55 protein-coding genes (2 of these 55 cut by a window edge) are annotated in these 55,730 nt (G+C 70.4%); 20 read left to right on the plus strand and 35 right to left on the minus strand.

The window, feature by feature from the left end; all coding sequences use genetic code 11:
* Together AB0C26_RS37130 and AB0C26_RS37135 are read right to left on the minus strand one after the other, a co-directional pair.
* On the minus strand, window positions 1–953 hold the 5' portion of the coding sequence (locus tag AB0C26_RS37130) for a hypothetical protein (protein WP_360257378.1). It extends 319 nt beyond the left edge of the window; 953 of the gene's 1,272 nt are visible here — the first part of the coding sequence; it begins with the start codon at window positions 951–953; its stop codon lies beyond the left edge, outside the window.
* Between the two features lie 96 nt (window positions 954–1,049).
* Window positions 1,050–1,868, minus strand: a complete 819-nt coding sequence (locus tag AB0C26_RS37135) for an SDR family NAD(P)-dependent oxidoreductase (RefSeq protein WP_360257380.1) — start codon at window positions 1,866–1,868, stop codon at window positions 1,050–1,052.
* 102 nt (window positions 1,869–1,970) lie between these two features.
* On the opposite strand from AB0C26_RS37135, the gene AB0C26_RS37140 reads away from it, so the two are divergent.
* Together AB0C26_RS37140 and AB0C26_RS37145 are read left to right on the plus strand one after the other, a co-directional pair.
* Window positions 1,971–2,576: a TetR/AcrR family transcriptional regulator gene (locus AB0C26_RS37140; RefSeq protein ID WP_360257383.1), complete on the plus strand. Its 606-nt coding sequence runs from the start codon at window positions 1,971–1,973 to the stop codon at window positions 2,574–2,576.
* 52 nt (window positions 2,577–2,628) lie between these two features.
* Window positions 2,629–2,970 (plus strand): ankyrin repeat domain-containing protein, encoded by a 342-nt coding sequence (locus AB0C26_RS37145; RefSeq protein WP_360257659.1) that lies wholly within the window; start codon window positions 2,629–2,631, stop codon window positions 2,968–2,970.
* A 3-nt stretch (window positions 2,971–2,973) separates the two neighbouring features.
* On the opposite strand, the gene AB0C26_RS37150 is transcribed toward AB0C26_RS37145, so the two are convergent.
* The 6 genes from AB0C26_RS37150 to AB0C26_RS37175 are packed head-to-tail and all read right to left on the minus strand — an operon-like array spanning window position 2,974 to window position 10,056.
* Complete coding sequence (locus AB0C26_RS37150; RefSeq protein ID WP_360257385.1) at window positions 2,974–4,092, minus strand: LLM class flavin-dependent oxidoreductase; 1,119 nt, start codon at window positions 4,090–4,092, stop codon at window positions 2,974–2,976.
* The gene (locus tag AB0C26_RS37155) at window positions 4,089–5,126 is read right to left on the minus strand and encodes an LLM class flavin-dependent oxidoreductase (RefSeq protein WP_360257388.1); all 1,038 of its coding nucleotides are present in this window, start codon (window positions 5,124–5,126) and stop codon (window positions 4,089–4,091) included. The genes AB0C26_RS37150 and AB0C26_RS37155 overlap by 4 nt, the downstream gene beginning before the upstream one ends.
* Window positions 5,123–6,691 (minus strand): ABC transporter ATP-binding protein, encoded by a 1,569-nt coding sequence (locus AB0C26_RS37160; RefSeq protein WP_360257390.1) that lies wholly within the window; start codon window positions 6,689–6,691, stop codon window positions 5,123–5,125. Before AB0C26_RS37160 ends, AB0C26_RS37155 begins: the two co-directional genes overlap by 4 nt.
* Entirely contained in the window at window positions 6,688–7,533 is an 846-nt protein-coding gene (locus AB0C26_RS37165; protein WP_360257392.1) for an ABC transporter permease, read from the minus strand. Before AB0C26_RS37165 ends, AB0C26_RS37160 begins: the two co-directional genes overlap by 4 nt.
* A gap of 1 nt (window position 7,534) precedes the next feature.
* Complete coding sequence (locus AB0C26_RS37170; protein WP_360257395.1) at window positions 7,535–8,443, minus strand: ABC transporter permease; 909 nt, start codon at window positions 8,441–8,443, stop codon at window positions 7,535–7,537.
* Complete coding sequence (locus AB0C26_RS37175) at window positions 8,440–10,056, minus strand: ABC transporter substrate-binding protein (RefSeq protein WP_360257398.1); 1,617 nt, start codon at window positions 10,054–10,056, stop codon at window positions 8,440–8,442. Before AB0C26_RS37175 ends, AB0C26_RS37170 begins: the two co-directional genes overlap by 4 nt.
* 61 nt (window positions 10,057–10,117) lie before the next feature.
* On the opposite strand from AB0C26_RS37175, the gene AB0C26_RS37180 reads away from it, so the two are divergent.
* The 7 genes from AB0C26_RS37180 (at window position 10,118) to AB0C26_RS37210 (ending at window position 17,234) form a co-directional block, all read left to right on the plus strand.
* On the plus strand, window positions 10,118–11,458 hold the full coding sequence (locus AB0C26_RS37180) for an MFS transporter (RefSeq protein WP_360257401.1): 1,341 nt from the start codon (window positions 10,118–10,120) through the stop codon (window positions 11,456–11,458).
* A gap of 84 nt (window positions 11,459–11,542) precedes the next feature.
* Window positions 11,543–12,415 carry an amino acid ABC transporter permease gene (locus AB0C26_RS37185; RefSeq protein ID WP_360257403.1) on the plus strand — a complete coding sequence of 291 codons (873 nt, stop codon included), beginning with the start codon at window positions 11,543–11,545 and terminating at the stop codon, window positions 12,413–12,415.
* Window positions 12,412–13,137, plus strand: coding sequence for an amino acid ABC transporter ATP-binding protein (locus AB0C26_RS37190; protein ID WP_360257405.1), 726 nt, complete (start codon window positions 12,412–12,414; stop codon window positions 13,135–13,137). Before AB0C26_RS37185 ends, AB0C26_RS37190 begins: the two co-directional genes overlap by 4 nt.
* Before the next feature lie 9 nt (window positions 13,138–13,146).
* The gene (locus AB0C26_RS37195) at window positions 13,147–14,121 is read left to right on the plus strand and encodes an ABC transporter substrate-binding protein (RefSeq protein WP_360257407.1); all 975 of its coding nucleotides are present in this window, start codon (window positions 13,147–13,149) and stop codon (window positions 14,119–14,121) included.
* Window positions 14,122–14,123: 2 nt separating this feature from the next.
* Complete coding sequence (locus AB0C26_RS37200) at window positions 14,124–15,230, plus strand: LLM class flavin-dependent oxidoreductase (RefSeq protein ID WP_360257409.1); 1,107 nt, start codon at window positions 14,124–14,126, stop codon at window positions 15,228–15,230.
* Window positions 15,223–16,536: an NtaA/DmoA family FMN-dependent monooxygenase gene (locus tag AB0C26_RS37205; RefSeq protein WP_360257411.1), complete on the plus strand. Its 1,314-nt coding sequence runs from the start codon at window positions 15,223–15,225 to the stop codon at window positions 16,534–16,536. Before AB0C26_RS37200 ends, AB0C26_RS37205 begins: the two co-directional genes overlap by 8 nt.
* Window positions 16,533–17,234 (plus strand): GNAT family N-acetyltransferase, encoded by a 702-nt coding sequence (locus AB0C26_RS37210; RefSeq protein ID WP_360257414.1) that lies wholly within the window; start codon window positions 16,533–16,535, stop codon window positions 17,232–17,234. The genes AB0C26_RS37205 and AB0C26_RS37210 overlap by 4 nt, the downstream gene beginning before the upstream one ends.
* On the opposite strand, the gene AB0C26_RS37215 is transcribed toward AB0C26_RS37210, so the two are convergent.
* On the minus strand, window positions 17,208–17,975 hold the full coding sequence (locus AB0C26_RS37215) for a DnaJ C-terminal domain-containing protein (RefSeq protein ID WP_360257416.1): 768 nt from the start codon (window positions 17,973–17,975) through the stop codon (window positions 17,208–17,210). The two genes, AB0C26_RS37210 and AB0C26_RS37215, sit on opposite strands and share 27 nt — an antisense overlap.
* A gap of 154 nt (window positions 17,976–18,129) precedes the next feature.
* On the opposite strand from AB0C26_RS37215, the gene AB0C26_RS37220 reads away from it, so the two are divergent.
* Window positions 18,130–19,152 (plus strand): LacI family DNA-binding transcriptional regulator, encoded by a 1,023-nt coding sequence (locus AB0C26_RS37220; RefSeq protein WP_360257418.1) that lies wholly within the window; start codon window positions 18,130–18,132, stop codon window positions 19,150–19,152.
* Here AB0C26_RS37220 and AB0C26_RS37225 read toward each other — a convergent pair.
* From AB0C26_RS37225 to AB0C26_RS37255, 7 genes are all read right to left on the minus strand, one after another.
* Window positions 19,090–19,692 (minus strand): DUF1062 domain-containing protein, encoded by a 603-nt coding sequence (locus AB0C26_RS37225; RefSeq protein ID WP_360257420.1) that lies wholly within the window; start codon window positions 19,690–19,692, stop codon window positions 19,090–19,092. The genes AB0C26_RS37220 and AB0C26_RS37225 overlap by 63 nt on opposite strands.
* Before the next feature lie 238 nt (window positions 19,693–19,930).
* Window positions 19,931–21,154, minus strand: coding sequence for an MFS transporter (locus AB0C26_RS37230; RefSeq protein WP_360257423.1), 1,224 nt, complete (start codon window positions 21,152–21,154; stop codon window positions 19,931–19,933).
* Complete coding sequence (locus AB0C26_RS37235; protein WP_360257426.1) at window positions 21,151–21,696, minus strand: helix-turn-helix domain-containing protein; 546 nt, start codon at window positions 21,694–21,696, stop codon at window positions 21,151–21,153. The genes AB0C26_RS37230 and AB0C26_RS37235 overlap by 4 nt, the downstream gene beginning before the upstream one ends.
* A 517-nt stretch (window positions 21,697–22,213) precedes the next feature.
* Window positions 22,214–22,981, minus strand: coding sequence for a hypothetical protein (locus tag AB0C26_RS37240; protein ID WP_360257428.1), 768 nt, complete (start codon window positions 22,979–22,981; stop codon window positions 22,214–22,216).
* Window positions 22,982–23,007: 26 nt separating this feature from the next.
* On the minus strand, window positions 23,008–24,852 hold the full coding sequence (locus AB0C26_RS37245; protein ID WP_360257430.1) for a long-chain fatty acid--CoA ligase: 1,845 nt from the start codon (window positions 24,850–24,852) through the stop codon (window positions 23,008–23,010).
* A 68-nt stretch (window positions 24,853–24,920) separates the two neighbouring features.
* Window positions 24,921–25,358, minus strand: a complete 438-nt coding sequence (locus AB0C26_RS37250; protein ID WP_360257432.1) for a hypothetical protein — start codon at window positions 25,356–25,358, stop codon at window positions 24,921–24,923.
* Window positions 25,359–25,733: 375 nt separating this feature from the next.
* On the minus strand, window positions 25,734–26,810 hold the full coding sequence (locus tag AB0C26_RS37255) for an FAD-dependent monooxygenase (protein WP_360257434.1): 1,077 nt from the start codon (window positions 26,808–26,810) through the stop codon (window positions 25,734–25,736).
* A 75-nt stretch (window positions 26,811–26,885) separates the two neighbouring features.
* Between AB0C26_RS37255 and AB0C26_RS37260 the strand changes: the two genes are divergently transcribed.
* Both AB0C26_RS37260 and AB0C26_RS37265 read left to right on the plus strand, forming a co-directional pair.
* Complete coding sequence (locus AB0C26_RS37260) at window positions 26,886–27,488, plus strand: TetR family transcriptional regulator (protein ID WP_360257436.1); 603 nt, start codon at window positions 26,886–26,888, stop codon at window positions 27,486–27,488.
* A complete protein-coding gene (locus AB0C26_RS37265; RefSeq protein WP_360257439.1) occupies window positions 27,485–28,168 on the plus strand; it encodes a hypothetical protein in 684 nt (227 codons plus the stop codon). The genes AB0C26_RS37260 and AB0C26_RS37265 overlap by 4 nt, the downstream gene beginning before the upstream one ends.
* On the opposite strand, the gene AB0C26_RS37270 is transcribed toward AB0C26_RS37265, so the two are convergent.
* Window positions 28,149–28,844, minus strand: coding sequence for a TetR/AcrR family transcriptional regulator (locus AB0C26_RS37270; RefSeq protein ID WP_360257441.1), 696 nt, complete (start codon window positions 28,842–28,844; stop codon window positions 28,149–28,151). The genes AB0C26_RS37265 and AB0C26_RS37270 overlap by 20 nt on opposite strands.
* Before the next feature lie 42 nt (window positions 28,845–28,886).
* Here AB0C26_RS37270 and AB0C26_RS37275 point away from each other — a divergent pair, with 42 nt between their 5' ends.
* Entirely contained in the window at window positions 28,887–30,671 is a 1,785-nt protein-coding gene (locus tag AB0C26_RS37275; RefSeq protein WP_360257443.1) for a TIM barrel protein, read from the plus strand.
* Here AB0C26_RS37275 and AB0C26_RS37280 read toward each other — a convergent pair.
* The 3 genes from AB0C26_RS37280 to AB0C26_RS37290 all read right to left on the minus strand — a co-directional run bounded on the left by AB0C26_RS37280 (window position 30,661) and on the right by AB0C26_RS37290 (window position 32,172).
* Entirely contained in the window at window positions 30,661–31,491 is an 831-nt protein-coding gene (locus AB0C26_RS37280) for a serine/threonine-protein kinase (protein WP_360257445.1), read from the minus strand. The genes AB0C26_RS37275 and AB0C26_RS37280 overlap by 11 nt on opposite strands.
* A 79-nt stretch (window positions 31,492–31,570) precedes the next feature.
* The gene (locus tag AB0C26_RS37285; protein WP_360257447.1) at window positions 31,571–31,870 is read right to left on the minus strand and encodes a hypothetical protein; all 300 of its coding nucleotides are present in this window, start codon (window positions 31,868–31,870) and stop codon (window positions 31,571–31,573) included.
* 20 nt (window positions 31,871–31,890) lie between these two features.
* Window positions 31,891–32,172 (minus strand): hypothetical protein, encoded by a 282-nt coding sequence (locus tag AB0C26_RS37290; RefSeq protein ID WP_360257449.1) that lies wholly within the window; start codon window positions 32,170–32,172, stop codon window positions 31,891–31,893.
* 281 nt (window positions 32,173–32,453) lie between these two features.
* On the opposite strand from AB0C26_RS37290, the gene AB0C26_RS37295 reads away from it, so the two are divergent.
* Complete coding sequence (locus AB0C26_RS37295; protein ID WP_360257451.1) at window positions 32,454–32,771, plus strand: hypothetical protein; 318 nt, start codon at window positions 32,454–32,456, stop codon at window positions 32,769–32,771.
* An 82-nt stretch (window positions 32,772–32,853) separates the two neighbouring features.
* Here the strand turns inward: AB0C26_RS37295 and AB0C26_RS37300 are convergent, their stop codons facing one another.
* On the minus strand, window positions 32,854–33,270 hold the full coding sequence (locus AB0C26_RS37300; RefSeq protein ID WP_360257453.1) for a pyridoxamine 5'-phosphate oxidase family protein: 417 nt from the start codon (window positions 33,268–33,270) through the stop codon (window positions 32,854–32,856).
* Window positions 33,271–33,403: 133 nt separating this feature from the next.
* Here AB0C26_RS37300 and AB0C26_RS37305 point away from each other — a divergent pair, with 133 nt between their 5' ends.
* Together AB0C26_RS37305 and AB0C26_RS37310 are read left to right on the plus strand one after the other, a co-directional pair.
* Window positions 33,404–33,748: a CU044_2847 family protein gene (locus AB0C26_RS37305; RefSeq protein WP_360257455.1), complete on the plus strand. Its 345-nt coding sequence runs from the start codon at window positions 33,404–33,406 to the stop codon at window positions 33,746–33,748.
* Window positions 33,735–34,769 carry a serine protease gene (locus AB0C26_RS37310; protein WP_360257457.1) on the plus strand — a complete coding sequence of 345 codons (1,035 nt, stop codon included), beginning with the start codon at window positions 33,735–33,737 and terminating at the stop codon, window positions 34,767–34,769. The genes AB0C26_RS37305 and AB0C26_RS37310 overlap by 14 nt, the downstream gene beginning before the upstream one ends.
* A 155-nt stretch (window positions 34,770–34,924) precedes the next feature.
* Here the strand turns inward: AB0C26_RS37310 and AB0C26_RS37315 are convergent, their stop codons facing one another.
* The 6 genes from AB0C26_RS37315 to AB0C26_RS37340 are packed head-to-tail and all read right to left on the minus strand — an operon-like array spanning window position 34,925 to window position 42,637.
* Entirely contained in the window at window positions 34,925–35,644 is a 720-nt protein-coding gene (locus AB0C26_RS37315; RefSeq protein ID WP_360257459.1) for an ABC transporter ATP-binding protein, read from the minus strand.
* Window positions 35,641–37,446 carry a branched-chain amino acid ABC transporter ATP-binding protein/permease gene (locus AB0C26_RS37320; protein ID WP_360257462.1) on the minus strand — a complete coding sequence of 602 codons (1,806 nt, stop codon included), beginning with the start codon at window positions 37,444–37,446 and terminating at the stop codon, window positions 35,641–35,643. The genes AB0C26_RS37315 and AB0C26_RS37320 overlap by 4 nt, the downstream gene beginning before the upstream one ends.
* Complete coding sequence (locus tag AB0C26_RS37325) at window positions 37,443–38,312, minus strand: branched-chain amino acid ABC transporter permease (RefSeq protein ID WP_360257464.1); 870 nt, start codon at window positions 38,310–38,312, stop codon at window positions 37,443–37,445. The genes AB0C26_RS37320 and AB0C26_RS37325 overlap by 4 nt, the downstream gene beginning before the upstream one ends.
* A gap of 6 nt (window positions 38,313–38,318) precedes the next feature.
* Window positions 38,319–39,467, minus strand: a complete 1,149-nt coding sequence (locus AB0C26_RS37330) for an ABC transporter substrate-binding protein (protein WP_360257466.1) — start codon at window positions 39,465–39,467, stop codon at window positions 38,319–38,321.
* A 12-nt stretch (window positions 39,468–39,479) separates the two neighbouring features.
* Entirely contained in the window at window positions 39,480–41,204 is a 1,725-nt protein-coding gene (locus AB0C26_RS37335; protein WP_360257469.1) for a thiamine pyrophosphate-binding protein, read from the minus strand.
* On the minus strand, window positions 41,204–42,637 hold the full coding sequence (locus tag AB0C26_RS37340) for an aldehyde dehydrogenase family protein (protein ID WP_360257471.1): 1,434 nt from the start codon (window positions 42,635–42,637) through the stop codon (window positions 41,204–41,206). The genes AB0C26_RS37335 and AB0C26_RS37340 overlap by 1 nt, the downstream gene beginning before the upstream one ends.
* 158 nt (window positions 42,638–42,795) lie before the next feature.
* Between AB0C26_RS37340 and AB0C26_RS37345 the strand changes: the two genes are divergently transcribed.
* A complete protein-coding gene (locus AB0C26_RS37345) occupies window positions 42,796–43,563 on the plus strand; it encodes an IclR family transcriptional regulator (protein ID WP_360257473.1) in 768 nt (255 codons plus the stop codon).
* Window positions 43,564–43,596: 33 nt separating this feature from the next.
* Entirely contained in the window at window positions 43,597–44,784 is a 1,188-nt protein-coding gene (locus AB0C26_RS37350; protein WP_360257475.1) for a CoA transferase, read from the plus strand.
* Between the two features lie 421 nt (window positions 44,785–45,205).
* Here AB0C26_RS37350 and AB0C26_RS37355 read toward each other — a convergent pair whose 3' ends face one another.
* From AB0C26_RS37355 to AB0C26_RS37375, 5 genes are all read right to left on the minus strand, one after another.
* Window positions 45,206–46,060 carry a shikimate dehydrogenase gene (locus AB0C26_RS37355; protein WP_360257477.1) on the minus strand — a complete coding sequence of 285 codons (855 nt, stop codon included), beginning with the start codon at window positions 46,058–46,060 and terminating at the stop codon, window positions 45,206–45,208.
* An 80-nt stretch (window positions 46,061–46,140) separates the two neighbouring features.
* Entirely contained in the window at window positions 46,141–47,181 is a 1,041-nt protein-coding gene (locus AB0C26_RS37360; RefSeq protein ID WP_360257479.1) for an MBL fold metallo-hydrolase, read from the minus strand.
* A gap of 145 nt (window positions 47,182–47,326) precedes the next feature.
* The gene (gene pqqE / locus AB0C26_RS37365; RefSeq protein ID WP_360257481.1) at window positions 47,327–48,643 is read right to left on the minus strand and encodes a pyrroloquinoline quinone biosynthesis protein PqqE; all 1,317 of its coding nucleotides are present in this window, start codon (window positions 48,641–48,643) and stop codon (window positions 47,327–47,329) included.
* Complete coding sequence (locus AB0C26_RS37370) at window positions 48,591–49,289, minus strand: pyrroloquinoline quinone biosynthesis protein C (RefSeq protein ID WP_360257483.1); 699 nt, start codon at window positions 49,287–49,289, stop codon at window positions 48,591–48,593. The genes pqqE and AB0C26_RS37370 overlap by 53 nt, the downstream gene beginning before the upstream one ends.
* Window positions 49,290–49,389: 100 nt before the next feature.
* Window positions 49,390–50,427 carry a ThuA domain-containing protein gene (locus AB0C26_RS37375; RefSeq protein WP_360257485.1) on the minus strand — a complete coding sequence of 346 codons (1,038 nt, stop codon included), beginning with the start codon at window positions 50,425–50,427 and terminating at the stop codon, window positions 49,390–49,392.
* 179 nt (window positions 50,428–50,606) lie between these two features.
* Between AB0C26_RS37375 and AB0C26_RS37380 the strand changes: the two genes are divergently transcribed.
* Both AB0C26_RS37380 and AB0C26_RS37385 read left to right on the plus strand, forming a co-directional pair.
* Entirely contained in the window at window positions 50,607–52,697 is a 2,091-nt protein-coding gene (locus tag AB0C26_RS37380; RefSeq protein ID WP_360257488.1) for a PQQ-binding-like beta-propeller repeat protein, read from the plus strand.
* A gap of 2 nt (window positions 52,698–52,699) precedes the next feature.
* Window positions 52,700–53,452 (plus strand): citryl-CoA lyase, encoded by a 753-nt coding sequence (locus AB0C26_RS37385; RefSeq protein ID WP_360257491.1) that lies wholly within the window; start codon window positions 52,700–52,702, stop codon window positions 53,450–53,452.
* 7 nt (window positions 53,453–53,459) lie between these two features.
* Here AB0C26_RS37385 and AB0C26_RS37390 read toward each other — a convergent pair whose 3' ends face one another.
* The 3 genes in view from AB0C26_RS37390 to modA are tightly spaced (at most 2 nt apart) and all read right to left on the minus strand, a layout consistent with a single transcriptional unit that may run on beyond the window.
* Window positions 53,460–54,497, minus strand: coding sequence for an ABC transporter ATP-binding protein (locus AB0C26_RS37390; RefSeq protein WP_360257494.1), 1,038 nt, complete (start codon window positions 54,495–54,497; stop codon window positions 53,460–53,462).
* Window positions 54,494–55,291, minus strand: a complete 798-nt coding sequence (locus tag AB0C26_RS37395) for an ABC transporter permease (RefSeq protein ID WP_360257496.1) — start codon at window positions 55,289–55,291, stop codon at window positions 54,494–54,496. The genes AB0C26_RS37390 and AB0C26_RS37395 overlap by 4 nt, the downstream gene beginning before the upstream one ends.
* A 2-nt stretch (window positions 55,292–55,293) precedes the next feature.
* Window positions 55,294–55,730, minus strand: partial view of a molybdate ABC transporter substrate-binding protein gene (gene modA, locus AB0C26_RS37400; RefSeq protein ID WP_360257499.1) — the 3' portion only. 352 nt of this gene lie beyond the right edge of the window; only the last 437 of its 789 coding nucleotides appear in the window; its start codon lies beyond the right edge, outside the window; the stop codon is at window positions 55,294–55,296.

A 55,730-nucleotide genomic window follows, 5' to 3' on the forward strand; every position in this document is an offset into this window, starting at 1 on the left:
CCGCCCAGGTTCGACGACACCGCGGCGACCCGGGTGAGCGTCACGCCCGCCCGCGACATGATGGACCGTCCCGGCGAGACGGTCAGCCGGGGCTCGGAGATCCCGAAGTACTCGGCCGACAGGTGCACCATCGCCCGCGCCCGGGACGCGAACGCGCCGACCGCGAAGCCGTCGTCGCCGCAGCGGTAGCTGGCGGCGTGCCCACCGCCGAGGTTCACCGCCGGCACGGTGACGCCGTAGCGGGACCGCACGACGGTGGCAAAGCCGAGCACCTCGCGCACCGACGACTCGAACGGCTGGAACCGGCTGAGCTGATGCCCGCAGTCGCAGTCCAGCCCGGCCAGGTCCAGATTGCCCGGCGACCGGATCGCCGCGACGGCGGCCAGCGCCGGCCCGGTGCCGCACTTGAGCCCGTACCTGATCCGCCGGCGGCCCATCCGGGCCGGCACGATGCGCAGCCACACCCGCTGCGGCAGCTCGGCCCGGGAGGCGATCAGCGCGACCTCGGCCACGGAACCGGCCACCACGGCGGCGCCGCACGCGTTGGCCGCGTCGAGGTCGGCCAGCGACTTCCCGGCCCCGCCGAGCACGATCTCGGACGCCGGGACGCCCGCGGTCAGCGCGATCCGCACCTCGGCGGCCGACGAGACCCGGCACCCGAGGCCCGAGGAGGCCACCCACTTCGCGGTTTCCAGGGTCAGACCCGCCCTCGCGCTGTACGAGACCGCGCGCTTCCCGAAGGCACGCAGATATTCGGCGCTCCTCTCGCGTACGTCCCGCTCGTCCAGAATGTGCAGCGGCGTGCCGTAGGAACCGGCCAGCTTTCCCGCCCGCACCCCGCCGATCTGAAGGTCACCGTGGCCCACCCACCGGGCGGAGACCGGCCAGACGGAGGGATCGAGCGGCGGGCGGAGCGCGATGCGCAGTGACGGAAGAATGTCGGCGAGCGTCATGTCCCGACCTTGCTCCCGGCATCGCCGGAAAGTCGCGGCCGGATATTCACCGTTGACGCCGGGCGCCCGTTTGTTGACGCCGTGGATACACCGCTCTCAGCCGGGCGCCTGACGGCTGAGGCCCTCCCACCTCCGGTACTCCTCGGCCCGGGCCTCGTCCATCTGCCGGACCACGTCGTACGAGGCGGAGCCGACGATCAGGCGCAGCGGCGGCCGCTCCAGGTCGGCGAGCTTCATGACCACCGGCGCCGCCGTGCTCGGCTCGGGGCCGGCCTCGTCGCCCCACATCTCGGCCAGGCGTGCCCGCAACGATTCGTACTCGGGCCGGGCCTCGGTCGTCGTGGTGCCGCGTGTGAACAGCTCGGTGCCGTACCCGCCCGGCTGCACGATCGTCACCTTGACACCGAAGGGCGCCACCTCCATGGCCAGCGCCTGGCTCAGCGCGTCGAGCGCCGACTTGGCGGCCGCGTAGAACCCGGTCGACGCGAACCCGCCGCCGGTGCCCATCGTGGTGACCTGGAGCAGGTGCCCCGACCCTTGGGCCCGCAGATGCGGCACCACAGCCTGGGCCACCCAGACGGCACCGAAGAAGTTCACGTCGAACTGGGCCCGGATCTGCTCCTCGGTGGCCTCCTCGACCATGCCGAGCAGCATCACGCCGGCGTTGTTGACCACCACGTCGAGCCGGCCGAAGGCGGACACCGCGTCGTCCGCCACGGCCCGTACCGCCGCCCGGTCCGACACGTCCAGCGTCAACCGCACCAGCCTCTCCGCATGCTCCGCGGCCAGGTCGTCGAGCGGCCCGACGTCACGGGCCGCCGCCACCACGCGTTCCCCCGCCGCGAGTGCCGCCTCGGCGTACGCCCGCCCGAGACCTCTCGACGCCCCGGTGATGAACCACACTCGCGCGGTCACGCGTCCTCCTCATGGTGAGACGAGACGGTCCGTCTCGCAAACCGAGCATGGCACAGCTGTCAAGACGGACCGTCTCGTCTCGCTCGTGTTACGCTCCCGGCCGTGACCGGCCCCCGGAAGCCCAACCCCGCCCTGCGCAGCGAACGGTCGCGGCAAGCCATCCTCGGCGCCGCCCGCGACCTGGTCTCCGAGCTCGGCTACGCCAAGGTCTCCGTCGAGGCCATCGCCGCCCGGGCCGGCGTCGGCAAGCAGACCATCTACCGCTGGTGGCCGTCGAAGGGCGCCGTCATCTTCGACGCGTTCCTGGCCCTGAGCGAACAGGGCGAGGTCATCGCCCTGCCCGACACCGGCGATCTCGAGGCCGACCTCAGGACGGTCATGCGCGCCACCGTGGCCGAGTTCGCCGACCCGGCGTTCGCGGCGCCCATCCGGGCCTTCAACCTCGAGATCATCGCCGACCCGGCGCTGACCGCCCAGTACCGCGAGAGGCTGGCGGCACCGGTCGACGAGGCCAAGAAGGAGCGTCTGCGCAGCGCCCAGCGGGCCGGCCAGCTCGCCGCGGACGCCGACCTCGATCTGGTCCTGGAAGTCCTGTACGCCCCGCTCTACCAGCGCTGGCTGCTCGGCACCGGCCCGCTCACCCCGGAATACGCCGACGCGCTGGTGGAGATCACCCTGCGGGCGTTTCCCGGCGGCCGGACGGGGTAGTGCAGGCGCCGTGGCTGAGCTGGACGAAGAGACGATCGCGTACGCCCATCGCATGTTCGACCTGGCCCGCTCCGGGCAGACCGAGGAGCTGGCCGCGAACGTGGCGGCCGGGCTGCCGGCCAACCTGACCAACGGCAAGGGCGACACCCTGCTGATCCTGGCCGCGTACCACAACCACCCGGCGACGGTGCGCGCCCTGCTCGAGCACGGCGCCGACCCCGACCGGGTGAACGATCGGGGTCAGACCGCGCTGGCCGCCGCGGTGTTCCGGCAGAACGCCGAGACGGTGAGCATCCTGCTCGCCGCCGGGGCCGACCCGGAAAGCGGATCGCCCTCGGCGACGGCGACGGCGGACTTCTTCAAGCTGCCCGAGATGGCCGCGTTGCTGCGCTGAGCGTCAGGCCGGCCAGTGCTTGGACAGCAACTCGTACGACCGCACCCGGTCGCGATGGTCGTGGGCCATGGTGGTGATCAGCAGCTCGTCGGCGCCGGTGACCCGGCGCAGCGTCTCCAGTTTCGCCACGACGGTCTCGGGTGAGCCGACGAACTGGGTGTCGACGCGATCCTTGACCAGCTGACGGTCCTGTTCGGTCCACTGGTGGGCGCGCGCCTGCTCGAGCGTCGGCCACGGGATGGCGCCGCCCCGGCGGACACTGCGGACCCAGAGGGCGTACGGCAGGGCCAGCTCGGCCGCGGTGCCGTCGTCGTCGGCCACGAGGACGTCGGCCGAGACCATCACGTGCGGGGCGGACAGGGTCTTCGAGGGCTTGAAGGCGGCCCGGTACGCCGCGACGGCCTCCAGGACCTTGGCCGGCGCGACGTGGTAGTTCGCCGCGAACGGCAGACCGCGGGCGCCGGCGACCCGGGCGCTCTCCCCGCCGCTGCTGCCCAGGATCCAGAGCTGAAGGTCGGCGCCCTCGCCGGGCACCGCCCGCGCCGAGTTCCCCTCGCCGTCGGTGTACGGGCCGGCCCGCAGGGTTTCGATGTCCTCGACCACGGCGTCCAGGTCGAGCGGTTCCGCGCCGGGCTGCTTGAGCAGCTTGAACCACAGCTGCGCCCGGCCCGACTTGAGCAGCACCTGGTGGTCGTAGTGCTTCGGTATGAGCAGGCCGTCGACGATCGTCTCCTCGTCGGCCGGCGGCGGGACCGACGACGTACTGGAGAGATCTGATTTGCGACGTTGGGCCGACCGGCCCAGGCCGAGGTCGAAGCGCCCCGGATGGAGCGCGTCCAGCAGCCCGAACTGCTCCAGCGCGGCGAGCGGCGTCAGGAAGCCGGTCTGCAACGCGCCCGAGCCGAGCCGGATGTGGCCGGTCACCGACGCGATGGCGCCGAGCAGCACGGCCGGCTGGGAGCTGGCCACGCCGGGCGTCAGGTGGTGCTCGGCCACCCAGAAGCGGTGATATCCGAACTCCTCGGCCGAGCGGGCCAGGTCGAGAGTGCGCCGCAGCGCGTCGCGGGCGTCACCGCCGTCGACGAGCGGTGCGAGATCCAGGATGGACAGTGGGACGGTCATGTGTGGCTCCCCGCGAACGGACGGCTGGGAATTTCCTTGCGCAGCACCGGCGCGACCTCCGACTGGAAGAGCTCCAGCGTCGCCCGGTGCTGTTTGCCGGTGAGGCCGTCACCGTCGGCGTGCAGGTGCATGACCTCGTGGCCGAACTCGGCGTGGTACCGCGACACCTTGTCGATGATCTGCTGCGGGCTGCCGACCAGGATCGAGCTGCGCTCGATCGCGTCCTCCAGCGTCGGGAAGACCGGCTCGACGCCGACCTTGCGGAACAGGGCGATCCGGGCGTCGTAGATCGGCCGGTACGTCTCCACGGCCTCCTGCGACGTACGGGCGACGTAGAAGCCGGCCGAGCCGGCACCCACCAGCGCGTCCGCCGGGTCGTGCCCGTAGTGCGCCCACCGCTCCCGGTAGTAGCGGATCAGTTCCGCGTACGGCTCGATCGGGTTGGTGACGTTGGCCGAGAACAGCGGGTCGCCGTACCGCGCGGCCAGGTCGACGCTCTCCCTGCTGGTGGCGCTGCCGTGCCAGACCCGGATCGGCTTCTGCAGCGGGCGCGGCCAGGTCTCGGCCTCGGTCAGCGACGGGCGGAAGCGGCCCTCCCAGGTCACCTTCGGCTCCCGCCAGAGGCGGCGGAACAGCTCGTACGACTCGCGGTTGCGGTCCCACTGGTCCTCGGTGGTGACGTGGAACAGCTTGGCCTGCGCGGCCCCGTTGCCCTTGCCGATGATCAGCTCGATCCGGCCGTCGGAGAGGTTGTCCAGGGTGGCGTAGTCCTCGTAGGCCCGGACCGGGTCGAGCAGGCTGAGCGTGGTGACCGCCGTGAACAGCCGGATCGTGGACGTCCTGGCCGCGATGTGGCTGAGCACGACCGGCGGCGACGAGGAGATGAACGGGCGCTCGTGGCGCTCGCCCACCCCGTAACCGTCGAAACCGAGTTCCTCGGCCAGTACGGCGTTGTCGACCACCTCGCGCAGCCGGGCGTGATCCGAGACCGACGGGTCGGGTTTGGCGATCAGTGTGATGAGAAGGAACTTCATGACGGCGACACCTCCAGGTTCGGCACCGCGTCGAGCAGCGCACGGGTGTACTCGTGCCGCGGGTGGTGGAAAACGTCGCCGATCGGCCCTGATTCGACGACGGCGCCGTCGCGCATGACCAGCACGCGATCGGCCAGGTGGTGCACGACGCCGAGGTCGTGCGAGATGAACAGCAGGGCGGTGCCGTCGGTGGCCCGGATGTCGGCCAGCAGGTCGAGCACCTGCGCCTGCACCGACACGTCGAGCGCGGACACCGGCTCGTCGCAGATGATCAGGCTCGGCCGGGGCGCCAGCGCGCGGGCGATGGCCACCCGTTGCCGCTGCCCGCCGGACAGCTGCCGCGGATAGCGGTCGAGCACGTCGGCGGAGAGCCCGACCCGTTCGAGAAGGGGCGTGGCCGTCTCTCCGGCCGGGAGCGCCTCACCGACGATGCGGCGCACGGTCCAGCGCGGGTCGAAGGCGGAGAGCGGATCCTGCGCGATGAATTGGAGGCGGCGGCGCCGCGAACGACGCCGCCGCTCCTTCACCCCGGTCCATGGCGCGCCCTCGAACGCCACGGTCCCGGACGTGGGTGCCACCAGCCCGAACACAAGCTGAGCGACAGTGGTCTTCCCCGATCCGGACTCCCCCACCAGCCCGACGATCTCCCCCCGCCCGACAGTCAGATCGACCCCATCGACAACCGTGTGCTTCCCGTACGTCTTCTTCAGCCCTTCAGCGCGGATGACGACGCTGTCGGCGGAGACTGGTTCGGGCGAGGAAAGCGTGGGAAGGGCCGGGGCGGCTGAGGACAGGCGGCGACCTCGGGAGGCGGCCGATGGGACGGCCTGGACCAATTGACGGGTGTACGGGTGGGACGGGGCGGCCAGGAGCGCGGACGTCGGGCCCGATTCGACGACTCGGCCGTCCTTCATCACGAGGACGCGGTCGGCCAGGCGGGAGACGACCGCCAGGTCGTGGCTGATCAGCAGCAGGGTCTCGCCGGTGGCCTTGCGTTCGGCCAGCAGGTCGAGGATCTGGGCCTGCACCGTCACGTCGAGGGCGGTCGTCGGCTCGTCGGCGATCAGCAGCGGCGGGCCGGCGGCGATGGCCGAGGCGATCAGGGCGCGCTGGCGCAGGCCGCCCGAGAGCTGGTGCGGATACTGTTCGGCCCGCCGCGCCGGCTCCGGCACGTGAACGGAGGACAGCAGCTCGACCGGGTCGCCCTTGGCCCGGTGGACGCGCAGGGCCTCGCCGATCTCGGCGCCGACCGTGCGCAGCGGGTCCAGTGAGACCAGCGCGTCCTGCAACACCAGGCCGGCGAAGCTGCCCCGGAGCCGCTTCCAGTCGCGCTCCTGGTAACCCCGTACGTCCTGGCCGTTGATGTCGAAGTGGGAGGTGGAGACCGTGGCCCGGGGGCCGGTGAGCCCGACCAGGGTCCGGGCCGTCACCGACTTGCCCGAGCCCGACTCCCCGACCAGCGCCACGCACTCGCCGGCCGTGATGTCGAGGTCGACCCCGCGGACCGCCTCGACCACGGTGCGCCCGAGGGGGAACGTAACGCGCAGATCCCGTACGGAAATCATGCCGTCCTCCCCTCGAACCGGCGCTGAAGGCGCCGGCCCACGACGGTCAGCGAGATGACCAGCAGGGTGACCACCACCCCGGGCAGGATGGAGGTCCACCAGGCGATGCTCAGGTAGCCGCGGCCTTCGGAGAGCATCGCGCCCCACTCGGGTGAGGGCGGTTGCGGTCCCATGCCGAGGAAGCTGAGGCCGGCCGCGGCCAGGATGGCCTCGCCGAGCCCGATCACGGCGAGCACCGGGATCGGGCCGATCACGTTGGGCAGCACGTGCCGCAGCACCAGGCGCAAGCGGGAGTCGCCGAACGCCACCGCCTGTGTGACGTATCCGGCCTGGCGGACCACGAAGGTCTGCGACCGCACCACCCGGGCGTAGTGCGGCAGGGTGGCGATGCCGATGGCGACGATCAGGCCGGCCGTTCCCGGGCCGGCGACCGCGACGAACAGCAGCGCGAGCAGCAGCAGCGGGAACGCCGCGAGGGCGTCGAAGCCGCGGCTGAGCGCCTCGTCGGCGTACTTGTGGGAGAGCCCGGCCAGCAGGCCGAGCAGGACGCCGAGGCCGGCGGCGACCAGGGTGGCCGCGAGGCCGATGGTCAGCGAGTGCCGGGCGCCGTGCACGACCCGGCCGAAGACGTCACGTCCTAATTGGTCGGTGCCGAACCAGTGGGCGGCGCTCGGCGCCTCGAGCACGTGCATCGGGTCGGCGGCCAGCGGATCCCCCGCGAACAGGGACGGGACGAGCGCCGCCAGCAGGGCCAGAAGCAGGAATCCGGAAGCGGCCGCCACACCGAGGCCGCGCGGGCGGCGAAAACGTAGAGACACGGGCCGGTCGAGGGCGATGGTCATGTCAGCTCCTCCGCAGCCGAGGGTCGATGATCAGGTACGCGAGGTCGGCCAGGGTGTTGAGCAGCACGTAGACGAAGGCCGAGAAGACCACCACGGCCAGCACGACCGGCATGTCCTCGCTGGTGACCGCGTTCAGCGTCACCTGGCCCAGCCCGGGCCGGCCGAAGACGGTCTCGATGATCACGGCGCCGCCGAGCAGGATGCCGAACAGCCAGCCGATCAGCGTCACGGTCGGCAGCAGCGCGTGCCGCAGGGCGTGCCGGACGAGCACGGCCCGCTCGGACAGCCCGCGGGCCCGGGCGGTGACCACGAACGGCTCCTCCAGGGCCCGGTCGATGCCGTCGCGCAGCACCTGGGTGAGCACCCCGGCCACCGGCAGGGCCAGCGTGATCGCCGGCAGCACCAGGGCCGCCACGCCCTGGTCGCCGGAGACCGGGAACAGGCCCAGCCGGAACGAGAAGACGCTCAGCAGCACGATCCCGATCAGGAAGGGCGGGGTCGAGACCAGGACCAGCTCGAGGGTGGAGCTGGCCCGGCGGGCCCAGGGCCGGCGGGTGGTGACCGCCAGCACCAGGGCCAGGACGATGCCGAGCAGGCCGGCGCTGAAGGCCAGCGTCAGGGTCGGGGCCAGCTGGCCCCCGATGACCTCCGCGACCGGCCGCTGCAGCAGATAGGAGCGGCCCAGGTCGCCGTGCAGCGCTCGCCAGAGGAAGTCGAGGTACTGCACGACGGCCGGGCGGTCGAGGTGCCACTCCTGGATGATCTGCGACCGGATCAGGGGTGTGTCGGCGCCGTCGCCGATGATGGCGTCGACCGTGTCCCCGGGCGCGGCCAGCAGGGCCAGGTAGGCCGCCGTGGCGGCGGCCCACAGGACCACGAGGCCGGTGCCGACGCGGCGGAGCACCATCATTTGCTCAGCCAGACGTTGTACGCGTTGCCCGGCACCCCGGCGGTCGGCTCGAAGCCGAGGCCGCCGACGTTCTTGGCCGAGGCGATCTGGTCGGCCGGCGCGTAGAGCGGCTGGATCAGCGCGTCCTCGGCGACGACCTTCCGCTGGATTTCCCCGTACGTCTGGGCGCGATCCCCGCCGGCCTCGCCCGCCGCCAGCAGCGAGTCGAGCCGGGGGTCCTTGACGCCGGTGCGGTTGATGGCGCCGTCGGAGCGCAGCAGCAGGTTGAGCGCGGCCCCGGCGTCGGTGTCGGCCCGGGAGTTGTCGAAGACCTCGTACTCGTTGTCCTCGATCGCCTTGGTGGCGGTGCCCTGGTCGACCACCGACACCTTCAGGTCGATGCCGGCGCTCTGCTTGACCGCGGCCTGCACGGCCTGGGCCAGGATGTCGCGGCGGTCGCGGACGAACGGCGCCGACTGCACGAGCCGGGCGGTCAGCCGCTTGCCGTCCTTGGTGCGATATCCGTCGGCGTCCCGCGTGGCCCACCCAGCCGCGTCGAGCTCGGAGTTCGCCTTCGCCGCGTTGTTGCCATAGGAACCCTCGAGCTCGGCCGAGTAGAGCGGGCTGGTCGGCGAGATGACGCTCCAGGCGCGGGTGGCCGTGCCCCGGTAGACGCCCTGCAGGACGGTGCCGACGTCGAGCGCGTCACGGAACGCCCGCCGGACCCGGACGTCGTCGAACGGCGCGTGCGAGGTGTTGAAGTAGTACGAGTAGGCCGAGCCCGAGTTGAGTCCCTTGCTCAGGGTCAGCTGCGGGTTGGCGGTGATCTGCGCCTGGTCGGTCGCGGGCACGCCCTCGATCACCTGAACCTGGCCCGAGGTCAGCGCGCCCACCCGCACCGACGACTCCTTGAGGAAGCGGTAGGTCACTTCGTCGAGGTACGCCGGGCCGGTGTGGCCCGCGTTGGCCGGCGCCCAGTTGTAGTCGGGGTTCTTGACGTAGTGCAGCTCCTGGCCGGGCGTGTACTTGTCGAGAATGAACGGCCCGGTGCCCGCCAGCTCCGGGCCGCCCGCCTTGAGGTTCTTGGCCTCCTTGAGCGACTTGGGCGAGACGATCGCGCCCTGCGGCGAGGAGAGGAAGTCCAGGATCAGCACGTCCGGCTGCTTGAGGTTGTACTTGATGGTGGCCGGGTCGACGACCTCGACGCTCTTGAGGTTCTTGAGCTGTACGGCGGCGACGGCCGGCGCGTAGCCGTCGGCCAGCAGCTGGTCCACGTTGGCCTTGACCGCGGCCGCGTCGAACTTGGTGCCGTCGCTGAAGGTGACGCCGGTGCGTAGCTTGACGGTGTAGGTCTTGCCGTCGGGCGAGGCCTCGTACCCGGTGGCGAGCCAGGGCACGTATCCACCCTTGTCGTCGTGGGTGAGCAGGGCCTCGAAGTTGTTCCAGACGAGCAGGCGCGCCTTGGCCTGCGCGTACTGATGCGGGTTCAGGGTGATCGGCTCGGTCTCCACGGCCCAGTTCAGGGAGCCGCCGGAGACCGGAGCACCGGCGTCGGTGGCGGTGCCGCCGCTGGAGGAGCAGCCCGCCAGCAGCGCGAGAGACGCAGCCGCGGCGAGCCAGGAACGGTGACGCATCGATACCTCCATCGGAACGGACTCTCTTTTTCCTATAGGCTCTATGGGATATAAGCAAGGGGTGACAGCCCTTTCTCACAAAGTCGCCCCCGCTCCGGCGATGGCCCTCTGCCTCGCCGCGGCGTTCACCACGCTGCTCGATCAGTCCAGCCTCAACACCGCCGTGCCCGCCCTGCGCGACTCCCTCGACGCCGGATCGGGCTCGGTGCAATGGATCATCGCGGGCTACTCGCTCACCTTCGGCCTGGCTCTCGTGCCGGCCGGCCGGATCGGCGACGCGCACGGCCGCAAGTGGCTGTTCGTCGGCGGGATCACGCTGTTCTGCCTGGCCGCGATCGTCGCCGGCACCGCACAGGAGGCGTGGGTGGTCGCGGTCGCGCGGCTGCTGCAGGGCGTCGGCGCCGGCACGGTCAACCCGCAGGTCCTCGGCATCTTCCAGGAGATGTTCACCGGCCGCGAGCGGACTCGGGCGCTCGGCGCGTACGCCCTGGTCGGCGGCATCGCCGGGGTGATCGGCCCACTGGTCGGCGGCGTACTGATCGACACCGTCGGCTGGCGTTACGTCCTGCTCCTGAACGTGCCGTTCGGCTTGATCACCATCCCGTTGGCCATCCGCTACTTTCCGCGGACCGCCGGATCGCATCGGACAAGCCTGGATCCGATGGGGCTCGCGCTGCTCGGGGCGGCAACGCTGAGCGTGCTGCTGCCCTTCACCGTTCCCGGCACCGGCTGGCTGCTGGCGACGACGCCCGCCCTCATCGCCCTCCTGATCATCTGGGAGCGGCGCTACCGTGGCACCCCGATCCTGCTGCCCGCGCTGATCCGCGAGCGCGGCTTCCGCAACGGCACGCTGATCGCGATGTTCCAGTTCGGCTCGTCGCTCGCGGCCTCGCTGGCCATCACGCTCTACCTGCAGGAGGGCCTGGGCTGGTCGCCGCTGCACGCGGCGCTGACCGTACTGCCGAGCGCCCTGGGCTTCGCGGCGTTCTCGGCCGTCGGCTGGCGGATCCTGGGCCGCTACGGCCGGCGCAGTGTCCAATGGGCACTGGTCGTCGCACTTGTCACAGTCGTCGCCACCGCGCTCATAGTGCAGTTCACCCCGGAGACCCACCTCGGGCTCGCGCTCGCGGCCACCCAACTCGTCAACGGCGCCGCCGGCGGCGTGATCATCTCCCCTAACCAGGCCCTGACGCTCGCCTACGCACCGATCGGCGCGGCCGGGCTGGCGGCCGCGTTGTTGCAGCAAGCCCAGCGTGTCGCGGCCACCATCGGGACGGCCGCGGTGACCGGCGTGGTGCTCGCGTCGCTCGGCCGCGACTCCCTCACGTACGGCCTGGCGATCTGCGCCGGAATGCTGGCCGCTGCCGTCCTTGTGACGTCCCGGCCGTTGACGACTTCGTAAAACATATAGAGCCGATAGGACTTGAAGGCAATGCCGATTCACACCTAGCGTTCTGTGGCAACAGCCCGACTCGGAGGGACGCCCGTGAGTCTCCTGTCCTCGGCTCGCGCGCCGGTGCAGTCACCGCGAAGCGACGAGCTCACCATCGTTCCCGCCCGCCATCCGTGGCGCTGGGTCGCCGCGGCCGCCGTGCTCGTGCTGGTCGCCCAGTTCGTGCACGGCCTGGCCACCAACCCCGGCTGGGACTGGAGCACCTTCGCCGGCTACTTCTTCGAAGAGTCGGTGATGCGGGCGCTGCTGATCACCCTGGAGCTCACCCTCGCCGGTGCGGTCCTCGGCTTCGCCGGCGGCATCCTGCTCGCCCCGATGCGGCTGTCGAAGAACCCGGTGCTCACGTCGGTCAGCTGGACCTTCATCTGGGTCTTCCGCTCGGTGCCGCTGATCGTGCAGCTGCTGTTCTGGGCCAACCTCGGCTACCTGTACGACAAGCTGCAGCTCGGCATCCCGTTCGGGCCCGGCTTCGTGCAGTTCGAGACCTCCAGCCTGGTCAGCGCGTTCGGTGCGGCCCTGCTCGGCCTGGCTCTGCACGAGGCCGCGTACGCCGCCGAGATCGTCCGGGCCGGCATCCTCTCGGTCGACCAGCGCCAGATGGAGGCGGCCGCCGCCCTCGGCATCCCGCGGCTGCGGCAGTTCCGCCGGATCGTGCTGCCGCAGGCCATGCGGGCGATCCTGCCGAACGCCGCCAACGAGCTGGTCAACCTGCTCAAGAGCACGTCGGTGGTCTACGTGCTGGCCATCGGCGAGCTGTTCTACCAGGTGCAGGTCATCTACGGCCGCAACGGGCGGGTCGTGCCGCTGCTGCTGGTCGCGACCGTCTGGTACGTGATCCTCACCGCGGTCCTGTCGATCCTTCAGCACTACACCGAGCGGCACTTCGGCAAGGGGTACCGGCGATGATCGAGATTCGGGGCGTCCACAAGTCCTTCGGGTCGCTGGAAGTGTTGCGCGACATCAGCCTCAGCCTTCCGGCCGGCAGCGTCACGGTGATTCTCGGCCCCTCCGGCTCCGGCAAGTCCACCCTGCTGCGCTGCGTCAATCACCTCGAAAAAGTCAACCGGGGCACGGTACGGGTCGACGGTGAGCTCATCGGCTATCGCCAGGACGGCGACAAGCTGCACGAGCTGCCGGAACGGCTCGTCCTCAAGCAGCGGGCCAACATCGGCTTCGTCTTCCAGACGTTCAACCTGTTCCCGCACATGACGGCCCGGCAGAACGTCGACGAGGCCCGCGGCCCCCGGGATTCCCGGGAACTGCTCGAGCGTGTCGGCCTCGCCGACAAGGCGGACTCCTATCCCCGGCAGTTGTCCGGCGGACAGCAGCAGCGGGTCGCGATCGCGCGTGCCCTCGCGCTCGACCCGAAGCTGGTGCTCTTCGACGAGCCGACGTCGGCGCTCGACCCCGAGCTGGTCGGCGAGGTGCTCGACGTCATGCGGGACCTGGCCGAGGCCGGAACAACGATGGTCGTGGTGACCCACGAGATCGGCTTCGCCCGCGAGGTCGCCGACACCGTCGTCTTCCTGGACGGCGGCCGGATCGTCGAGCAGGGGCCGCCGACCGAGGTTCTGGACAACCCCCGGCACGAACGTACCCGCGCCTTCCTTTCCAAAGTTCTCGTTTAGGAGCACCCCATGCGCCGCAGAACCCTGTTCGCCACCGTCGCGCTCGTCGCCGGGCTCGCCGGTTGCTCGGCCCCGGACGAGGCCCCCACGGCCGCCGCCCGGGTCGAAGGGGCCGCCACGACCACCAAGCTCAACCTCACGCCCGACCAGCAGCGGATCATCCCGGCCAAGGTCGACGCGGCCGCCGCGCTGGTGCCCGAGAAGATCCGGGCGAACGGCAAGCTGGTCATCGGCGTCGGCGCGGCCGGCTCCGGCTTCCCGCCGCTGGCCTTCACCGCCGACGACAACAAGACGCTGATCGGCAGCGAGCCGGACGTCGCGGTGGCCATCGCCGGCGTCCTCGGCCTCGAGCCCGACCTGCGGAACACGTCGTGGGAGAACCTGTTCATCGGTTTGGACAGCGGCAAGTTCGACCTCGGCGCCTCCAACATCACGGTCACCGAGGAGCGCAAGCAGAAGTACGACTTCGTCACCTACCGCAAGGACGAGCTGGCCTTCGAGGCGAAGAAGGGCTCCGGCCTGAAGGTTGCCGGCCCGGCCGACGTGGCCGGCAAGAAGGTGGCGGTCGGCTCCGGCACGAACCAAGAGAAGATTTTGGTCGAGTGGAGCGAGGAGAACGTCAAGGCCGGCCGGCCCAAGGTCGACATCAAGTACTACCAGACCAACCAGGCGACCTACCTGGCCCTCGGCTCGGGCGCGATCGACCTGTACCTCGGGCCGAACCCGACCTCGGCCTACCACGTGTCGACGGCGGGTGAGACCGAGATCGCCGGTACGTACTCGGGCGCCGGCGCGTCGCTGCAGGGCCTGATCGCGCTGACCACCAAGAAGGACAACGGCCTGGTCAAGGCGTACCAGGCCGCTCTCGACGAACTGATCAGGTCGGGTGACTACAAGAAGATCCTCGACCGCTGGAACCTGGCCGACGAGGCCGTGGACGCCGGCGAGATCAACCCGCCCGGCCTCCCGATCGAAGGTAAGTGATCATGACACAACCCCTGCATCTGGCCGTCGCGCTCGACGGCGCCGGCTGGCACCCCGCCGCCTGGCGCTCCACCGGCGCGCAGCCCGGACACCTCTTCACAGCGCCCTACTGGACCGAACTCGTCCTCGAGGCCCAGCGCGGCACGCTCGACTTCGTGACCATCGAGGACTCCCTCGGCATCGCCGACAACGGTGTCGGCGCCCGCCTCGACGCCGTGCTGATCGCGGCCCGGGTCGCCCCGGTGACCTCGCACATCGGGCTGGTGCCGACCGCGACCGTCACGCACACCGAGCCGTTCCACGTCTCCAAGGCTCTCGCCACCCTCGACTACGTGAGCCACGGCCGCGCCGGATGGCGCGTCCAACTCTCCGCCCGCCCCGCCGAGGCCGCGCATTTCGGGCGGCGGACGGTCCCCGAGATCCGGGAACACTTCGCCGAGGCGGCCGACTTCGTCGAGGTGGTACGCCGGCTCTGGGACAGCTGGGAGGACGACGCGGAGATCCGCGACGCCGCCACCGGCCGGTTCATCGACCGGGAGAAGCTGCACTACATCGACTTCGACGGCAAGTACTTCAGCGTGAAGGGCCCGTCCATCACGCCCCGGCCGCCGCAGGGCCAGCCGCTGGTCACGGCCCTGGCCCACGCCGACATCCCGTACGCCTTCGCGACCGGCTCGGCCGATCTGGTGTACGTGACGCCGGCCGACGTGGACGACGCCCGGCAGATCGTGGCCCAGGTGTCCTCCCTCCCGCACGTCTTCGGTGATCTCGTCGTCTTCCTGGAGGACAGCGAGCAGGCCGCCCGCGACGCCAAGGCCCGGCTGGACGAGCTCGCCGGAACCCCGTACACCTCGGACGCCTCGATCTTCACCGGCACCCCGGCCCAGCTGGCCGACCTGCTGCTGAGCTGGCAGGCGGCGGGCCTGACCGGCTTCCGGCTGCGGCCGGGCCGGCTGCCGGCCGACCTGGAGGCCATCACCCGCGCCCTGGTGCCCGAGCTCCGGCTGCGCGGCGCCTTCCGCAAGGAGTACGAGTCGGCGACCCTGCGCGGCCTGCTCGGCCTCGGCCGGCCCGCGAACCGCTACCGTCAGGAGGCACCCGTTGCCTAAGCAGATCCACCTCGCCGCGCACTTCCCGGGCGTCAACAACACCACCGTGTGGAGCGACCCCGAGGCCGGCAGCCACATCGAATTCGAATCCTTCGTCAAGCTGGCGCGGACGGCCGAGCGGGCCAAGTTCGACTTCTTCTTCCTCGCCGAGGGCCTGCGGCTCCGCGAGCAGGGCGGCCAGATCTACGACCTGGACGTGGTCGGCCGCCCCGACACCTTCACCGTCCTGGCCGCCCTGGCCGCGGTCACCACCCACCTCGGGCTGGCCGGCACGATCAACTCCACGTTCAACGAGCCGTACGAGGTGGCCCGGCAGTTCGCCAGCCTCGACCACCTCTCCGACGGCCGGGCCGCGTGGAACGTGGTGACCTCGTGGGACGCCTTCACCGGGGAGAACTTCCGCCGCGGCGGCTTCCTGGCCGAGCCGGACCGGTACAGCCGGGCCACGCGGTTCCTCGAGACGGCCAAGGAGCTGTTCGCCTCGGTGCCGGCTCCCGAGGGCTTCCTTCGTGACCCGTCGGCCGGCACGTTCGCACACCAGGACGACCACTTCGACATCGCCGGCCGGTTCAACGTGCCGCGCAGCCCGCAGGGCCGCCCGGTGATCCTGCAGGCCGGCGACTCGGACGCGGGACGGGAGTTCGCGGCGGCCACCGCCGACGCGATCTTCAGCCGGCACGGCACGCTCGCCGAGGGCCAGGCGTTCTACGCCGACGTCAAGGGCCGCCTGCCCAAGTACGGGCGCGAGCGCGACGAGCTGCTGGTTCTGCCGGCCGCCACGTTCGTGCTCGGCGACACCGAGACCGAGGCGCAGGAGAAGGCCCGGATCGTCCGCCGCGAGCAGGTCAGCGGGGCGACCGCGATCAAGTTCCTGGAGCAGCTGTGGAACCGGGACCTGAGCTCGTACGACCCGGACGGCCCCCTGCCCACGGTCGACCCCGACGTGTCGGACAACCACATCGCGCGGGGCCGGGCCAGCGTACGGATGCACCGCGACCCGATCGCGGTGGCCGGCGAATGGCGCGCCAAGGCCGAGGCCGAGAAGCTCTCCATCCGGGAGCTGATCATCGAGGTGACCGGGCGGCAGAACTTCATCGGCACGCCCGCGTCGGTGGCCTCGTCGATCAACGAGCTGGTTCAGGCCGACGCCAGCGACGGCTTCATCCTGGTGCCGCACGTGACGCCCGGCGGCCTGGACGAGTTCGCCGACAAGGTGGTCCCGCTGCTTCAGGAACAGGGCGTCTTCCGGACGGACTATTCGGGTCCCACCCTGCGCGACCACCTCGGTCTGCGGGCGCCGCGATGACCACCGTCTCGCCGGGCACCTCGGTCCTGGACAACGCGGCCTGGGAGTCGCTGACCGGCCCGCACGCCCGGTTCGCCGAGCGGTACGGGCAAGCGGCGCGCTATCAGCCCGACGTGGCCCCGTTCCACGCCCTCGACGACCCGAACGACCCGGCCGCCTGGAAGGACCTGCTCGAACTGACCGGGCCCGGCGCCGAGGTGGCGGTGGCCGGCCCGGTACCCGCCGCCCACCCCGAATGGCGGCTCGTCGACGAGGTGGCCGGCGTGCAGTTCGTCGACGACACCCTCGCGGACGCGCCGGCGCCGGAAGCGGTCCGGCTCACCGCGGCCGACGTGCCCGAAGTGCTCGACCTGATCGAGCGCACGCGCCCGGGACCGTTCCGGACGCGCACCATCGAACTGGGCGGCTACCTCGGCCTCCGGGACGGCGGCAAGCTGGTCGCCATGGCCGGCGAACGGCTGCACCCGCCGGGCTGGACCGAGATCAGCGCGGTCTGCACGGACGCCGCCCACCGCGGGCGGGGCCTCGCCACCCGGCTCGTTCGGGCGGTCGCCCACGGCATCCGGGAGCGGGGCGAGACGCCGTTCCTGCACACGTCGGCCGCGAACGCGACGGCGATCCGCCTGTACGAGTCGATCGGGTTCCGGCTGCGCCGGCGGACCACGTTCGGCCTATACGCCGCGCGGATCGAAGTCTGAGCTGCTGGCGAGTTTCTGCCAGCGGCGGCGCTCGCTCGCGCTGAGCTTGGGCGGCATCACGATCCTGATCTCGGCGTAGAGGTCACCGGCGACACCGTCCGGGTTGGGCAGGCCCCGGCCCCGCAGGCGCGCCCGGCGGCCCGAGGACAACCCCGCCGGCACCTGCACCTGCGCGGGGCCGGACGGGGTGTCCACGGGCACTGTCGCGCCCAGGGCGGCCTCCCACGGCGCCAGCGGCAGGTCGACGTAGACGTCGCGGCCCTGCAGGCGGTAGCGCGGATGGGGGACGATCCGGACGGTCACCGAGATGTCCATGCCGGGCAGCGGGATGCGCCGCCCGTCGACGACGCCCGGCGGCAGGTCGACCTCGACCACCCGAACGGCGGTGCCGAACTCCAGCGTCAGGTTGCGGCGGCCACCGGCGTACGCCTCCTCGATCGAGATCTCGAGGACCTCGACGCCGGCGTCGAAGCGCGGCATGCGCGCGCCCCACCCGAACTGCGCCGACCCGGATGACACCCCGAGACCGCGGTCCAGGTCGTACATCGCCCGTTTCCGCTCGTCGGACAGGATGTTGTACGCCTCGGTGATCTGCTTGAACCGGGTCTCGGCGCCCGTCTCCCGGTTGAGGTCGGGATGGAACCGCCGGGCGAGGGCCCGGTAAGCGCGCTGGATCTCGGCCGGGGTGGCCGACTTGGCCACGCCGAGAACTTCGTAATAATCGCGCGTCTTCGTAGGCACGGGCCCTCCCCTTGCGCTCGCGTCCATAGAGGTTTATGGCTTGAGCGCCCTCATGTCAACTCTGTGTCCCCAGGGAGTCACGTTCCGGTCCCGCGAACGCCCCGGGCGCTCGTTGGGCATGATGGACTGGCTCACGAGAGGAGGCCCGGCGTTGATGACATCGAATGGCTCGGCCCGTCCGGTCACGCTGCGCGACGTGGCGCGCCTGGCCGGTGTGTCGGTGGCGACGGCCTCCAAGGCCCTCAACGGCCAGCCGCAGGTGAAAGCGGAGACCCGCAGCCGCGTCCTGGAGGCGGCGAGCCAGCTCTCGTTCTCGCCCAACACGCTGGCCCAGGCCCTGATCGGCGGCCGCACCGGCACCGTCGGCCTGCTCACCTCCGACCTCGAGGGCCGCTTCTCCATCCCGATCCTGATGGGCGCCGAGGACGCGTTCGGCTCCGACCAGGTGTCGGTCTTCCTCTGCGACGCCCGCGGGGACGCCATCCGCGAGAAACACCACCTGCGCGCCCTGCTCTCCCGGCGGGTGGACGGCCTCATAGTCGTGGGAGCCCGCCCCGACAGCCGGCCGTCGCTGGGCCGGGACCTTCCCGTGCCGGTCGTCTACGCGTACTCACCAAGCGATGATCCTGAAGACCTGTCCCTGGTCACCGACAACGAGGCGGCCGGCCGTCTGGCGGTCGACCACCTCATCGCGTGCGGGCGCACCCGGATCGCCCACATCACCGGCGACCCCTCCTACGGCGCCGCCCAGGACCGGGCCCGCGGCGCCCAGTCCCGCCTGGCCGAGGCGGGACTGGGCCTGGCCGGTGACCAGGTCTGGTTCGGCATGTGGTCCGAGGCGTGGGGCCGCGGCGCCACCCGCATGCTGCTTCAGAAGGACCCGACGGTCGACGCCGTCTTCGCCGGCTCCGACGAGATCGCCCGCGGTGTCCTCGACGTGCTCCACCAGGAAAACCTGGACGTGCCGGGGCGTGTGGCCGTCATCGGCTTCGACAACTGGGAGGTGCTGGCGGCCAACGCCCGCCCGCCCCTGTCGACCATCGACATGCGGTTGGAGGAACTGGGCCGCCGCGCGGCCCAGCGCCTCTTCGCCGCCATCGACGGCAACCCCACGTCAGGAACCGAGACCCTCCCCTGCCGCCTGATCACCCGCGAGTCGACGGCTCCCCTGGGCTGACCGGCGGAGCGTGAAGCTGAAGTCGCCGGCCGATTTCCCGGTCAGCCGGTGGGCCGAGGTGAGCAAGCCCTCGGCGATGAGCCGGCGCACCTCGCGACCCGGCACCTCCAGACCGGCCGACAGCAGCCGCGTCCGGCGGACCGGAATCCGCCGGACGAAGCGGATGGAGGTGTCGACGGCCCGGGCATCGGTCCTTTCCCGGCGGAGCGTCCACGCGCCGTCCCAGTCCAGGGAGACGTTGTTCCGGCGCAGAACCGCGGGATCGGCGAGCACGGTCGCCGCGAGTTCGGGGTCGTTGTCGTGGAAGCGGGTCAGCGTGGACGGGTCGATGGCGCGGACGGTGACCCGCTCCAGAACTGTCAATTTGATGGTCTCCCCGCATCGGGCGCACAACGCCAGGAGCCAGACGTCGAGGAGCTTGTGGTTGGCGTTGACGCGGAATTTGCCGTACGTGCGGTACCGCCCCGACGGGCAGCGCCGGCAACGGCGGTTGATGAGGGGAAGGCCGGTGGGACTCACCAGCCACTGATTGGTGGTCACTGAGGGACAAGCCGATCTGCTACGACGATTCCGTGCGGAGACACAGCTCCGCTGAGGAGTTCCGCGCATGACTGGGAAGCGAGGGGCGGGCCGTGTGTCACGACGGCCGGCCGCACTCGCCTGGTCGATGCGGGAGGTCAATGCTCCAGAGAGCAGAGCCCGGCGCCGCGCGCCGGGAAGATGTCTTAGCTGTACAACGGCTTTCCTCGTCTGGTGCCACCGGATGGGCCCGGCGACGTTAACAACGCTCCGCAGCGGCGCTCCACCGGTTTTCGCCGGCGGTGCGGCTCAAGCCCGTACCGAAAGTGGCTCCCAGAGCGGAGACCGCGACCGAGCCGGCGAAAACGAGGATGGCGGTCGGGGCGCCGAAGGCGGCCACGAGGGAGCCCGCGACGACCGGGGCGAGGGCCGCCATCGACGTGGCGGCCATCATGATCACGCTGACGACACGGCCCTGCAGGTGGTCGGGGGTGATGGCGGCCTGATAGCCGAAGAGCGCGGCATTGCCGGCGGGCCCGAGAAACACGGTCAGAGCCAGCGGAACGGCGGCGGCGACGCTCGACGTGAGCAGGGCGGCGCTCGCCAGCAGGACGACGGCCAGCCAGCAGATCACCCGGACCAGAACCGTCAGCCCGAGGCGGCGCTGAAGACGGGGCGCGGCCACGGCCCCGAGCAGGCCGCCCACGGCGACGACGGTTTCGACGAGCCCGATGACGGCCGGCGCGGTGCCGCCGCTCTGCAGGGCCACGACGACGGCGAAGACGACACCGCCGATCGCGAAGTTCAGCGGGGCCGCGATCAGCATCAGCATTCGCAGGAACGGGTGGGTCAGAACGAACCGCAGACCCTCGGCGAACCTGACCGGAACATCCTTGTCGCGCGGCGCCTGCAACGGCTTGCGAATGGCGCCGACCATCACCAGCGAGACCAGATAGGAGACGGCGTTTCCGAGGAACGGAACCGCGTGTCCCACCGAGAAGAGGAGACCGCCGAGAGGCGGGCCGGCCAGCATGGCGCCGTACGAACGGGCCTCGTTGCGCGCGACCGCGTCAGGCAACTGCTCGATCGGCACGATGCTGCGCAGGGAGGCGTCCTCCGCCGTACCGAAAAGGGCCCCGAAAGCCGCGTCGAACACCGCCGCCGCGATGATCAGGGGCAGCGAGGCCCGGCCGGTGACAACGGCCACTGTCAAAACCGTGAAGGCCAGCAGCCGTACGCAATCACAGGCGAGCATGAGCCGCCGCCGGTCGAACCGGTCGGCGATCACTCCGGCCGGCAACCGGCAGACGAGCCGCGCCACCGAGGCGAGAGTGCCGACCAGCCCGGCGCTGACCGGATCGCCGGTCTGCACCAGAACGAGCAGGGCCAGCGCCAGGGTGGCCACGCCGTCGCCGAGATCGGAGAGCGTCTGCGACGTCCACAGCAGATTGAACTCCCGGTTGCGCCACAGCGAGGCGTTCACGAGGCGCGATGCGGGTAGGTCTGAAGGACGACGAGCACCTGCTCGGCGCCCGGCTCATTGGTGCGGGCCTCTTCGACGGCCTGCCAGATCCGTTCCCGGAGCCGCTCGAGCCGCTCCGGAGTGGTCCGGATGACCTGATCGGAGCCCTCCCCCGCGGCCTGCCATTCCGGGCTCCACCGGCCTTGCGCGACCTGAGCGTGAAAGGTCTCGATCCAGGCACCCCACACCTCCCGGGAGGCGCGCTCGACGGCGACCTCGTCCTCCCGGCTGCCGTCACCGAACCGCGTCGACACGTGAGCGGCTTTCCACCAGCGCTCCCGCCCGTGCGCGCCGCGCCCCAGCTCGGGCGCGTCCACCACGAGCCCGTGCCGGGCCAGAAGCCGCAGGTGATGGCTGGCCTGCCCCGAGTCGGTGCCCAGCCGCCGCGCGAGAATCGCCGAGGTGGCGGGCCCGTCCACCCGCAACGACCCGACGATCCGCATCCTCAGCGGATGAGCCATCACCCGCATCAGCATCGCGTCGGTGACCACCAGTTCACTCATGAGCGGGACGCTAGTTCGTCCGCCACATCGAGTACAAGCAGCTTATGCATAGAAGCTCTGCATCGGTCGGCGGAAAAGTGTCATACCCCGGGGTCATCATGTCCGCATGGCCCAGCCAGCAGCTTTCTCACCGTCCGACCACGACTTCGAGGTGTCGGTGCACGAGGCCCGCACCCGCTTCGTCCAACTGGTACGCGTGGCCTCCCTGACCGGCCGCCCCGTCACCATCACCGACCACGGCCGAGCAATGGCCACGATCGTCCCCCACCAGCGCCCCGGCCTCAGCCGCCCACCCGACCCCCCGCCACATCGCCCGGCCCCCACGGACCCCGCCGCGAATCCCGCAACCACCAGCAGCACCGCTCCTCACCCGCCTACCGCCCCCAGCGCTGCTCCCCACCCGCCTACCGCCCCCAGCGCTGCTCCCCACCCGCCTACCGCCACGAGCGCTACTACCCACCCGCCCACCGCCGCTTTACACCCATCTACCGCCACGCAGTTACATTCCGGCGCCGCTTCACCACCGACCGCCTTGCCGGCCGATCTCGAAGCGGAGCGGCGATCCGGAGCGGAGGGTGAATGGCGTACTGGCCTCGCACCCGGACGGCAGGCTGGGCCTGGGGATGAGTGGCAGGTCTACCCGAGGGCCAAGCGGCGCACCGGAGCATCGGCCGAGCGAAGAGCCGAACACCACGCCGGAGCCGAGCAGCGAACCGGGGCGGATGCCGAACACCGGACCGGGGCCGAACAGCGAGCCTGGGCGGAAGCCGAACACCGCGCCGGAGCCGAACAGCGAGCCTGGGCGGAAGCCGAACCCCGGGCCGGAGCCGAACGGCGAGCTGGAGCCGAACAGCGAGCCGAGGCAGAAGCCGAACACCGCGCCGGAGCCGAACAGCGAGCCTGGGCGGAAGCCGAACCCTGGGCCGGAGCGGAACAGCGAGCCGGAGCCGAACAGCGAGCCGGAGCCGAACGGCGGGCCGGGGCGGAAGCTGAGCGGCGGGCCGGGGCGGAAGCCGAACGGCGGGCCGGGGCGGAAGCCGAGCGGCGGCACGTCGAGACTTTCAGGCAGGCGGAGGCTGCGCGGCAGCGGGCCGATCCGGAGCGGGCTCAGGCGGTCGCGGCGGGGTGGGCCCGGCGGCTCGAAGAGGTGCGGGCCGCCCAGCAGCGCCGGCATGCGGCTGAGATCGCATCTTTTTCGCAGGCGCTGGCCGAGGCGTGGCGCGTCATCGACCACCTGCGCCCGCGCGGAGCCGATCCCGGTATCGACCGGCTCCGCACCGAGCATCGTGAATTCCTGCCGGGGCGGCTTGGTCAGTCGATGTAGAGCTTGTCGAGCAGGTGGGCGTTGTGCTGTTCGACGTAGCGGCGGCGGAGCTTCAGAGAGGGGGTCAGGTCGCCGTTCTCGACGGTCAGGTTTCGTTCGAGGATGGTGAAGCGTTTGATGGTTTCCCACTTGCCCAGTTCGGTGTTCAGCTGGGTCACGTAGCCGTCGATGGCGGCCACCGTCTTGGGGTGGCGGACAATCTCGGCGTGGGTGGCGCCGGCCACGCCGTGTTCGGCGGCCCAGGCTCTGGTGGCGTCGGGGTCCAGGTCGATCAGGGCCGTGATGTACTGGCGGCCGTCGCCGTGGACGACTATGCGGGCCGACAGCGGGCACAGGGCCGCGAAGCGGGTCTCCAGGGACTGCGGGGCCACGTACTTGCCGCCGGAGGTTTTGATCAGATCTTTCTTGCGGTCCGTGATTTTGATGTTGCCGCGAGGGGTGATCTCGCCGATGTCGCCGGTGTGGAGCCAGCCGTCCTCGAGCATGGTGGCGCTGGCGTCGGGCAGGCCGTGGTAGCCCTCCATGACGCCCGGGCCCTTGATCAGGATTTCGCCGTCGGCCGCTATCGAGATCTCGGTGCCGGGCAGGGGAAGCCCCACCGTGCCGTATTCGAGGTGGTGGCTGCGGTTGATCGTGGAGCCGGCGGCCGATTCCGTCAGGCCGTATCCCTCCAGGATGGGCAGGCCGATCGCGTCGAAGAACTCGGCGATGTCGCTGGACAGCGGGGCGGCGCCGGAGATGAAGTACCGCATCCGGCCGCCGAAGCGAGCCCGGACCTTGCTGAGCACGATCCGGTCGGCCAGAGCATACTGCCTGGTCAGCAGCGCGCCCGGGGTTTCGCCACGGCGGCGGGCACGGACCGCTCGGCGGCCGACGCCGATCGCCCAGTCGAACAGGCGCGCCTTCACGCCACCCTCGCGGTGCACGGTGGCCACGACACCGGCGTGGACCTTTTCGAAGATTCGCGGTACGGCGGGCATCACCGTGGGCCGTACGACGGGAAGGTTGTCGATGATTTTGGTCAGGTCGCCGTCGACCGCCGTGGGATAGCCGATGGAGAGCTGCGCCGCCAGCAGCACCTTGCCGAACGAGTGGGCCATGGGCAGCCACAGGTATCCCAGATCGTCCGGCTCGATCAGCGCGATCGCCTTCGCCGTGGCCGCCTCGTACGTCCAGCGGCTGTGCGGGAGGCGGACGCCCTTGGGCCGGCCCGTCGTGCCCGACGTGTAGATCAGCGTGGCCAGGTGGTCGGCCGTCACCGCCGCCGTGGCCCGGGTGACCGCGTCCGGGCGTTCGGCCAGCAGCGCCCGGCCGCGGGCGCGCAGGCCGTCCAGGGTCATCGCGCGGGACTCGCCGGCCGGCACCGGGCCGTCGATCATGATGACGTGCTCGACCAGGGTGCCCGGGGACAGGACCTTGGACAGGTGCTCCGGGCTCTCGATGATCGCGATGTGACTGTGCGAGTCGGCGAGGATGTGCTTCACGTCCTCGGCCGACGACGTCGGGTAGATCGTGGTGGTGGCGCCGCCGGCGCACATGATGCCCAGGTCGGCGTGGATCCACTCGACCCGCGTCCCCGACATGATCGAGACACGGTCCTCGGGCTTGAGGTCCAGGGCGAGCAGTCCGGCCGCGATCTCGGTGGCGATCTCACCGACGCCGGCCCACGTCTGCGACTCCCACCGCCCGTCGACCGGCCATTTGTACGCCTCGGCGTCCGGCGTGCGGGCCACCCGGTCGAGGAGCAGGGCGCCCACCGAAGCCGGTGTCTCCTTCTGGATCCGTTCCCAGGTGGTGATTTCGTCGGGCTGGGCGCGCTGTGCCGTGCTCACTGTGGACCTCCCGGCGTCACTGATCGATGGGCATCACCGACAGGGTACGCACGGTAACGTGTCCTGCGTCACATCCGTTCGGCCTGATCACGACGAGAAGCCAGCTCGACCAGGCGCTCCAGGTCCGTACTGAGAGATTGCTGTACGTCGTTGCCCATCCGCCGGGCCCACACCCGCGCCCGGCGTCCCTGAAGGTAGGCGTGCACCTCGAGCCGGCTGCCCTCACCGAGCGGACGAGCCTCGTGATGCACCGTCAACCGGGCACCCCGCAGGAAGGTCGTGTCCGCGTACACACTCCCCGGCTCCAAGGCCGTCACCATGAACGGCGCCGGCGATCCGTCGTTCGGCTTGGACACGCCCCGCGCCCCGACCGCCAGCGGCTCCGACAGGCGCAGATACTCCATGCTGGCGCTCCACTCCTGATGAGTGGCGAGGTCGCACCACCGCTCGTAGAAGTACGACGGCGCGACGTGCGACTCGGCGGAGACCCGCGCAACTTCGATCATGGCGAGAATGTACCGGTACGATGCCCAAGCGATGAGCGCCGAGCAGGACCCCCAGCTCGCTCGGCGGCTGACGTTGTTGCCATTTCCGGTCCAGCCGCTGCGGCAAGTCGCGATGTTGCGTCCCACGGCGAACGGCCGTTGGTCATCCGATCCCGATGCCGTCGGGGTCGGCCGGATATTTCGACGAGGCGTTGTTCGGGCCGGGCGAGCTGTCGCGGCACATGCTCGTGTGCTTCGACGACCGGCTGGCGGCAACGTGGCGCTATCCGCGTATCGGCGACCTGCCGCGGATCTGGGAGTGTCAACGCCCAGCGGTTCTGTCGCGGGGATGTGCTCTATGTGGCCGACCATGGGGCGTTCACCATGACCAGCATGTCAGGCGGCGCGGGCCGACCAGACTCGGGCGGCGGCGTTGCGGGCGGTCAGGCCGGGTCGGGTGCGTGGGACCAGTAGGCCTGTGGTGCGGCCGATGTGGCGCTGCTTCGGGTCGGTCAGTGTGCGGTGGCGGGTCTCGTAGCGGCGCAGGGCGGTCGCCACGTCGGCCTCGTCGGTCAAGGCGGCGGCGAGGGTGTACGCGCCCGCCATGGCCAGGGAGGAACCGTCGCCGAACAGGGAGACGCAGGACGCGGCGTCGCCCAGCAACGTTACGCGGCCTCGGGTCCAGGAAGGAAGGGACACCCGGCTCACCGCGTCGAAGTACAAGTCGGTGGTGGTCAGGTGGGTCAGCAGTTCGCGCGTTCGCCAGCCCGCGTTCTCGTACGCGGAAGTGACGAGGTCGCGCGGGCCGGGATCGGGCGTCCACGGGTGCCGGAAGATGAAGGCGGCCAGGGCGTCGCCGCGCCCGGGGTGGACGGAGAGCAGGCGGCCGGGGGTGTTGTAGAGCAGCACTTCGGTGGGATTCCACGACGGGGCGCCGAGGGACACCGTGGCCACGTACAGGCCGAGGTGTTGGACGAAGTCGCGTTCCGGGCCGAAGGCCAGCCGCCGCACCGTCGAGTGCAGGCCGTCGGCGCCGACGACGAGGTCGAAACGGGCGGGCCGCGCGTGCGCGAATGTCACGTCGACGCCGCCGGCGTCCTGGGTCAGCTCCGTGACGGTGTCGTCCATCAGGATCGTGGCGTCGGCGGCGGCCGCTTCGAACAGGAGGGACGCCAGGTCGCCGCGCGGGATCTCGGTGCCGGAGTCCATCGGCAGCCGGGCCACGGATCGGCCGGACGCGTCGAGCACCCGCATGCCCGTCGCGTGGGTCGCGGCCGCCCGCAGCGCCGCGGTGATCCCCATGGCGGACGCGACGTCGACGGCTTGATGTCGTACGTCGACCGGGTTGCCGCTCGACCGCAACGCGGCCGCCTTTTCGACCACGGTCACCCGCCAGCCGGTCCGGGCCATCCAGTACGCCAGGGTGCTGCCCGCTATGCCGGCACCCGAGATCAGAACTCTGCGCTCAGTCATGACGCCGACGTTAACCGCACTCAGTGCAGATTTGCAACGAGTGCTGCTTTGCATCCGGTGCGATATGGTACGGCGGTGAGCCTTCGCGACCGCAAGCGCGCCCGCACCCGCCAGGCCCTCGTCGAGGCCGCGGCCGATCTGTTCGAGAGGCAGGGCTTCGAGGCGACCACGATCGCCGAGGTGGCGGCCGCGGCCGAGATCGGTACGCGTACGTTCTTCAGCTACTTCCCGGCCAAGGAGGAACTGCTCTTCCCCGAGAGCGACCTGCGGGTGCACGCCGCGGTCCGGGCCATCGCGGAGCGCGGCCCCGGCGACGGGCCGGCCGAGGTACTGCTGCGGGCGCTGCACACGGTCGGCGAGGACAGCGACGACCTCTCCGGACGGCTGGCCGCGCTGCGCCTGCGCTTCATCCGCGAGGTGCCGTCGGTGCGCGGGCGCGCCCTGCAGATCCAGTTCGACGCCCAGCGCGAGATCGCCCGCCACCTGGCCGCCGCGTTCCCCGGCGAGCTCGACGAGGTCGGCGCGGCCGCCATGACCGGTGCTTTCGTCGGCGCCGTCACGGCCGCCCTGCAGGTGCTGCTCGAGGACGTCGACGACCCGGGCGACCCGGCCCAGGTTCAGGCCGCGGTCGAGGTGGCGGTCGACCGGGCCCTGAAGCCGTGGCTCACGCACCGATGATTCGCCTCCGCTCGGTCGACACCAACCCGGTCATGGTGCCGGCGCGCAGCCTGCGACACCCGCTCACCGACGCCGGCCGGTACGCCAAGTGCGCCACCGTGGTCACCGAACTGTTCAGCGAGCACCTGGCCGGCGGCCCGCCGCTGATCGCGAAGACCAGCTGGGTCCGGTTCCTGCCCACCGACCTGGACGGCCCGGCGGCCATCTCCCCCCTGCACGCCACGTCGGCGCTGGGCCTGGGCGAGGTGCACGAGGTCCCGTACGACCGCAAGGTCCTCGACCTTCCCGACGACGACCGTCGCCGGGCCATCCTCGACTGGCTGCGCGACCACATGCTGGCCCTGGGGTCCGGCCTGAACTGGGACCCCGGCCCGATCGAGGCGGCGTACGAGGCGTGCCTGCGCGACGGCTGCCGCTACCGGCGGACCGGCGCCGCCAAGGCCAGCCCGAACCGCCGGTGGAAGGCGCACGTCGAGTTCGAGATCGACGGCGACGGCGAGGCCTGGTCCTGGCTCGTCGTCACCGACCGGGCCGGCGCCGTGCTGACGGTGGGCGAGCGCCGGGACTCCGTTCCGTTCGCCCGCCGGGGGCGCAAGGTGCTGCGGTCCGTCCGCTGGGACGGCGACGTGCCGACCTGGACGTCCTGGATCGACGACGTCTTCACCGACGGCCCGCCGTGACGTGGGCGACCACCAGGTCGCCGATCATGGCGCGCAGGTGGTCGCGCAGGTGCGGGTCGAACAAGTCACGGTCGAACATGGCCTTGAACGTGTAGCGGTTGGCGCCCCGGAAGACGCAGAACGCGCTGATGATCATGTGGACGTCCAGGGCGTCCAGGTCGTCGCGGAACAGGCCGGCGGCGCGGCCGCGCTCCATGATGCGCGACAGGACCTCCAGGGCCGGCGCGGCCAGCACCTCGCGCGACGACGAGCTCGACAGGTGTTTGGCGTAGTGGATGTTCTCGATGGCGACCAGGCGTACGAAATCGGGGTGTTGCTCGTGATGGTCGAAGGTCGTCTCGGCCAGGCGGCGCAGGGCCTCGACGGGTGCCAGATGCTCGACGTCGAGTTCCTGTTCGGAGGCGCGGATCCGCTGGTACGCGCCCTCGAGCACCGCCAGGTACAGGCCTTCCTTGCCGCCGAAGTAGTAGTAGATCATCCGTTTCGTGGTGCGCGTCTTCGCGGCGATCTCGTCGACCCGGGCGCCCGCGTAGCCCTGGTCGGCGAACTCGTGCGTGGCCACCTCGATGATCTCGGCGCGGGTGCGCTCGGCGTCCCGGACGCGCTCCTTCGGCGCCGACTCCGCTGTCATGCCCTGATCCCCCTCGACGTCGTTGGTGTCGACTCTAGTGGTCACGTCACCTAGGCTGAACGGACCGGTTCGTACATTAGGAGTTTCATGCGTACGAGTATCGCGACCGTCTGCCTCTCCGGCACCCTCGAAGATCGCCTGGACGCCGCCGCGGCCGCCGGCTTCGACGGTGTCGAGATCTTCGAGAACGACCTGATCGCCTCGGCGAGCTCTCCCGAGAGCATCAGAGCCCGTACTCAGGACCTGGGGCTGAGCATCGACCTCTACCAGCCGTTCCGTGACGCGGAGGGTGCCACCCCGGAGCGTTTCGCGGCCGTCGAGCGGCGGTTCCGGGCCAAGCTCGACCTGATGGGCCGCCTCGGCGCCGACACCATCCTGATCTGCTCGTCGGTCGCACCGGACACGATCCCCGACGACGCGGTCAGCGTCGCCCAACTCCGTACCCTGGCCGACCTCGCCGCCGCCCGGGGCATGCGCATCGCGTACGAGGCCCTGGCCTGGGGCCGTCGCGTGTCCACATGGGACCACTCCTGGGAGATCGTCCGGCAGGCCGACCACCCCGCTCTGGGCTTGTGCCTGGACAGCTTCCATGTCCTATCGCGCGGGGCCTTTGAAAATATCCAGAATGTTCCGGGTGAGAAGATCTTCTTCCTTCAGCTGGCCGACGCGCCCCGGCTCGACATGGACGTCCTCCAGTGGAGCCGCCACCACCGCCTGTTCCCCTTGCAGGGCGGGCTCGACCTGGCCGGCTTCACCCAGGCCGTCCTCGACGCCGGTTACACCGGCCCCCTGTCGCTGGAGGTCTTCAACGACGTGTTCCGGCAGGCCGACCCGCATCGTACGGCCGTCGATGCCCGCCGTTCCCTGATCGCCTTGCGGGACGCCGGCCTCACCCCGCCCGCCGACCTGGACGGCATCGCGTTCGCCGAGCTGAGCGTCGACGCCTCGACCGGCCCCGAACTCGAGAACCTGCTGCGCGCGCTCGGTTTCACCCACTCCGGCCAGCACCGGTCCAAGGCCGTCCAGCTCTGGGAGCAGGGCACCGCCCGCATCCTGCTCAACTCCGGCGCTCCGCGCCCCACCGAGGGCTCGGCCGCGATTCGCGCTTTCGCTTGGGAGAGTACGCAGCCGGAGCAGTCGGCCGAACGCGCGCAACAGCTCCTCGCCACGCCGCTCCCCCGCCGCCGGCGGCAGAGCGAGGCCGACCTGACCGCCGTGGCCGCGCCGGACGGCACCGAGGTGTTCTTCGTCCGTACCACCCCCGCCGGCTGGCACGACGACTTCCTGCCGACCGGCGAGCGGGCGCCCGGGGCCGGGATCACCGGCATCGACCATCTGTCCCTGGCCCAGCCGTTCGACCGGTACGACGAGGCCGCGCTCTTCTACCGTTCGGTGCTCGGTCTGGTCGACGACGAGGCGGGCGAGTTCGCGGCGCCGTACGGCCTGGTCCGTACCCTGGCGATCCGCGATCCGCGGCGACGGGCCCGGATCGCGCTCAGCGTGCCCGTGCTGCGCCGCGGTGACTGGGCTCCGGCCGTACCGCAGCCACAGCACATCACCCTGGCGACGTCCGATCTTTCGGTGACGGCGGCGGCCCTTCGGGCGGCCGGGATCGAAACTCTGCCGATTCCCGCCAACTACTACGACGATCTGGAGGCGCGCCTGGAGCCGCCGGACGGGCTTCGAGCCCTCGGGGCGATGTACGACGAGGACGAGCACGGTCACTACCTGCAGCTGTTCACACCGGTCGTCGGCGACCGGGTCTTCTTCGAGATCGTGCAGCGGGTGGGTGGCTACCGGGGCTACGGCTTCGCCAACGTTCCCGTTCGCATGGCGGCGCACCGGGCGCAGCGCCTGCGCGTCAAAGGTTGAGCAGGGCCGCGCGCGTGCGGGCGGCGGTCCAGCGCCGGCCCAGCTTCGGCTGCAGCAGCCCTTCCAGTACGGGGGTGAGCCGCCCGGCCCGGCGGAACGGCGTCATCCGCCCCTCCGCCACGGCCAGCACGGTGGCGAACAGGTCGCCGCGGTCGAACGGCGACCGGCCCTCGACGGCCGCGTAGAGCGTCGCCCCCAGCGAGAACAGGTCGCTGGCCGGAAGCGGCTCCCCGCCCTGCAACTGCTCCGGCGACACGAAGGCCGGGCTGCCGGCGAACCCGCCGGGCGGCGGCCGCCAGTCCCCGCCGGGCACGTGCGCCACCCCGAAGTCGAGCAGCACCACCCGGCCGTCGTCGCACAGCTGCACGTTGCCCGGCTTGACGTCGCGGTGCACGACCCCGGCCCGGTGCGCGGCGTCGAGCACGTCGACGATGCAGTGCCCGATCCGCACGACCTGCTCGATCGGCAGCGGCCCCTGCTCCTTGATCGCCGCGCCCAGGCTCTGCCCGCTCAGGGCCTCCATCACGATCCACGGCTGGTCGTCGTCGCGGACCACGTCGTGAATCCGCACGACCCCCGGGTGCGGAACGCGCGACGCCGCCCGCGCCTCGGCCAGGGCCTGCTTGCGGGCCGTCTTGCCGGACCAGTCCGAGCCCAGGTCGACCTGCTTGACGGCGACCCAGCGCTCCATCAGCTCGTCCTGAGCGAGCCACACCGTTCCCATGCCACCGCGCCCGAGAACCGAGCGGAGCCGGTACCGCCCGGCCACCACGATCCCCGACGCGATCGGCGCTTCCGCTGCCTGAGTAAGAACCCCCATGCCCTAACAGGGTGGTCATCCGCGGCCCGGCTGTCGTCCAGGCGAGCCCCCAACCGCGGTACCGGCTAGCCGGAAAACCTCAGCTGCCACCCATCCGAATCAGGGCATTTCCCCCGAGCAGCAGCACGTCCGCACCGGCCACCAGGGCCATGCTCAGGTGCAGCCGCCGCGACGCCTGCTCCGGATCGGTCTCGCGAAGCCCCCGCACGAGCGCCCCGAGAGCGGTCAGCACGAGCGGAATGCCACCGATCAGCAGCAGCCCGACCGACCCCGGCGTACGCCCCTTGACGACCAGAAGCGTGACAAGCACGGTGGGCACGATCCCGAAGAACAGCCAGCACAGCCCGGCATACCAGCGCAGAGGCCGTGTCGCATCCATCCGAGGATCTTAAACATCCGTCAGCCGCCCAGGGCACGCAGCCCGTCCTCCCACCGCCGCCGCCGTTCCTCGAGGCTCTGCTCCCACCACGGCGTGCCCCGCTCCCCGAGCGCCACCTTGGCAACCTGCACCCGGGCCCGCGCCGCCGCCGGATCCTCCCCCGCCTTCAGCGCCTTCCCCACGTCCCGCCGCGCGGCCATCAGCGCCTTGCGCAGCACAGCCGCCTCCGGCTCAGGAATGGCCGGATCGGTAGCCCGCCAGCGACGCCCCTTGATGACCAGATAGCGCCCGTCGTCAGTCACCGTCTTCACCTACCCCAGCGGCCGCCACCTGAACTGTCACGACCGAGCGAAGAGGCTACCGATCTAGAAACAGGCCAGCGACAATCTGTCGCTAGAGACCCACGAGCCGGCGAAACCTCGCCTTTCGGTGGAGAGCAGTCAGCGGCACTCCCGCCAAGACCGAAGGACGCGGTAAGCCGGCACCGGGACAACACGGTCCTTGAGCACAGAAAGGCGGGCCTCCATGATGCCCAGCACGCGGGAGTAGGACAGCCTCGGTGGGAAGTGCCACGGGACTTACCGTGGTGATCTTCCTGTTCTCGATCGTCGCACTTGCCCTCATCCTGGTCGGCTACTTGGCGAGCAAGGCCAATAGGACTCATGGCGGCAGGACGTACATCGAGATCAAGGCCGCGGGCCTCGTCCTCAAGTTCGGGACGGAGATCAATGGATCATCCGCCCCAGGCGTCCGAAGCGCCGACACCGGAGAGTCGTCGACCGGTGAGCACGAACAAGGACAACTGAAGGTCGAAAATCCACCTCCGGTGGAGCTGCCACCTGGCCGGCGACGGAAACGGCGTCCGCCCAGCAAGCGCGCTCCCGACGGGGGTGAGGCTTGACATAGAGCTCGCGAAGCAGCGCCTTCCCGGCGACGGGGAGGCGCTGCTTCCGCGCTCCTCGAACAGCGGGCGAGCGGCCCGTTCAGAGGGCGGAGAAGCGGCTCACCTTCTCCGGGCGCAAAACGATGCGGACCAGTGGGCCGGTGCGCCACTCGGTGAGGAGCTTGTCGTGTTCCGGGTCGGAGAAGGTCCAGTAGCGCTCGGCCAGGCGGAGGGCGAGCTCGTTGGCGCCGTCGTCGTGGACGGTGGCCGGGCCCTCGGCCGCCACCCAGTGTTCGGGCTCGCCGGTTGGGGCGGCGACCACGATCGAGGCGCGGGGGTGCTCGCGGAGGCGGTCGACCTTGGGGGAATCGGGCAGCGAGAACAGTTGGAGGTCGCCGTCGGCGGTCAGCTCGTACCAGACCGGGCGGGGTGACGGCCATCGTCCGCCGCGCGGGGCGACGGTGAGGAAGGCGTAGAGCGGGCGGGCCAGCAGTGCGAGATCCTCGTCGCGGAACATGATGGGCAGCGTAGGCCACCCTCAAAGCCCGTGCACAATGCGTTCCACGCCGATTCACGGCTAGGAATGCTGCAACGGCCGGCCCTTCGCTCCACCAGAGATGCCCAGCTGTAATCGAAAAGGGGGTTCAATAATGGAGTTGGCCGAATTTCACACCGAAGACGGTACGGCAGTACTCTTCGAATTGGCGCGAGACGACACGGTACGCGGGACGTCGCTCGCCTCGCGGCGCGGTGACGCATTGGTGGCTGAGACCGGCAAACGACTTGAGCAGGTGACCGAGGCCGTACGCCCTGCGGTCAACGCGTTGAAAGCCGCCGTCACGAGCCTTGACCCGGAAGAAGTGACAGTCGAATTCGGCGTCAAACTGACCCTGGCCGCCGGCGTGGTGATAGCTTCTGGAACTACCGAGGCTCACTTCAAAATCATCTGCAAGTGGTCGCGCGATAGTGGAGATCCCGGCAATGACGAAAATTGAACGGGCTTTGGGAAGCGCCCTTGTGACCGTCGGGAAACACGACCAGAAGGCGCCCGAAGGCGCGGGCCTGCTCCTGACCCGGACGCACATACTTACTTGCGCGCATGTGGTGAACAGCTCTCTCAACCGCAGCGAGAATGCGGCTGACGGGCCGAGCGATACAGAAACAGTTCGGCTGTCCTTCCCCTTCATCACGCCGACCGAGCACTACGAAGCGCGGGTCCGGGCCTGGGTGCCGCCATTTCCGAACGGGTCCGGGGATGTGGCTGTACTTCAACTTGTCGAATCCGCACCGGCCGACGCGCGCCCCGCACAGCTCATCAGAACACAAGACCTCAATCGCCACGAATTCTGGTGCTACGGATTTCCAAATGGATATAGCGGCCGGCAAGCATCGGGGCGCTTGCTGCGCACCGAACCCAACGGGCTCGTCGCCTTGGAGGATGTCAAGTCCACGGGAGCCAGAATAGAGGCAGGTTTCAGCGGTGCACCCGTATGGGACGAGGATCTAGGTGGCGTTGTTGGCCTCGTAGTTCAAGAAGATCTTGACGCAATGGCACGTCGCGCGTTCTGCATACCCACCGGAAAATTAGTAGAGATTCTTGAGCCTGAATGGCCGCCGATCCGGCAGACCGTCGTCCCGGCACGACGATCTGCCGTCAGCGGCCAAATGGATAGAAAGTACAAGTCCGTTTGGTATCGGAGCACCGCCCCCGAATTCACTTTCAAGAATCTCGCTGGAGTTCGAGAGACCACGGGAGAACTAATTGTTGGACGTGACTACATCTGGTACGAGCCCTTGGACATGGTGATCTTCGCAGAAGACATACTGCGAGTCAGACTGAGCAAGGCCGGGGCCGATTTCATCAATATGTGGGTGCAAATAGAACACGAAACACCCCATGGCCGCGCCATCGCCTATTTTGCCAGCGGACAGTTACTAGGATACGCCGGTTTGGCCGGCCGAAATCGAGCTATACATCGAGACATCGTCACCATGAAGGAAAGCACCAAGTATTGATGTGACCGGGGGCGGCGGCCTGAGACGGCCGTTCTTGAGTTGGCCGCCGAGCCGGGCACCGAGGTCGTGCGGGGAAGCGCCGTAGTTGCGCTCCATCGGCGGGCTGACCACCCGGTTGCGCAGGCCGAGCGGCGGAAAGGGGGAGCCGAGCGGCATCACAGTCCCAGGTAGATCTGGCGTACGCGGGGATCGTTGCGCAGCTCGGCCGAGGTGCCGGTCATCGCCACCGCGCCGTTCTCGACCACCAGGCAGCTGCTGGTGGCCTCGAAGGTGAGTTTGGCGTTCTGCTCGACCAGCAGCAGGGTCAGGCCCTCGGAGCGCAGCCGCAGCAGCACGGCCAGGATGTCCTCGACCAGCTTCGGCGACAGGCCCATCGAGGGCTCGTCGAGCAGCAGCAGCCGGGGTCGCGACATCAGGGCCCGGCCGATCGCCAGCATCTGCTGCTGGCCGCCGGACAGGGCGCCGGCCAGCCGGTGCCGCATCTCGCCCAGCACCGGGAACAGCTCGTACACCTCGGCCAGCGTCGACCTCACCGAGGAGTCCCACTTGCGGGCGTACGCGCCGAGCAGCAGGTTCTTCTCGACCGGCAGGCCGGTGAAGACGTGCCGGCCCTCCGGGACGTAGCCGATGCCGTGCCGGACCATGTCGCGGGCGCTGACCCCGGCCAGGTCCACGTCGCCCAGGCGCAGCTTCCCGGACCGGCGGGGCACCAGGCCCATCACCGCCTTGAGGGTGGACGTCTTGCCGGCGCCGTTGGCCCCGATGACGCCGACCGCCTCGCCGCCCGGCACCTCGAAGCTGAGGTCCCGGACGGCGCTGACGCCGCCGTAGTTGACCGTCAGCCCCTCGACGGTCAGAGCGAGCCCGGTGGTCATCGGGTGGCCTCCCCGACGGACGGGACGGGCAGGTCGTCGGTGTTCATCGAATCTCCCAGATACGCCTCGATCACCGCGGGTTCGGCGGCCACCTCGGCCGGCGTCCCGGAAGCGATCACCCGGCCGCCGGCCAGCACGGTGATCTGCTCGCAGAGCGACATCACCAGGCCCATGTTGTGCTCGATGATGATGACCGTGCGGCCGCTGTCCCGGATCGACCGGACGATCTCGGCCAGCTGCCGCACCTCCTCGCCGTTGAGGCCGGCCGCGGGCTCGTCGAGCAGCAGCAGGGCCGGGTCGGCGGCGACCGCCCGGGCGATCTCGACGCGCCGCTGGATCCCGTACGGCAGTGATGTGGGCGCGAGGGAGGCGAACTCGGTGAGCCCGTACCGGTCCAGGATCTCGGCGGCGGAGCGCCGCAGCGCGTGGTCCCGCCGCAGGACGCTGAGCGGTCGCAGCGCGTAGCGCCAGGCCGACCGCGTCGGCCAGCGGTCGAGCGCCACGAGCAGGTTCTCCTCGACCGTCAGATCACCGAAGAGCCGCAGATTCTGGAAGGTACGGGCCATGCCGGCGCGGGCGAGACGGTACGGCGCACGCCCGGTCATGTCGGCGCCGCGGAAGATCACCCGTCCGCTGGTCGGCTTGTAGAGGCCGCTGATCACGTTGAACAGCGTCGTCTTGCCGGAGCCGTTCGGGCCGACGATGCCCCGAATCTCTCCGGTCGCGACGGTGAGCGAGACGTCGTCGAGCGCTTTGAGGCCCCGGAACTGCTTGGTGACCCCCTCGACCCGGAGAAGTTGATCATGGGAGGTGGCGGGGGCGGCGGTGGTCTCGTACGGCTGGAAAGGTCGCAGCTGCGCGGCCACCCTCGCATGCTTGCCGAACCGCTGCCGTACGCGGCGGGGCAGACCGGCCAGGCCGGTGGGGGCGAAGACGACGACCAGGACGACGACCGAGCCGTACGCGAGCTGGGCGATCGTGGGGTGGTCGACCAGCAGCTCGCGGACCAGGGCCAGGCTGATCGCGCCGACCACGCAGCCGATCAGGCTCTGCCGGCCGCCGATGATGACCATGGCCAGGAGCAGGAACATGTTCGCGATGTTGAACGATTCCGGGGCCACGTAGCGGATCAGGCCCGCGTAGAGCACGCCGGCCACTCCCCCGTACACACTGGCCAGCATGAACGCCGTCATCCGGAGCATCGGCACCTCGGCCCCGAGCGCGCCGGCGGCCAGCGCGTCGTCGCGCATCGCCCGCATGCGGCGGCCCAGCGCCGTGCGGACCACGAAGAGCCCGAACCCCAGCACCACCGCGAAGACGATCAGTTCGAGGTAGTAGTAGATGTACTCGCTGGAGAGATCCACGCCGGGCAGGGCCGGCGCCGCGATCCCCGAGATGCCCTCGGCGCCGCCGGCGATGTCGGCATTGGTCACCCAGTTGGTGAACGCGAGGGCCAGGCCCAGCGTCACGATGCCCAGGTAGTGCGACTGGACCCGCAACGCCGGCGTGCCGATCACCAGGCCCATCAGGACCGTGGCCAGGATCGCCAGCACTCCCGCGACCCAGAAGCCCATTCCGGCGTGCGTGGTGAGGATCGCCGTGGCGTACGCGCCGACCCCGAAGAACGCCACCTGCGACAGGTTGACCTGCCCGGCGATGCCCATGACGAGGCCGAGCCCGATGGCCAGAATCGCGAAGATGAGGATGACGTTGACGACGTGGATGGCGTACGAGTCGAGGCCGTACGGCAGGAACCAGGCCGCGACACCGAGGGCCGCGATGAACAGAAGTCGCCGTCTCATGCCCGGTTCACCGTCCGCTCGCCGAAGATGCCGGTCGGCCGCACCATGATGATCACCGTGAAGACCAGGAAGGTGACCAGCTCGGAGTAGCCCTGGAAGTGCCCGGCGGTGAACGAGTCGAGGATCCCGATGGCGAGGCCGCCGAGGATCGCGCCGGGAATGCTGCCGAAACCGCCGAGGATCGCGGCGGCGAAGCCCTTGATGCCGAGCGCGCCGCCGAGCGCCGGGCTGACGTAGAGCAGCGGCCCGACCAGGCCACCGGCCAGCGCGGCCAGGCCGGCCCCGATCATGAAGGCGATCGCGTTGCTGCGGCCCACGTGGATGCCGACGGCGGTGGCCGCCTCGTGGTCCATGGCGACCGCCTGCATGGCCGCGCCCCGCTTGGTCCGGGACAGGAACAGCACCAGCAGCACGGTGGCCAGCGCCGCGATGGCCAGCACCACCAGGTCATACGTCCGGATGCGCAGTCCGAAGATGTCGATCGGCGCGGTCTGCACCGGGGACGGCACCGCGCGGCCGGTGGCGCCCCAGATCATGATGATCAGCGCGTCGAGCACGATGCCGAAGCCGATCGTGCCGATCAGCATGAGGTCGAAGTCCTTGTTCTCCAGCGGCCGCAGCACCCGCTCGATGACCAGGCCGATCGCCCCGGTCACGACGATCGCGACGATCATGGCCAGGGCGAACGGGAGCTTGGTCGACAGGTAGAAGGTGGAGGCGAGGTAGGCACCGACGGTGACCACGTTGCCGTGCGCGAAGTTGACCAGCCCCATCGTGCGGTAGACCAGGGAGAAGCCCAGCGCCACCAGGGCGTAGACGGCGCCCAGGCTGACGCCGCCGACGATCGTCTGGAAGAAGACCTGCATACCTGCTCAGCTCTCGGCGGCGACGAGCTTGCCGCCCTTGATGACGCCGATCGAGGTCTCGAAGATGCCGACGCCGGTCTCGTCGAAGGCGAAGTTCCCGAGCAGCCCGTCGCGCTTGGTGGACCGGATGGCGTCGGCGAGCGGCTTGCCGCTGGCCACGTTGCTGCTCTTGAGAGCGGTCAGCAGGATCTGGGTTCCGTCGTACGCCTTGGCGCCGTGCAGTTCGGCCTCCTCGCTGAACTTCGCCTTGTAGGCGGCCGCGAACTTCTTGGACGCCTCGTCGATGTCGTTGCTCAGGTAGGGCGAGCTGACGATCGTGCCCTCGGCGTTCTTGGCGCCGGCCGTGTCGAGGAAGACCGGCGTGCCCTGCGGGGCGGCGCCGGCGAAGGTGGACGTGATGCCGAGGTCGCGGGCCTGCTTGACGATCAGGCCGGACTCGACCTCCTCGGCCCCCAGGAAGATGACCTTCGGGTTCTTCTGCCGGATCGAGGTGAGCACCGCGCTGAAGTCCTTCTGATCGGCCGTGACCACCTGGTCAGCCACCGGGGTGACACCTCTTTGCTCTAGGGCCTTCCGGAAGGCGTCATGCTCGCCCTTGCCGTACCCGCCGTTGTTGGTGATCATCGCGATGCTCGTGATGCCCTGCTGGTCGACGACGTGCTTGGCCAGGGTCTCGTCGTACGTGGTGGAGGTGGGCCCGTTGAGGAACAGGAAGTCGCTCTTGGTGGCGACCAGGCCCGGCGACTGCCCGGACGTGATGTTCGGGATCTCGGCCTGCTTGAGCAGGGGGGCCATGGCGATGGTGACCGCGCTCTCGGCGGTGCCGATCATCGCGATGTAGCCCTCACTGTCGATCTTGCGGGCGAGGTTGGTGCCGATCGTCGGGTCGCCCTGGTCGTCGAAGACGTCGAGCTGGATCTGGCGGCCGTTGACGCCGCCGGCCGCGTTCCACTCGTCGACGGCCAGCCGGGCGCCCTTGAGCTCCCAGGCGCCGAGCGAGCTGAGCTGCCCGCTCTGCGCGTCCACGACGGCGATCTTGATCGGACCGGAGTCGTTCCCGGACTCCTGTTTGCCGGAGCCGGGCGCGCTGCAGCCGGCGGCTCCGGTTAGGACAACGGCGAGCACGGCGAGGGCGGTGGCTCTCATGCGGACCATGTGCGTGTCACCTCATCTGTCGAATTTGCCCTGATAAATATCTTTGATGTTCCAGTGGCCCGGGGTGGGCACCGGCTCGTTGACCATCGGCACGTCGATCACCGCGGGGCGGCGGCGCTGGACGGCCGACTTGAGGGCGACGGTGAGATCGCCGGGTTCCGCCACCGTGTAGCCGTCGGCGCCGCAGGCGCGTCCGAGGGCGGCGAAGTCGGGGCTGTACGGGTTGCCGTCCGGGTCGAGGAAGTCGCACCCATAGCTGCGGCCGAAGAAACTCGACTGCAGGTCGGAGATCGTGCCGTGGGCACGGTTGTTCATCACCAGGAAGATCACCGGCAGGCCCTGCTCGACCGCCATCGGCAGCGCCGGCAGCTGGGCGCTCATGCCGCCGTCGCCGATCAGCGCCACCACGACCCGCTCCGGCTGGGCCAGTTGCACGCCGAGGGCGGCGGCCGGCCCGAAGCCCATGGTGGAGGCGCCGCCCGGGGTGATGAACCGGCCGTCGGCCGGCAGCGGATAGCACTGCGCGACGCCGTTCTTGTTCCAGCCGACGTCGGTGACGAGCACGGCGTCGGACGGCAGGCACGCGCGGACGTCGGCCAGGATCCGCTCGGGCCGCAGCGGGAACTGGTCGCTGCGGCCGCGTTCGGCGCTGGCCGCGAACAACTCGGCCCGCGCGGCCTTCAAAGAAGCGCGGAGTTGCGCTCGGTCGGTTCCGTCCGGCTTCATTTGCCGTACGGCGGTGAGCACGCGCCCGACCGCGAGGGCCGCATCAGCGACGGCGCCGATCTCGACCGGGTAGTTGCGGCCGATCTCGGCCGGGTCGATGTCGATCTGGATGAGCCGGGACGGCGGGAAGCGCCACGTGTACTCGGGATCCCAGGAACTCGAGTCGGTTTCGGCGAACCGGGTGGCTATCGCGAGGACGACATCGGCGTTCCGGGCGTACTCGTTGGTCTCCGTCAAGCCCCAGAAACCGGTCATGCCCATGACGAGCGGATGGTCGTCGGGCAGGGTTCCCTTGGCCATCAGCGAGTGGGCGACCGGGATGTCGAGGTGTTCGGCGAGTTCCTTGAGGGCTGCGTTGTCCCGGAGGCCGCCGCCGACGTAGATCAGCGGTCGCTCCGCTTCCACCAGCGCGGTGGCGATCCTCTTCGCGTCCGGTTCGGGCAGATCAGGCTTCGCCGCGCTGATCGGCAGCGGATACTCCCCGCTGGGCGCGTCGCGGTTGAAGATGTCCATCGGGACGTTGAGCAGGACGGCGCCGGGGCGTCCGCTGGTGGCGGTCCAGAAGGCGCGCTCGGTGAAGCGGGGCAGGTCACCGGCGCGCTGCACCTGCCAGGCCCGCTTGACGAACGGGCGGTAGATGGCGGTCTGGTCGGCGTCCGCGTGCAGGTTGACTTCCTGGTGCGGGTGACGGCCGTACAGGTAGGAGGGGATGTCGCCCGAGATCGCGACCAGCGGGACCGAGTCGAGGGCGGCCGTGGCGACGCCGGTGACGGCGTTCATCATGCCAGGACCGACGTGCATGAGCACGACGCCGGGCTTGCCGGTGGCCCGGGCGTATCCGTCGGCGGCGTGCGCGGCGGTCTGCTCGTGGCGGGCGATGACGAAGTCGATGTCGCTGCGGCCGATCGCGTCGAGCAGGGCGATGTTCGTGTGCCCGCACGTGCCGAAGATGTGCGTGACGCCGTAGCTCGCGAGCTGATCGACCAGGGCGTCGGCGGCCGTACGTGTCATCAGTTCTCTCCCCAGATCGACAGGCCACGCAGGATCAGCGTCTTGACGACGGTGTAGTCCTCGACCATGTGGCGGGGGTCCTCGCGGCCGAAGCCGGAGTCCTTCACCCCGCCGAACGGGACGTGGTCGAGGCGGTAGTTGGACGAGCCGTTGACGATCAGGCCGCCGACCTCGAGCTCGCGCCACGCCGTGAAGATGCGGCCGGCGTCGTTCGTGAAGAGGCCGGCCTGCAGCCCGAAACTGCTTCTGTTGCAGGTCTGCAGCACCGCGTCGAAGTCGTCGAACGGCAGGACCACTACCAGCGCCCCGAAAACCTCTTTGACGACGACCTCGGCGTCCTCCCGCGGGTCGACGACGACAGTGGGGCTCAACGTCGCGCCGTCGCGGTTACCGCCGAGGGCGATTTTCCCGCCGCTCTTCGTCGCCCACCCTTGAACGCGTTCAGCGGCCGCCTCGTCCACCATGGAGCCCACATCGGTGCTCGGATCGAGCGGATCACCCACCTGCAGCTTCGCCACCTCGCCCGCGAGCCGTTGGACAAATCGGTCTTTCTGCGCGCGGGCCACGTAGATCCGCTGGACCGAGATGCAGCTCTGGCCGGAGTTGCTGTAGCCGGTGCGGGCGCAGACCTTCGCCGCGCGACCGAGATCGGCGTCGTCGCAGACGATGGTGGCCGCGTTGCCACCCAGCTCCAGGACCAGGCGCTTGGCCCCGGCCGCCCGCGCGACCGCCGCGCCCGTCTCGGCGCTGCCGGTGAAGCTGATGACGGCCACCTCGGGGGCGGCACACAACTCGGCGCCGACCTCTCCCCCGCCGTGCAGGAGCTGGACGGCCTCGACCGGGGCGCCCGCGTCGAGCAGCAGTGAGACGACCGCCGCGGACGCGGCCGGGGCCTGCGGCGGGGCCTTGACGATCGTGCTGTTGCCGGCCGCGAACGAGGCGCCCAGCTTGTGGGCGAGCAGGTTGGCCGGGGCGTTGAACGGCGTGATGGCCAGCGCCACCCCGGCCGGCGCACGGTAGGTCATCGCGGTGTTGCCGGCGCCGCGCGCCCAGCCGGCGACCGGGAGGACGTCGCCGCCGATGTCGCGGGCGGCCGCCGCGCAGACCGCGAACGTGTCGGCCACCCGGTCGAGCTCGCCGAGGCCGTCGCGCAGCGGCTTGCCCAGTTCCAGGGCGAGCAGCCGGGCGATCGCGGCGCGGCGCTCGGTGGCGAGGACGGACGCCCGATCGAGGACGGCCGCTCGTGTGGCGGGGGCGAGCCGGGCCACCGTACGAGAACCGGCTTTGGCGAATTCGGCGGCGGCGCGGGCGTCGCCCGGCTCGGCGACGCGGGCGCTGCTCACGACCGTACGGACGAAAGGCCCCACACGCTCGAGGCCGGGCCCTTCAGAGATCCATTTTCCACCGAGGAGCGTCGGTGTTCGTTCGACCATCTGCGCCTCCTCTTCCTGGACGGTCCACTAGACGGACCATAAGAGCGAGTTCTGGACCGCTGTACGGACTCCGGTGTAACGTACGGTTGGCCGCCAGCGGAAGGCAAGAGGGTGACGCCAGAATCAGGGGCAGTCTTTTCGAGAGAGAGGGAGCCACCGTGACCCGCGACGAGAGCGCCGCCGACGGCTCGGGCGTCCGCAGCGTCCAGCGAGCGCTGGACATCCTGTCCCTGCTGAGCGAGGACCGGCCGCTGATCGCCGTACGCGACATCGTCGCCGCGACCGGCCTGGCCAAGACCACAGTGATCCGGCTCGTGCAGACCCTCGAACAGAGCGGACTGCTGTGGGCGACGAACTCCGGATACATGGCCGGGCCCGGCCTGTGGCGGTGGGCGCACCTGGCCCGCCGCAGCTGGGAACTGCCACCCGAAACCCAGCGGATGATGCGGGAACTGGCCGCCCGCGAACGCGAGACGGTGAACGTCTACGTCGCCCGCGACATCGTCCGCGTCTGCATCGCCCAGCAGGAGAGCCCGCAGCCGCTGCGGCACGTCGTGCACGTCGGCGACGAACTGCCCATGTGGGCCGGCGCCTCGGCCAAGGTGCTCCTGCGCAACGCCCCCGACCCCCTGCTCGAACGGATCGCCGCGTCCTCCCCGTACGGCGAAGGCCACGTCCGCCGCATGCGCGAGTGGATCGACGAGGCCGACCAGCAGGGCTACGCGACCAGCCACGGCGAGCGCGAGAACGGCCTGTCCGCCGTGGCCGTGCCGATCCTCGGCCGTTCGGGCACGGTGGTGGCCGCCCTCACCCTGAGCGGGCCGACCGTGCGCTTCGGCGAGGAACGGGTCGCGGCGTTCGCCGAGGCGCTGCTCAAGGCGGCCGCCCAGATGAACGAGCGCGGCTTCGACCATCCGCTGTTCTGAACCACATCTGCTGCTACGGGAGGAGTACCGCTGATGCCCGACCGGCCGCTCGACGGTGTCCGCGTCCTCGACCTCACCAACGTCCTGGCCGGCCCCTACTGCACCTATCATCTGGCGCTGCTCGGGGCCGAGGTACTGAAGATCGAGATGCCGGGACGGGGCGACCTGGCCCGCCAGCTCGGCCCGGACCCGGCCCTCAACCGGGCCCGGCTGGGCGCGTCCTTCCTCGCGCAGAACGCGGGCAAGAAGTCGGTGGAGCTCGACCTGAAGGAGCCGGCCGACCGGGCCGTGTTCACCGAACTGGTCGAACACGCCGACGTGCTGGTGGAGAACTACCGGGCGGGCGTCATGGACCGGCTCGGGCTCGGCTGGGCCCAGCTGCGCCCGCTCAACCCCCGGCTGGTGTACTGCGCGATCACCGGCTTCGGCCAGTCGGGCCCGCTGAGCCAGGCACCCGCGTACGACCAGATCATCCAAGGCCTGTCGGGGATGATGAGCGTGACCGGAACACCCGACACGGCCCCACAGCGGGTCGGTTTCCCGGTGGCGGACACGGTCGGCGGGCTCAGCGCGGCCCTGGCCGTGGTGGCGGCGCTGGCCGGCCGGCGCGGCGCCTACCTCGACGTGTCCATGCTGGAGGCCTCGATGTCGGCGATGGGGTGGGCGGTCTCCAACTACGTGGTCAGCGGCGCCGAACCCCAGCCGATGGGCGACCAGAACGCGACGGCGGCCCCCTCGGGCACGTTCGAGACGGCGGACGGCCCGCTGAACATAGCGGCGAACCGCCAGGAACAGTTCGAGACGTTGTGCCGCCTGGTGGACCGGCCGGGATTGCTCACGGATACCCGCTTCGCGGAAAGGGAGAGCCGCAAGGAACATAGGGAGGCGCTGAACGAGGCACTGAACGAGGCATTGCGAGCTCGCCCGGCAGCGGAGTGGGAGCGGATCCTGCCGGCGGCCGGGGTGCCGGCGGCCCGCATCCTGACGGTTCCGCAGGCGGTCGAGTCGCCGCAGCTGGCCGGGCGGGGCTTCTTCACGGAACTGCAGCCACCTGACGGCGTCGACCGGCGGCTGAAAGTCAGCGGCAGCGGCGTACTCATCGACGGGGAACAGTTGCGGCCGGTGTCGCCCCCGCCGACATTGGGCGAACACAACGAGGAGCTGCCCGCTTTGCTGCGGCGCTGGCGCACATCGTCCGTTGCCGAAAACGCGGCCCGATAGAGGGCCGTGCCTGCCTTCGCAGTGCCCGGCTTCGCAGTGCCCACCCGCGCAGTGCCCACCCGCGCAGCGCCCATCCGTGCAGAGGCCGCCCTCGCAGTGCCCACCCGCGCAGCGCCCACCCGCGTGAAGGCCGCCCGCGCAGCGCCCACCCGTGTAAAGGCCGCCCTCGCAATGGCTGTCCAGCCGACGCCCGCCCAGCCAACGCCCGCCCAGCCAACGCCCGCCCAGCCAACGCCCGCCCAGCCAACGCCCGCCCAGCCAACGCCCGCCCAGCCAACGCCCGTCCAGCCAACGCCCGTCCAGCCAACGCCCGCCCAGCCAACGCCCGCCCACCCAGGGGGAGCCCCCGCTGGTCATTCTCCCGGAATTTGCACGATCGCGCCTCGGGGCCTGTGGACAACCGCCGACTGTGGATAACCGCTTATTCACGGCGGCTCCCGGTCAACCTCTCGAAGTCGGCGTACATCAGCTCCTCGTCCGGCGACAGCCCGGTGAACAGCCGAAACGACGCGGCAGCCTGGTAGACCACCATGCCGCCGCCGTCGGCGACCCGGCAGCCCCGCGCGCGGGCGGCCCGGATCAGCCCCGTCTCCAGCGGCCGGTAGATCACGTCGGCCACCCACAGCGAGGCCCGCAGATGGGAATCCGCGACCGGCATGCCCGGATGTCCTTCCATACCGATCGGCGTCGCGTTGACGAGCCCGTCCGCGTCGGCCAGCCGCGACGGCACTTCGCTGGGTGCGATCACCTCGACGGACGTGTCGGTGCTCACGGTGATGGCCTCGGCCAGCCTCTGGGCCCGTTCGGCGTCCAGGTCGGCCAGCGTCAGCAGCCGGGTTCCAGTTCCGGCGATCGCGGAGGCCACTGCCGCACCCGCCCCACCGGCACCGATCTGGACGACGTGACCGGTGGCGACGCCGGGCAACTGCCGGGCCAGTCCGGAGGCGAAGCCGTACCGGTCGGTGTTGTGCCCTGTCGCCCGCGAGCCGTCGAAGAGCACGGTGTTGACGGCACCGAGCTGGGCCGCCTCGGGCGAGAGCTCGTCGAGGAACTTCAGGACCTCTTGCTTGTACGGATGGGTGACGTTGACCCCGCGGAATCCGAGCCGCCGAGCCGCGACGAGCAGGTCGCCGATGTCGAGGCCGAGCAGTGACGGGTCGATGAGCTGGTAGAGGTAGCGCAGACCCTGCCGGTCGGCTTCGAGCTCGTGCAGCGCGGGGCTCATGGACGTACCGATGTTCGCGCCGATCAAGCCGACCAGGAAACGACGGTCCACGTGTGTCTCCAGTTCTTTGTACGAACCAGTACGTTAGTTATTCTCGCCCGATCGGTGCCCTGTCAAGACCGCTCGGGAGATCAGACGAGATCGATGCCGTCCTCGGCCACATCCGGGCCGGTGGCGGCATTCGTGTTGTTCAGATGCCCGTACCGGAAGCGCGTCCCGGGATGCCGCGCGAAGTGCGGCCGCGAGTCCGCCATCGGCAGATGCCCCATGCCGGCCGCGCTCCCCGCCCGTCCGGTCATGCGAGCCAACTCGTCCTCCGTCGCGAAGGTGCCGTCCACCAGCACCTCATCAGCACCGGCGATGAAGCCGTCGAACTCCGCGGTCCAGGCGGGCAGGCAGGTGGCATAGACAAACTCCGGATGCCGACCCTCGCCGGGAGCTGGCGCGGCGCCGCCCGCCGAATCCGCACCGTTTGAAGGGCCGACGCCGCCCGCCGGACCCGCGCCGCTTGAAGGGCCGACGCCGCCCGCCGGACCCGCGCCGGTTGAAGGGCCGACGCCGCCCGCCGAATCCGCGCCGGTTGAAGGGCCGACGCCGCCCGCCGGACCCGCGCCGCTTGAAGGGCGGACGCCGCCCGCCGGATGGGCTCCGTCTGCCGGGTGAGCGGAGAGCCGCAAGGCTGACACCCAGTCGTCGCCCGGCAGGTGGGCGGCGTAGCGCGGTCTCTTGGTGCCGACGGTCGTGCGCTGGACCTTCAGGCCCCCGTCGAGGGTCAGGTCGGTGGGGAGGTCGCGCCATTCGGCATTGGTGTACGCGGCGAGCAGCGCCCGGAACGGTGCCAGTGCGGTGGTGACGGCGCTGGTCGCGTACACAATGAGCGAAGTCGCCTCTCTCAGCGAGAGCAGGCCGATGGTGTGATCGAGCTCGGCCGTGGTGAGAAGCACGCCGCGTAGGGGCGTCTCGCGGAGGCCGGGGCCGGGGCGCAGCTCGGGTGTGGCGATGAGCTGGGTGCGGATGTCGGGCGAGGCGTTGATCAGGTACCAGGCGCGGCCGTCGCCCGAGACCGCCACCGAGTCCTGCGACCGCACATGGCCTCGGCGGCAGGTTTCGCAGGCGCAGTTCCATTGCGGGCAGCCGCCGCCGGCCGCGCTTCCCAGCACGCGAACCCTCACCTGCGCCACCCCGAAAGCACGCGCCACCCCGAAAGCGCGCGCCGTCCCCAAGGCAGACGCCGCCAGGAAAGCGCCCGACGCCCCGAAAGCGATCCTCGACCGAACAGCGCGAAAACAGCCGACCCCGAGCACCTGCCGGTGGCGTTCATCGGTAGCGCCGCGGAATCACGGCCGGGCGGGTGCCGCCCGAGGGCACCAGGTCGCGGTGGTGTGGGGACAGGGTGCAGACCGGGTCGGTGGCCGCCGCGTCGCCGGTCAGCTGGTAGGCCTGGCAGCGGCAACCGCCGAAGTCGAGGTCGCGCAGGTCGCAGGAGCGGCACGGGTCGGGCATCCACGCGGTGCCCCGGAAACGGTTGAACAGCTCCGAGTCGAACCAGATCTGCTCGAGCGAGCCGCTCGGTTTCGGGCCCGGAAGCTGGTCGGCCGCCAGGCACGGCAGCACCGTGCCCGACGGGTTGACCGCGAACTGGCGGGAACCCCAGCCGTTCATGCACGGTTTCGGGCGGCCCGTGTGGTGGTCCGGGCGGACGTACACGATCTCCATGTCGTAGCGGCCGTGCACCCGCGCCGCCGCCTCGTCCGCGTGGTGGATCTGGGCCGCCGTCGGCATGATGGCGGCGCGGTTGCGCAAGCCCCAGCCGTAGTACTGGGTGTGTGCCAGCTCGAGCCGGGACGCGCCGAGGCTCGCGGCGAAGGCGGCGATCTCCTCCAGGGCGTCGACGTTGCCGGCGTGCAGGACCACGTTGACCGTCAGGGGCAGGCCGGCTTCGCGGACCAGGGCGGCCGCCGCGATCTTGCGGTGGTGGGCGCGCAGCCCGGCGATGGCGTCGGCGGCGGTCGCGTCGGCGTGCTGGACGGAGAGCTGCACGTGGTCGATTCCGGTCAGCCGGCGTGCGGTGAGGCCGACGCCGCTGGTGATGAGGTTCGTGTACATGCCGAGCCGGCGCGCGTGGGCCGCCAGTTCCGGCAGCTCGGGCCGCAACACCGGTTCCCCACCGGAGAAATGCATGTGGAGTACGCCCAGATCGCGGGCCTGCGTCATCAGCGCGAGCCACCCCTCCGCGCTCATCTCGTCCCGGGCAGCCTCCACCGGATTCGAGCAGTAGCCGCAGCTCAGGGGGCACCGATAGGTCAGTTCGGCGACCATCCCCACCGGCAGCGGCGTCCGGTCCAGCCGCTTCCCGGCGATGTTCTGGAGGCACGCCGCCGCACCTGCGTCGATGAAAAGTGGGCGGTCGACCAGATCGGACACGTCGGCCGCGGAGACGCCGTCGTATTCGGCCGCCAGGATCTTGACGATCTCGGCCAGATCTCGGCGGCCGTCGCATGCCCGGACGACGTCGGCCGCCGGTCCGTCCAGCAGCAGGCTCCCCTCCGGGTAGAGCAGCGCGTCCACGTCCCGCACCGGATCATGGACGAGCCGTACCCCCTCGGCCAGCCCCGGCCTGGTAATCGATGGCATCGAGCATCGCCCCCAGCACGTCACATTTGAACGCCAGCGCTTTGACCGCCGCGATCTGCATATCCTTCGTACGGCAATGTGTCAGCACCAGATCGAGCGTGTAGCGCGCGTCGTCGCGTACCACCGGAATGCGATTCTCGAAATAGGTGTAGCCGTCCGGTTTGATCCAGTCGTAATGCTCCCGCCAGGCCACGACGCGGGCCGCCATGAGCGTGGGCGAGAACATTTCGGTGAGCGCCGCGGCGGCCGCTTCGGTCCACGGCTTCTCCCGGCAGAATTGCAGATATCCGTCCACCGCGAACCGGGTCCCCCGAGCAACGTACCGCTCGTCGAGCAGGGATTCCCGGGACAGCCCGACCGCGTCCCCGAGCACCAGCCAGTCCTCGGTCGCACGGTCGTGGAAGACGACACGGGAAAGCCACTGCCGCCGAACAGCGGGCAGCGGGCAATTCGCGATGACGGCCGCGTTCTTCCGGGCCAGGATCTGCTGGTAGTACCACCGATTGGCCACCCACGAGCGAACCTCGCCGGGGCCGCACTCCCCCGCGTGCAACCGTACGTGGAACGGATGCCCGTCCCAATAGCGCGGCGCGAGGGAGCGCAGCTCGGCGGCGAAAGCCTCGCGGCTCAGCGCTTCGTGAGCCACGGGCGGTCGACTCCGGCGTAACCCGAGATCTCCGCGCGCGACTCCAGGCATTCCGTACGCGGCTTGGTCCAGGTTTTCTTCTTCTCCATGGCGATCCCTTTCATACGCAGAACGGAATCTTGCCCATGGCGGACAGGATTCCGTTGACGACGTGTTTCTTGAAAAAGGCCTGACCCGCGAAACCCGACCCGTCGATGTACGCCTGCGAGTCGTGCCCGAGGGCTGTCACCCACGACCGGCCGCCGTCGTAGTACTGGCACCACGAAATGGGATGGAACCGGCCGTGCCCGGGGTGGGTGTTCGATGTCGTGGCCAGCGACGCCTCGTCCACCGCGAGCAGAAATTTGACCCGGGTCGGGAAGGGCATCCAGTTGTACCACTCGTCCTTGAACTCCCATCGCGGCGGCAGCCCCTGGGTGGACGAGTCCTTGGTGAGCGTGACGACCGTACCGTTCTGGTTGGCGCCGTGGTCGTAATACTGGGTGCCGCCGCTGAGCCCCTCGTAGTACGGCCAGTTGTATTCGGTGCCGCCGATGGCGTTGTGGATGCCGACGAAACCGCCGCCGGCCCGTACGTACTGCCGCAAGGCCGTTCGGGCCGCGTCGAGGTGCGCCGGTGTGGTCGTGTTGACCGCCGCGTTCGGCTGCACCGCGGTGCCGTGCTTGAACAATGTGTCGCGGCTGGTGCTGCCGAAGACCACCGCCTTGTACGTGCTGCCGATGCCCGGCATGAGCGTGACGTCCTCGGTCCAGTCGACCTGCACCCCGGCCTCGCCCATCCATTTCACGATGGCGTTCTGGAGCACGTGGGCCTCGGTGAGCGCCGGATTGAGACCCGCGGCCAGGGCCGGCCCGAGATGAGCGTGACGGGGCCCGGCCGTACGGGTGTAGAGAAGGATTTTGTCTTGCCGATTGGCGACCCAGGGGTGGTAGGAGGCGGGAACCTGGCCGCGGACGACGTTGTAATAGGGGTCGAAGTATTTCTCCTGGCCGCGCGGAATGTTCGTGGTGATGGGCTCTTTGACTGTCGGTTCCCGGCCGCCCGCGTGCGCCTCGGCCGATCCCGCGGCGGCCGTCGCGCCGACCGCCGCGGCGGTGGCCGCCGCGGCGCCTCTGAGGACATTGCGCCTGTTCGTCACTCTGACCCGCCCTTCGGTGGTCCGCCAGGCGGACCCTGCGTTCCGATATAACGGCCGGGCTCAATATAAGGACGATGTTTCGAGCAGCGCAAGCATGGATTACTTTCACTGCGCGTCGTACGCTGCGTACCTCTAGACGGACTTTTAGGTCCGCCAGGCGGACCACTAAGGAGAACGCGATGGAGGTTCGACGCCGCACCGTCATCAAGGGGACGATTGCCGCGGCCGCGCTGGTCGGGGCCGCGCCCTCCCCCGCCACCGCCGCCAAGCCGGCGCAGGCGTGCACCACCCCGGGCGGATCCGACTTCCCCAAGGTCGGCGGCAACTACGGCAACCAGAACTACTCGGCGCTGCGCGACATCAACCAGGGCACCATCCGCCGGCTCGGCGGCGCCTGGGTCAACCGCATCGAGGGCGGCCTCACCACCGGCACCAACCAGAGCACGGCGGTCGCCGTCGACGGGGTGCTCTACATCGAGTCGGCGCTGGGCAACGTGCACGCGGTCGACGGGCGCACCGGGCAGACCAGATGGACGTACACGCAGACCCGCGGCACCGTGACCCGCCGCGGCGTCGCGGTCGGCGCCGGCAAGGTCTTCACCCACGGCAAGGGCAGCTGGATCATCGCGCTCGACCAGGCCACCGGGGCCGTCGTCTGGGAGCGGCAGATCACCGGCTACGGGTCCATGGAGAAGGTCGCCGTCACCTACCACGACGGCCTGCTGCACGTCGGCACCCACGACAGCAACCGGGCCGCCGCGCTCGCGCTCGACGCCACCGACGGTTCGGTCGTCTGGCACTTCTGGGGCGCGCCCGGCCCCGGCGAGCTCGGCAACGACACCTGGGAGGGCGACTCCTGGCAGGTCGGCGGGGCGACGCCGTGGCTGCATCCGGCGCTCGACCCCGAGCTGGGGCTCGTCTACTGGACGTTCGGCAACGCGCGCGGCAGCAACTCGTCGCAGGACGGCTCGGGCCGGGGCGGGCAGAACCTGTTCTCCAGCTCCATCGTCGCCATGGATATCAGGACCGGGAAGTACCGCTGGCACTTCCAATCGGTGCACCACAACATCTGGGACATGGACAATTCGATGGCCCCGGTCCTGGCCGACGTCCGCATTCGCGGCCGCCTGCGCAAAATCGTCGTCTACGGCAGCAAGAGCGGAATGTACTTCATTCTCGACCGTACGGACGGAAGCGCGCCGCTGGGCATCGACGAGATACCCGTACCGCAGGAACCGCGGCAGAAGACGTGGCCGACGCAGCCTTTCCCGCGTCAGGGCGGTTGGGTCGAGAACGAGGTGGTCCCGCAACCGCTGGGCACGTCGGTGCCGGGCGATCCGAACCGGGCCGTGCCGAACTACAAACGCGGCAAGCTGTACGACCCGTTCTGGGACGTTCCGGTGCTGTCCACCCCGGGGCACGGCGGCGGGGCGTGCTGGAACCATCAGTCGTACAGCCACAATTCCGGTCTGGTCTACACCGGCTACGGATATGTGCCGGCGGCCCACTCGCTCTCGGAAAGCAGCAACGGCCTGCGCCCGCCCGGCGAATACCAGACCGGCGGCGTCGTCGCGGTCGACCCGGCGACGAACAGGGTGCGCTGGCGGCGGCGCATGCCGTATTCGCTCGCCCACGGCAACGGCGTGCTCAGCACGGCCGGCGGCCTCATCTTCATCGGTCAGCCCGACGGCAATCTCATCGCCCTGGACGCGTTCAACGGCCGCGAGTTGTGGCGTTTCCAGTGCGGCGCGGCCATCAGCGCCAGTCCCATCATGTACGAGGTGGACGGCACCCAATATCTGTCCGTCTACGCCGGCGGAACCGGAATCCCGTACGGCGACTCCGCCCCGCGCGGCGACTTCCTGTGGACGTTCAAGATCGGCGGCACGGTCGAGCCGGCCCCGGCACCGCCGCCTCCGGTCGTGCGCCGTCCGGTCCAGGGCGGGCCGGTCGAGGGCAGCGTCGTGAACAACACCGTCGTCCTGGCGCGAACCTTCGACCCGGCGACCGGCACGGTGGGCGCGATCGAGTCGACGGCGGTGAACGGGATGGCCCCCACCCATCTGCGCGTTCCCGGCGGCACCACCGTCACCTTTGTGAATCCCGCCGACAACGTGCACGCGCACGGGGCCACGCAGTTCTTCGAGGGACTGTTCGACATCCGGCTCGAACCCGGCGAGTCTTTCCAGTACACGTTCAACCGTCGCGGCGAGTACTTCTACAACGACTTCCACAGCCCGCGGCCGACCGGCAAGATCGAGGTTTACTAGCCATGACCGACTCCCAGGCCGCGGACTGGTGGGCCACCGCCGTCTCCCGCATCGAGCCGAACGTCATCGAGCTGCGCGGCCTGCCCGTCGCGTCCCTGATCGGTGACATCTCCTTCGGCGAGATGACCTGGCTCATGCTCCGCAGCGCCCGCCCCGCGCCCGGCCAGCTCCGCCTCTTCGAGGCGGCCCTGATCGCCGGGGTGGACCACGGCCCGCACGCCCCGTCGATCGCCGTGGCCCGGATGGCCGCGACCTGCGGGGTCGGTCTCAACAACGCCATGGCCAGCGCCATCAACGTTCTGGGCGACTCGCACGGCGGCGCCGGCGAACAGTGCGTCGAGCTGTTGTCGGAGATCGTCACCCGTGACGTCGCCGCGGACGTGGTCATCGCCGAGTGGCGGGCCCGGGGCATCCGCTACCTGCCCGGCTTCGGCCACCGTTTCCACACCCGCGATCCCCGCCGCGACCCACTGCTGACCCTGACCGCCGAGGCCGCGGACGCCGGCGTGGTACCCGGCGACCACCTGCGGGCCGCCCTGGCCGTCGAGGAGGCGCTGCGCCCCGTACCCATGAACATCGACGGCGCCACCGCCGTCATCTACGCCGAGCTCGGCTTCCCGGCCCCGCTCGCGCGCGGCCTGTTCGTGCTCAGCCGCAGCGTCGGCATCCTGGCCCACGCCTGGGAGGAGACCGGACAGGGCCGCCGCAACAAGGGCCCGATCCCACCCTCGATCCGGCCGACCTATCTGGACTAGCTCCGGCTCAGGCCGGGTAGGCGCGGGTCTCGGTGGCCTTGACCGCGGCCCACAGCTCCCGGCCGGGGGCGAGGTCGAGCTGGGTGGCGGCGGCGGGGGTGATGTCGGCGGCGACGCTGATCGGGCCGTCGAGGCGTACGCGAAGGTTGTCGCCGTTGCGTTGCATGTCGGCCAGCACGGCGGGCCACGTGTTGCGCGGGCTGCCGTCCGGGCGCCGGCGGAAGAGGGAGACCGCGGACGGCGGGAACGCCACGAAGGCCGGGCCGTGCACCGGCTCGGTCGTCGCGAGGACGAAACCGCCGGCGAGCTCGACCGCGGTGCCCGTGCCCTGGCCCCGGTAGAGGTTGAGGCCGACGAGCTGGGCGACGTAGTCGGTGCGCGGCTGGGCCGTGATGGTCGCCGCGTCGCCGTCCTGGACCACCCGGCCGCCCTCGACGATCACGAGGCGGTCGGCCAGCACCAGCGCGTCCAGCGGGTCGTGGGTGACCAGCAGGGTCGCGCCGGGGTGGGCGGCGAGATGGCGGTGCAGTTCGGCGCGGGTCTCGAGCCGGGTACGGGCGTCGAGCGCCGCCAGCGGCTCGTCGAGCAGGAGCAGTCGCGGGTCGACGGCCAGCGCCCGGGCGAGAGCCACCCGCTGGGCCTGGCCGCCGGAGAGCTGGCGCGGCTTGCGGCGGGTGTGCTCGGCCAGCCCGACACGCTCCAGCCAGCGGTCGGCGATCTCGTGGGCGGCGCGCCGGTCGACGCCGTGCCGGCGCGGGCCGAAGGCGACGTTGTCGCGCGCGGTCAGGTGCGGGAAGAGCAGGTAGTCCTGGAAGACGACACCGATCGGGCGTCTCTCCGGCGGGGTCCCGGACAGGTCGGCGCCGTCGAGGGTGAAATGCCCGTCGGTGAGGGGGGTGAGCCCGGCGAGCGCCCGCAGCGCGGTGGTCTTTCCGGCGCCGTTCGGCCCGAGCAGGGCGACCGTCTCGCCGGCGCTGATGCTGAGGTCGATGTCGAGGTGGAAGGTGCCTCGCCGCACGACGAGGCGGGCGTCCAGGAAGGTCATGGCGCGGTCAGCCAACGGTCGCGCAGGGCGGCCAGGATCGTGATCGAGACGGCCAGCAGGATCAGGCTGAGCACGACGGCGCCCTCCAAGTCGCCGCTCTCCATGGTCTGGTAGACCGCGAGCGGCATGGTCTGGGTGATGCCGGGATAGTTGCCGGCGAAGGTGATGGTGGCGCCGAACTCGCCCAGCGCCCGGGCCCAGCACAGCACGGCGCCGGCCGCGATGCCCGGGCCGACCAGCGGCAGTGTGACGTGGGTGAACGTGGTCCAGCGGGTCGCGCCGAGGGTGGCGGCGGCCTCCTCGTAGCGGGCGTCGGCGCCGCGCAGCGCACCCTCGACCGAGATGACGAGGAACGGCAGCGCCACGAAGGACTCGGCCACGACGACGCCGGCGGTGGTGAACGGCAGCGAGAAACCGAAGGTGGAGTCGAGCCACTGCCCGACCAGGCCCCGGCGGCCGAGCGCCAGCAGCAGGGCGATGCCGCCGACCACGGGCGGCAGCACCAGCGGGACGGTGACCAGCGCCCGGACCAGGCGCCGGCCCGGGAAGGTAACCCGGGCCAGCAACCAGGCCAGCGGAACCCCGAGGACCAGGCAGAACAGTGTGGCCAGGGTCGCCGTGACGACGGACAGGCGCAGCGCCTGGAGAACGTCGGGCTCGGTCAGCCGCTGGGGCAGGGTGGTCCACGGCACCCGCGCGAGCAGCCCGATCACCGGCAGGATCAGGAAGATCAGGCCGAGAACCGCCGGGAGAAGCAACGGGAAGGGCACGCGGGAGCCGCGGGTTCGGGTCATGATCAGGGCGCCTGGAAGCCGGCTTCCTCGAGCACCTTGGTGCCGTCGGCGGAGAGCACGTAGTCGATGAAGGCCTGGCCGCCGGACGCGTTCCTGGCGTCTTTGAGCAGGACGATCGGGTAGTCGTTGACCGCCTGGGCCGACTCGGGGAACTCGACCGCGCCGACGTCGGCCGCCGCGGCCTTGGCGTCGGTGCGGTAGACCAGCGACGCGTCGACCTCGCCCAGCTTCACCTTGGACAGGGCCGCTTTGACGTCCTGTTCGTAGGTGACCGGCGTGACCTTGACCCCGGCCGCGTCGAGGGCCTTCCCGGCCGCCGCGCCGCAGGGCACCTCCTCGGCGCACAGCGCGACCTTGATGCCCCGGCCGGACAGGTCGGCCAGCGCGCCGATCTTCTTCGGGTTGCCCTTGGCCACCGCGATCACCAGCTGGTTCTTGA

Source organism: Actinoplanes sp. NPDC048796, assembly GCF_040650035.1.
Classification (GTDB): Bacteria; Actinomycetota; Actinomycetes; order Mycobacteriales; family Micromonosporaceae; genus Actinoplanes.

Excerpts from the sequence above, each read along its gene's own strand:
- AB0C26_RS37145 (WP_360257659.1), top strand. The coding sequence starts at position 2,629 with ATGTTCGACCTGGCCCGCTCCGGGCAGACCGAGGAGCTGGCCGCGAAC.
- AB0C26_RS37150 (WP_360257385.1), bottom strand. The coding sequence starts at position 4,092 with ATGACCGTCCCACTGTCCATCCTGGATCTCGCACCGCTCGTCGACGGC.
- AB0C26_RS37155 (WP_360257388.1), bottom strand. The coding sequence starts at position 5,126 with ATGAAGTTCCTTCTCATCACACTGATCGCCAAACCCGACCCGTCGGTC.
- AB0C26_RS37160 (WP_360257390.1), bottom strand. The coding sequence starts at position 6,691 with ATGATTTCCGTACGGGATCTGCGCGTTACGTTCCCCCTCGGGCGCACC.
- AB0C26_RS37165 (WP_360257392.1), bottom strand. The coding sequence starts at position 7,533 with ATGACCATCGCCCTCGACCGGCCCGTGTCTCTACGTTTTCGCCGCCCG.
- AB0C26_RS37170 (WP_360257395.1), bottom strand. The coding sequence starts at position 8,443 with ATGATGGTGCTCCGCCGCGTCGGCACCGGCCTCGTGGTCCTGTGGGCC.
- AB0C26_RS37175 (WP_360257398.1), bottom strand. The coding sequence starts at position 10,056 with ATGCGTCACCGTTCCTGGCTCGCCGCGGCTGCGTCTCTCGCGCTGCTG.
- AB0C26_RS37190 (WP_360257405.1), top strand. The coding sequence starts at position 12,412 with ATGATCGAGATTCGGGGCGTCCACAAGTCCTTCGGGTCGCTGGAAGTG.
- AB0C26_RS37195 (WP_360257407.1), top strand. The coding sequence starts at position 13,147 with ATGCGCCGCAGAACCCTGTTCGCCACCGTCGCGCTCGTCGCCGGGCTC.
- AB0C26_RS37200 (WP_360257409.1), top strand. The coding sequence starts at position 14,124 with ATGACACAACCCCTGCATCTGGCCGTCGCGCTCGACGGCGCCGGCTGG.
- AB0C26_RS37210 (WP_360257414.1), top strand. The coding sequence starts at position 16,533 with ATGACCACCGTCTCGCCGGGCACCTCGGTCCTGGACAACGCGGCCTGG.
- AB0C26_RS37220 (WP_360257418.1), top strand. The coding sequence starts at position 18,130 with ATGACATCGAATGGCTCGGCCCGTCCGGTCACGCTGCGCGACGTGGCG.
- AB0C26_RS37235 (WP_360257426.1), bottom strand. The coding sequence starts at position 21,696 with ATGAGTGAACTGGTGGTCACCGACGCGATGCTGATGCGGGTGATGGCT.
- AB0C26_RS37240 (WP_360257428.1), bottom strand. The coding sequence starts at position 22,981 with ATGCTCGGTGCGGAGCCGGTCGATACCGGGATCGGCTCCGCGCGGGCG.
- AB0C26_RS37250 (WP_360257432.1), bottom strand. The coding sequence starts at position 25,358 with ATGATCGAAGTTGCGCGGGTCTCCGCCGAGTCGCACGTCGCGCCGTCG.
- AB0C26_RS37255 (WP_360257434.1), bottom strand. The coding sequence starts at position 26,810 with ATGACTGAGCGCAGAGTTCTGATCTCGGGTGCCGGCATAGCGGGCAGC.
- AB0C26_RS37265 (WP_360257439.1), top strand. The coding sequence starts at position 27,485 with ATGATTCGCCTCCGCTCGGTCGACACCAACCCGGTCATGGTGCCGGCG.
- AB0C26_RS37275 (WP_360257443.1), top strand. The coding sequence starts at position 28,887 with ATGCGTACGAGTATCGCGACCGTCTGCCTCTCCGGCACCCTCGAAGAT.
- AB0C26_RS37280 (WP_360257445.1), bottom strand. The coding sequence starts at position 31,491 with ATGGGGGTTCTTACTCAGGCAGCGGAAGCGCCGATCGCGTCGGGGATC.
- AB0C26_RS37285 (WP_360257447.1), bottom strand. The coding sequence starts at position 31,870 with ATGGATGCGACACGGCCTCTGCGCTGGTATGCCGGGCTGTGCTGGCTG.
- AB0C26_RS37300 (WP_360257453.1), bottom strand. The coding sequence starts at position 33,270 with ATGTTCCGCGACGAGGATCTCGCACTGCTGGCCCGCCCGCTCTACGCC.
- AB0C26_RS37305 (WP_360257455.1), top strand. The coding sequence starts at position 33,404 with ATGGAGTTGGCCGAATTTCACACCGAAGACGGTACGGCAGTACTCTTC.
- AB0C26_RS37310 (WP_360257457.1), top strand. The coding sequence starts at position 33,735 with ATGACGAAAATTGAACGGGCTTTGGGAAGCGCCCTTGTGACCGTCGGG.
- AB0C26_RS37315 (WP_360257459.1), bottom strand. The coding sequence starts at position 35,644 with ATGACCACCGGGCTCGCTCTGACCGTCGAGGGGCTGACGGTCAACTAC.
- AB0C26_RS37320 (WP_360257462.1), bottom strand. The coding sequence starts at position 37,446 with ATGAGACGGCGACTTCTGTTCATCGCGGCCCTCGGTGTCGCGGCCTGG.
- AB0C26_RS37325 (WP_360257464.1), bottom strand. The coding sequence starts at position 38,312 with ATGCAGGTCTTCTTCCAGACGATCGTCGGCGGCGTCAGCCTGGGCGCC.
- AB0C26_RS37330 (WP_360257466.1), bottom strand. The coding sequence starts at position 39,467 with ATGGTCCGCATGAGAGCCACCGCCCTCGCCGTGCTCGCCGTTGTCCTA.
- AB0C26_RS37335 (WP_360257469.1), bottom strand. The coding sequence starts at position 41,204 with ATGACACGTACGGCCGCCGACGCCCTGGTCGATCAGCTCGCGAGCTAC.
- AB0C26_RS37340 (WP_360257471.1), bottom strand. The coding sequence starts at position 42,637 with ATGGTCGAACGAACACCGACGCTCCTCGGTGGAAAATGGATCTCTGAA.
- AB0C26_RS37350 (WP_360257475.1), top strand. The coding sequence starts at position 43,597 with ATGCCCGACCGGCCGCTCGACGGTGTCCGCGTCCTCGACCTCACCAAC.
- pqqE (WP_360257481.1), bottom strand. The coding sequence starts at position 48,643 with ATGCCATCGATTACCAGGCCGGGGCTGGCCGAGGGGGTACGGCTCGTC.
- AB0C26_RS37380 (WP_360257488.1), top strand. The coding sequence starts at position 50,607 with ATGGAGGTTCGACGCCGCACCGTCATCAAGGGGACGATTGCCGCGGCC.
- AB0C26_RS37385 (WP_360257491.1), top strand. The coding sequence starts at position 52,700 with ATGACCGACTCCCAGGCCGCGGACTGGTGGGCCACCGCCGTCTCCCGC.
- AB0C26_RS37390 (WP_360257494.1), bottom strand. The coding sequence starts at position 54,497 with ATGACCTTCCTGGACGCCCGCCTCGTCGTGCGGCGAGGCACCTTCCAC.
- AB0C26_RS37395 (WP_360257496.1), bottom strand. The coding sequence starts at position 55,291 with ATGACCCGAACCCGCGGCTCCCGCGTGCCCTTCCCGTTGCTTCTCCCG.